The organism is Pseudomonas rustica (assembly GCF_049959085.1).
Lineage (GTDB): Bacteria > Pseudomonadota > Gammaproteobacteria > Pseudomonadales > Pseudomonadaceae > Aquipseudomonas > Aquipseudomonas rustica.
Genome location: NZ_CP188200.1, coordinates 3978657 through 4033633 on the forward strand (window position 1 = coordinate 3978657; position 54977 = coordinate 4033633).

A 54977-nucleotide genomic window follows, 5' to 3' on the forward strand; every position below is an offset into this window, starting at 1 on the left:
CAAGAACTGGCGTGGCATGCAGCAATCCGGCGGACGGCGGATCAAACGCAGCCTGTTCATCGACGCCAGCGGCGTGCGTTTCATCCGCGATGACGAGGAAGAAAAGCTCTCGCAGGTGCATTTGCTCACCGATTACATGAGCCGCAAGAAAGCCGAGCTCAAGGCGTGGAACGAGGCGCAGGGCAATGTCGCGGCGATGTCGGCCAACCGCCGGCGCATGACCAATATCGGCACGTTCCGCGCGTATGCGTTGGCGTATTTGAAGAGTCATCCGGAGATTCAACCGAACATGACCTGCATGGTGCGGCAGATGCAGACCACTGCGCAGGGCATTCCGCTGGAGATCTACTGCTTCACCCGCACCACGGCGTGGGCGGATTACGAGCGGATTCAGGGGGATATTTTTGATTATCTGCTGGCGGTGTTGCCGGAGTTTGGGTTGAGTCTGTATCAGCAGCCGAGTGGCGGGGATTTGCGCTCTGGCCTGCTGCCAGCGGTGCTCGGCTCGGCAAGCATCCCCGAGCCACAAAAACACCTCATGTAGCCCAAAATTCCCCTGTAGGAGCTGCCGAAGGCTGCGATCTTTTGACCTTAAAGATCAAAAGATCGCAGCCTTCGGCAGCTCTTACGGGGATTATGCGGTGCGTCGGATGCCCAGGCGGCTGATCCACACGGCAGCAAGGATGACGCTACCCCCCAGGAACAACCGCCCCAATTCCTCATGCTGATTCCAGATCAGCAAATTCAGCAGCAACCCCACCGGCACATGCAGGTTGTTCATCACCGCCAACGTCCCGCCATTGACCATGCACGCGCCCTTGTTCCACCAGTACATGCCCAGCGCGGTCGAGACCAGTCCGAGAAACAGCAGCACGCCCCACTGCAGCGGCGCTTCCGGCAGAAAATTCGCTTTGCCGAACAGCAAAAACGCTGGCAGCACCACCGCCAGCGCGCCGACGTAGAAGAAGCCAAACCGTCGGTAATGCGGCAAATCACTCGGGTGCTTGGCCACCAGATGTTTGTATATCACCTGCCCGGCGGCGTAGGTGAAGTTGGCCAATTGCAGCAGCAGGAAGCCCATGAAGAAGTCCGGGCTGATGCTGTCGAAACGAATCACCGCCGCCCCACTCACCGCCACCAGTGCGGCGATCAGCGCCCACGGGTTGAAGCGGCGGTTCAGCGCGTCTTCGATCAACGTCACGTGCAACGGCGTGAGGATGGTGAACAGCAACACTTCCGGCACCGTCAGCACGCGGAAGCTCAGGTACAGACAGACGTAGGTCACACCGAACTGCAACGCACCGATCATCAGCATGCCGCGCATGAACGACGGCTCCACCGAACGCCAGCGCGTCAGCGGAATGAACACCAGCCCGGCCAGCACCACGCGCACCAGCACGGCGAAGTAACTGTCGACATGACCGGCCAGATACTCGCCAATCAGACTGAAGGAAAACGCCTGGATCAGCGTGACAAAAAGTAGATAGCCCATGCTCGCCTCGGTTTTGAATGGCGGCGACGATAGCGGGTTTTCGATTCTGCAACCAACACAAATCCCCCGTAGGAGCTGCCGCAGGCTGCGATCTTTTGATGTTGTTTTCAAAATCAACATCAAAAGATCGCAGCCTGCGGCAGCTCCTACAGGGGATTGGTGAATTCCGGGCAAAAAAAAGCCCGATCTCGCCTATGCGTTCAATCGGGCTACAGCACTCAGGAGCAACAAGTGCAAAGGGAGGTTCGATGCGCGTGGAACCTTGAAGGGGTTGCGCCAGGTCACTAGACCATCCAGAGATTATCTGGCGATTAACCTGTCAAGCGACCTGGGACAGTTTGGCGTTGGCCTGGTTGAGGCCCTTCTCTTGGAAGTCGCCACCGAGGTTCATGCCTTCGGCGTGGATGAAGGTCACGTCGTTGATACCGATGAAACCCATGACCTGACGCAGGTACGGTTCCTGATGATCCGCCGGGCCGCCGGCGTAGATGCCGCCGCGAGCGGTCAGCACGTAGGCACGCTTGCCGCTAAGCAGGCCTTGCGGGCCGGTTTCGGTGTACTTGAAAGTCACGCCGGCACGCAGCACGTGGTCGAGCCAGGCCTTGAGGGTGCTCGGGATGGCGAAGTTGTACATCGGCGCAGCCATCACCAGCACGTCAGCGGCGAGCAGTTCATCAGTCAATTCATTGGAGCGATCCAGCGACGATTGTTCGCTGGCGTTGCGCTGTTCGGCAGGTTTCATCCAGCCACCCAACAGGTTGGCGTCCAGATGCGGTACCGGGTTCACGGCGAGGTCACGCACGGTGATCTGATCGGCAGGGTGTGCAGCTTTCCACTGGCTGATGAAGGTCTGGGTCAGTTGACGGGACACCGAGTCTTGCTGGCGGGCGCTGCTTTCAATGATCAGAACGCGGGACATGTTGTGTAGCCTCCATCCGAGAATGTTGTAAGTCGATGGAGTGAAGGTTAAACAGAGTTGAATCGATGAAAAAGCGCAAATAATTGCTGCAAAGTATCGAATAATTCGTTTAGATGCTGACACCTACCCTGTAGGAGTGAGCCTGCTCGCGATGGCGTAGTGTCAGGCACCATTAATTTATCTGACACACCGCTATCGCGAGCAGGCTCACTCCTACAAGGGATCCGGGGTTATTTCGGGACGCAGGTCAGTTTGATGCGCAACTTGATAATCGAGCGGGTGAACTTGGCCGTGGCGTTTTTATGTTTGCCGGCCGGGACATCGATGCTGCGGGTGCGCGGCGCCTCGGGGCCGTTGCTGAACATGGCCTTGCACGTCGCATCGACATCGCCGTAGTTGGCGACCCGAATGGAACCGATGTCGTTGTCGGTGTCGTAGGTTTCGTAGTCGATCTTCAATCCGTTGAGATCCTTTTCCACGTCGATCGGGTACGCGAACGCCGTCAGCGGCAGCAGCGCCAGCAACACACAACAGAATTTTTTCATTCGGCAGTCTCCATGAGGGACCGCCAGCTTAGGACAAGAGGAGCTATTGATGAAAGCGCCCCGCGTGACCCTGGATCAATGGCGAACATTGCAGGCCGTGGTCGACCATGGCGGATTTGCCCAGGCCGCCGAGGCCCTGCACCGCTCGCAATCGTCGGTGAGCTACACCGTCGCGCGCATGCAGGATCAGCTCGGCGTGCCGCTGTTGCGCATCGATGGGCGTAAAGCCGTGCTCACCGAAGCCGGAGGCGTGTTGCTGCGTCGTTCGCGGCAACTGGTGAAACAGGCCAGTCAGCTCGAAGACCTTGCCCATCACATGGAACAAGGCTGGGAAGCGGAAGTGCGGCTGGTGGTCGACGCCGCTTACCCGAGTGCGCGCATCGTCCGCGCGCTCACCGCGTTCATGCCGCAAAGCCGTGGCTGCCGCGTGCGTCTGCGTGAAGAAGTGTTGTCGGGTGTGGAAGAAGTCCTGCTCGAAGGCGTGGCCGATCTGGCCATCACCGGCCTGAGCATTCCCGGCCACCTCGGGGCGGAATTGAGCGACGTCGAGTTCATCGCCGTCGCCCACCCCGATCACCCGCTGCACCGGCTCAATCGCGAACTGAGTTTTCAGGATCTCGAAACGCAGATGCAAGTGGTGATCCGCGACTCCGGCCGCCAGCAACCCCGCGATGTCGGCTGGCTCGGCGCTGAACAGCGTTGGACGGTCGGCAGCCTCGCCACCGCCGCGACATTTGTCAGCAGCGGTCTGGGTTTTGCCTGGTTACCTCGACACATGATTGAACGAGAACTCAAGGATGGCTCGCTCAAGCTGCTACCGTTGGACAGGGGCGGCACCCGCAACTCCAGCTTCTATCTGTATTCGAACAAAGACAAACCCCTGGGCCCGGCGACGCAAATCCTCATCGAACTGCTGCGCACCTTCGATACGTTGCCTTTGGATGCGCCGTACGCCGCCCCTGAACAAGCCTGACACGGAGTCCACCGATGGCGTATTTCGAGCACGAAGGTTGCAACCTGCACTACGAGGCATATGGCCACGGTAGGCCGTTGCTGCTGGTTCACGGGCTCGGTTCGAGCACGCTGGACTGGGAAATGCAGATCCCCGCACTCGCCGCGCACTACCGGGTGATCGTTCCGGATGTTCGCGGCCACGGCCGTTCGGACAAACCCCGTGAGCGCTACAGCATCGCCGGTTTCAGCGCCGACCTGCTTGCGCTGATCGAACATTTGAACCTCGGCCCGGTGCATTACGCCGGGCTGTCCATGGGCGGCATGATCGGTTTTCAGTTCGCCGTCGATCACCCGCAATTGCTTAAAAGCCTGACCATCGTCAACAGCGCGCCCGAAGTGAAATTGCGCAGCCGTGATGACTATTGGCAGTGGTTCAAACGCTGGAGTCTGATGCGCGTGCTCAGCCTCGAAACCATCGGCAAAGCCCTCGGCGGCAAACTTTTTCCCAAGCCGGAACAGGCCGATCTGCGGCAGAAAATGGCCGAACGCTGGGCAAAAAACGACAAACGTGCTTATCTCGCCAGCTTCGATGCGATTGTCGGTTGGGGCGTTCAGGAACGACTTTCCCGCGTGACCTGTCCAACCCTCATCGTCAGCGCCGACCGCGACTACACACCCGTCGCGCTGAAAGAAACCTATGTAAAACTGCTGCCTGATGCACGGCTGGTGGTGATCGACGATTCGCGCCACGCCACCCCGCTCGACCAACCGCAACGCTTCAATCAAACGCTGCTGGAGTTTCTCGCCACAGCCGACCTTCAATCTCAGGATCACTGACCCATGCTGAAAAAACTCGCCCTCGCCGCCGGTACCGTTCTGTTTGCCGCCAACCTGATGGCAGCAACGCCAGCCAAGGCGCCACACGTGCTGCTGGACACCACCAACGGCCAGATCGAAATCGAGCTGGATCCGGTCAAGGCGCCGATCAGTACCAAGAACTTCCTTGAGTACGTCGACAGCGGCTTCTACACCAACACCATTTTCCACCGCGTGATTCCGGGCTTCATGGCTCAGGGCGGCGGTTTCACCCAACAAATGCAACAGAAAGACACCAAGGCACCGATCAAGAACGAAGCCAGCAATGGCCTGCACAACGTTCGCGGCACGCTGTCGATGGCGCGCACTTCCAACCCGGATTCGGCCACCAGCCAGTTCTTCATCAACGTGGCTGACAACGCCTTCCTCGACCCGGGCCGTGACGCCGGTTACGCGGTATTCGCCAAAGTGGTCAAGGGCATGGACGTGGTCGACATCATCGTCAACTCGCAGACCACCACTAAAAGCGGCATGCAAAACGTGCCTGTCGACCCTGTGATCATCAAGTCGGCCAAGCGCATCGACTAAGTTCTGCAGGGCATATCGAGCGGCGCCGGGCTGATCCCGCGCCGCTCACACTGATAAAAGGAGAGCCCGCATTCCGGGCGGTTATCTGATGCTCTATCGCCGTTTCGAACAACTGATCGACATATTCCGCGACGCCCCCACGGCGTCCCCTCCAGACCGTGTCTGGCCCTTCTATGTTTACTACCTCAAACAGGTCTGGCCGAGTTTCGCCGCCCTGCTCGTCGTTGGCCTGTTTGCCGCGCTGATCGAAGTGGCGCTGTTCAGTTACCTGAGCCGCATCATCGACCTGGCCCAAGGCACGCCGAACCCGAATTTCTTCAGCGACCACGCCCTCGAACTGACGTGGATGGTGGTGGTTGCCCTTGTGTTGCGGCCGATCTTTTTCGGCCTGCACGACCTGCTGGTGCATCAGACGCTGAGCCCCGGCATGACCAGCATGATCCGCTGGCAGAACCACAGCTATGTGCTCAAGCAGAGCCTGAATTTCTTCCAGAATGACTTCGCCGGGCGCATCGCCCAACGCATCATGCAGACCGGTAACTCGCTGCGTGATTCTGCGGTGCAAGCGGTGGATGCGCTGTGGCACGTGGTGATTTACGCGATCAGCTCGCTGGTGCTGTTTGCCGAAGCTGACTGGCGCCTGATGATCCCGCTGCTGCTGTGGATTGCCGCCTACATCGGCGCGCTCTACTACTTTGTGCCACGGGTCAAACAACGCTCGGTGGAAGCCTCCGACGCGCGCTCGAAACTGATGGGGCGCATCGTCGACGGCTACACCAATATCGCCACGCTGAAGCTGTTCGCCCACACCAATTTCGAACAGCACTACGCCAAGGAAGCCATCGAAGAACAGACCGTCAAAGCGCAACTGGCTGGCCGCGTGGTCACCAGCATGGACGTGGCGATCACCACCATGAACGGCTTGCTGATCGTCGGCACTACCGCGTTGGCCCTGTGGTTGTGGACGCAATCGTTGATCACCGTCGGCGCGATTGCTTTGGCGACCGGTCTGGTGATTCGCATCGTCAACATGTCCGGCTGGATCATGTGGGTGGTCACCGGGATTTTCGAAAATATCGGCATGGTGCAGGACGGTCTGCAAACCATCGCGCAACCGGTCAGCGTCACCGATCGCGAAGACGCCAAACCGCTGCAAGTGGCCCGTGGCGAAGTGCGTTTCGAGCACGTCGATTTTCACTACGGCAAGAAGCGCGGGATCATCGGCGACCTCAACCTGAACATCAAACCCGGCGAGAAAATCGGTTTGATCGGGCCGTCCGGCGCCGGCAAATCGACCTTGGTCAACCTGCTGCTGCGCCTGTACGACGTCGAGGGCGGGCGCATTCTGATCGACGGGCAGAACATCGCCGACGTCGGTCAGGAAAGCCTGCGTGCGCGCATCGGCATGATCACCCAGGACACTTCGTTGCTGCACCGTTCGATCCGCGACAACTTGTTGTACGGCAAACCGGACGCGACCGATGCCGAGTTGTGGGACGCGGTGCACAAGGCGCGCGCCGATGAGTTTATTCCGTTGCTGTCGGACGCCGAGGGTCGTACCGGTTTTGATGCGCACGTCGGCGAGCGCGGGGTGAAATTGTCCGGGGGTCAGCGTCAGCGCATTGCGATAGCGCGGGTGCTGCTCAAGGATGCGCCGATACTGATCATGGACGAAGCCACCTCGGCGCTGGACTCGGAAGTCGAAGCGGCGATTCAGGAAAGTCTGGAAACGCTGATGCAGGGTAAAACCGTGATCGCGATCGCGCACCGGCTCTCGACGATTGCGCGGATGGATCGGCTGGTGGTGCTGGAGAACGGCAAGATTGCCGAGAGCGGTACTCATGCTGAGCTGCTCGCGCATCGCGGTTTGTATTCGCGGCTGTGGGCGCACCAGACCGGGGGGTTCGTCGGTATCGACTGATGCACTGAATGATCGTTCCCACGCTCCGCCTGGGAACGCAGCCCGTGACGCTCCGCGTCACTGGACGCGGAGCGTCCCATTCCCACGCAGAGCGTGGTAACGATCACTGTAGGAGCTGCCGCAGGCTGCGATCTTTGCTTTTTGCCCTGCTGGAAATCCGTAAAAACCCTGCTGTACTCAGCCAAGGCTTCGGAACGGAGCCTGTCGTAAGTCTGCAAGGACGCACAACTCGATGCAGTCTCGATAGCAGCGCTATCAAGGACTCTTCTCATGTCTCTGTTGAAACGTTCAGCTACGGAGTTGTTGGGTACGTTCTGGTTGGTGTTGGGTGGTTGCGGCAGTGCGGTGATCGCCGCGTCTTCGCCGTTGGGTATCGGCGTGCTGGGGGTGGCCCTGGCGTTTGGTCTGACGGTGCTGACCATGGCGTTCGCCATCGGCCACATCAGCGGATGTCACCTCAACCCGGCCGTGTCGGTCGGTCTGGTCGTCGGCGGTCGATTCCCCGCCAAAGAGTTGCCTGCTTACATCATTGCCCAAGTGCTCGGCGCGATCCTCGCGGCGGCGCTGATCGCTCATATCGCCAGCGGCAAGGAAGGTTTCGATATTGCCTCCGGCCTCGCGTCCAACGGTTATGGCGAGCATTCTCCCGGCAAGTATTCGATGGCGGCAGGGTTTGTCACTGAGCTGGTGATGACCGCGATGTTCGTGATCATTATCCTCGGCGCGACCGACAGACGCGCGCCACCGGGACTGGCACCGATTGCGATTGGTCTGGGCCTGACGCTGATCCACCTCATCTCGATTCCGGTCACCAACACCTCGGTCAACCCGGCGCGCAGTACCGGGCCGGCGCTGATGGTGGGCGGCTGGGCGATTGCGCAGTTGTGGATGTTCTGGGTCGCGCCGCTGATAGGCGCAGTGGTCGGCGGCGGGATCTACCGCTGGCTGGGCAAAGAAGAAACCTGAGCCCAACACAAAACCCGTGTAGGAGCTGCCGAAGGCTGCGATCTTTTGATCTTGGTTTTTAAAAGGCCAGATCAAAAGATCGCAGCCTTCGGCAGCTCCTACATGGGTTCTAGGTTTGGCGGTAGGGCAAGGCTGTTCGGGCTTCTTCGGCGTACGCGAGGACGCCGGCGCGCTCTTGCTCGAGGAAATCTTTGACCGCCGCTTTCAGCCCCGGATGACGCAAGTAATGCCAAGAATGCGTGATCACCGGCTCAAACCCGCGAATCAATTTGTGCTCCCCCTGAGCACCCGCATCAAACCGCTGAAAGCCATTGGCAATCGCATACTCCATGCCCTGATAAAAACACGTTTCGAAATGCAGCCGATCAAACTCCGCCAGGCAGCCCCAATAACGTCCGTAGAAACTGTCGCCACCGACCAGACTGAAGGCCATCGCCACCGGCCGTGAACCTTGTTTAGCCAGCACCACACGAATCGCTTCGGGCATGCGCTCAGCCAGCAAACTGAAAAACTCCCGCGTCAGATAAGGCGCTTGTCGGCGCACCGCATAGGTATTGGCGTAGCAGGCATAGACGAAATCCCACTGCACCTCATCCAGCTCACGTCCTTCCAGCCATTCAAACTCAAAACCCTGCCCTGCCACTTGCTCGCGCTCTTTGCGCATCTGCTTGCGCTTGCGCGAGGCGAGCACGTCGAGGAAGTCTTGAAAGTCGCGATAACCCCGATTTTGCCAGTGATACTGACAGCCGATGCGCTGCAACCAGCCCGGCTGTTCGGCCATCGCTGCATCGGTAAACGGGTCAGTGAAATTGATGTGCGCGCTGGAAAGCTCTTCGATTTCTAGATACCCCGGCAGGCTTTTCAGCAGTTCGAAACCGTCTTCGACATTCGCCGCCAACAAGCGCGGGCCACTGACCGGGCTGAACGGCACGGCGATCAACAATTTGGGGTAATAGTCGATGCCGGCGCGGGCACAGGCGTCGGCCCAGCCATGATCAAACACGTACTCGCCGTAGGAATGCCACTTGCGGAAAGTGGGCAACGCGGCGATCAGTCGATCATCTTCGATGTGCAGCAAATGCTCCGGCAACCAACCGGTGTGCGGGCCAACGCTGCCGCTGTCTTCCAGCGCACTGAGAAAGGCATGCCGCAGAAACGGCTGATTCTCGGGCACCAGTGCGTCCCAACTCGCCGGGGCGATTTCTGACAGGTTTTGCAGGCGTTGCAACGGCATCAACGGGCTCTCCACATCGGGGCTTCAAAGCCCGGCGAGTATCGCTTATCGACGTGCTTTGCACACGCTCCTTCGGCCGACACCGCTCTAAATCAATCGTTCCGGCCAAACACCCATCGTCATCATCCTGCCATCACTGTGCCACTGCACTGTCATAAACCATCGCGATACTGGCGCCTGTTTTTAGAGCGTCGGGTTATAGCCCGGCCACTGTTTTCCGACCTTCAACCGTCGGTTGTGTCCAGGATGGTTCAGCCATCCCCTTTCATCTTCGGAGATTGCTATGCGTCTTGCTTCCACGAAAACTGCGGCAGCCCTGTGTGGCGGCCTGTTGCTGGCCATGAGTGTTCCGGCCAGCGCCGCAGTCGACGCCAAACTGCTCGACATGCTTAAAGCCAACGGCTCGATTTCCCAGGCGCAGTACATCGAACTGCAAACCGAACTAGCCAAGGATCAGAAGGCTCAGCAAATCGCGCAGCAGGCGCAGCAAGAGACCAATGAACAAGTCGCGGCTGTCGCGAAGAAGACCAACGAACAAAGCGCTTTCGATCAGAAACTGGCGTGGGCAGCGAAGACACAATTCAAGGGCGACGTGCGCATCCGTCAGGAGACCGTCAAGATCGACGGCGAATCCAACAACGGCGGTCGCGACAAGGATCGCCAGCGTATCCGTGCCCGCCTCGGCGCCTACACCGAGATCAACCCGCAAGTCGACACCGGCATCCGCATCGCCACTGGCGGCGGCGATGACGCTCGTTCGACCAACCAGGATCTGGACAACTATTTCGACAAGAAGCAGATCTGGCTCGACCTGGGCTACATCGATTACCACCCCGATCAGATCAAGAACCTGCACGTGATCGGCGGCAAGATGCTGCAACCGTGGGTGAGCATGGGCGACGTGATCTGGGATGGCGACATCAACCCGGAAGGTCTGGCCGTTACTTACAAATACCCACTGGGCAGCACCGCCGAACTGTTCGGCAGCCTGGGCAACTACACCCTCAAGGACAACGTCGATGGCGAAGGCGTGCAGTTCCGTCACGACCTGCGTCTGACCGCCGGCCAGTTGGGTAGCCGTCTGGCGATCACCGACAACCTGAAATTGACCGTCGGCGGCAGCGTTTACGCCTACCAGAACGACGAAGACAGCCGCTGCACCGGCACGTCGACACCGTGCGCGCTGTCGGTCAACGGCAACTCGGCGAACAACGAATTCCGTCTGTATGAAGGGTTCAGCCAACTCGACATCGGCGGTCTGGCTATGCCTCTGTCGTTCTACGGTCAGTACGTGAAAAACAACGACGCCGTGACCGACGCAGACACCGCCTGGCTGATCGGCGCCAAGTCGAAAGTCTTCGGTTTCAACCTCGATTACAACTACCGTGATGTGCAGCGCGACGCCGTGGTGGGGGCCTTCACCGACTCCGACTTCGCCAACGGCACCACCGGCTCGCGTGGCCACAAGTTCAAGGTCGGTTACGACATCGACAAGAACTTCGCCATCGGTGCCACGTACTTCCTGACCAAGGCCGACTTCGCCAGCCGTACTCAGCGTGACGCCGACACCAACACCCTGCAACTGGATGCCGAAGCCAAGTTCTAACCGCGTCAATTTAGCCCGGTGCGGGCGGGACGATCCCCATCATCCGTTCGTTTCACCCGCACTGCGCTACTCCCTTGTAGGAGCTGCCGAAGGCTGCGATCTTTTGATCTTGTTTATCAAGGTCAAAAGATCGCAGCCTTCGGCAGCTCCTACAGGTCTTTGCGGCGTTGTTCGGCGAGGCGTTCGGCCAAGGAATCAACGCCCTCCTCCGGTTTTTCCGGCATCGCCTTCAACGTGGCCTGCATCAAGCGCATCTGCCGAATAAAGCGGCGGCAATTGGGGCAGAACATCAGGTGATGACGCACCATCAGTTTCTCGCGGAAGCTCAACTGGCCATCGAGATAATCGCTGGAGCGCGCCACTTGTTCTTTACAGGTCAGCATTCGCCGGTCTCCTCAAAATGCTCCACCGTGGCGAAGACTTTCAGCCGCGCCCGATGCAGCAGCACACGGACATTGGAGAGCGAGATCTCCAGAAGATTACAGATCTCTTCCAGCTCCAGACCCTGCCGTTCGCGCAGCAGCAAAACACTGCTTTGCAGCTCCGACAGACTGAGCAACGTGTGCTCAAGACAGTCGCGCAATTCACCTTCGGTGAGCAGTGCTTCGGGGGTGTCCTGGTGCCAGGCGAACGGGGCGATCAGCCAATGGCCGTCACCGGGGGAAAAGCGGTCGTCGTCGATGCTGCCGTGGGGTGACGGCAAGTCATCCATCAGCACTTCGCGGCGATTTTGCTTGTAGCGGCTTTTGGCGGAATTGGCGGTGATGGTCAGCAGCCAGGTTTTCAGGCTGGAACGACCTTCGAAGGTGCCGATATGGCGAACCACGGAAAGCCAGGCGTCCTGCACCACTTCTTCGACGTGACGCTGGCCGACGATGGCATAGGCCACGGCGCGCATCGCGCTTTGATAGGTGCTGACCAGTTCCTTGAAAGCCTTCTGTTCACCGGCCAGCAGGCGTTCGAGCAGTTGGGTGTCGTCCGTTGCGGCCATGCATTACCTCTCTGAAAGCAAAAGATCGCAGCCTGCGGCAGCTCCTACGGGGATCAGTGCAGGAGCTGCCGCAGGCGGCGATCTTTAAGGCGCGATCAACGTTTACGCAGGATCACACTGCCGATTGAGTAACCGGCACCGAACGAGCTCAGCACGGCCAGCGAACCGGCGGCGAGATCGTCCTGATATTTGTGGAACGCGATGACCGAACCCGCCGAGCTGGTGTTGGCGTAGGTGTCGAGAATCACCGGAGCTTCTTCTTCGGTAGCTTCGCGACCGAGCAGTTTGCGCACGATCAGGTGGTTCATGCTCAGGTTGGCCTGGTGCAGCCAGAAGCGCTTCACGTCGCCAACGTTGAGTTGGTTCTCCTGCAGATGCTCACCGATCAACTCGGCAACCATCGGGCAGACATCCTTGAACACCTTGCGGCCTTCCTGCACGAACAGCTTGTCGCGGGCACCGACGCCCTCTTCTGCTGCGCGGTTGAGGAAGCCGAAGTTATTACGGATGTTATTGGAGAACTTGGTCAGCAGTTTGGTGCTGACCACGTCGAACTGGTGCTTGGAGGTGGCGGTGTCCGCACGTTCGATGATCACCGCAGTCGCGGCGTCGCCGAAGATGAAGTGGCTGTCGCGGTCACGGAAGTTCAGGTGACCGGTGCAGACTTCCGGGTTGACCATCAGGATCGCCCGGGCCTGGCCCAGTTGCACGCTGTTCGCGGCGGCCTGAATGCCGAAGGTCGCCGAGGAGCAAGCGACGTTCATGTCGAAACCGAAGCCTTGAATGCCCAGCGCTTCCTGAACTTCGATGGCGATGGCCGGATAGGCGCGTTGCAGGTTGGAGCAGGCGACGATCACGCCGTCGATGTCCGCGGCGGTTTTGCCGGCGCGTTGCAGGGCCTGTTCGGCTGCGCCGATGGCCATCTGGCAGAGCACCGACCATTCGTCGTTGGAACGCTCGGGCAGGCGCGGGGCCATGCGCTGCGGGTCAAGGATGCCGTCCTTGTCCATGACAAAGCGGCTCTTGATGCCCGAAGCTTTTTCGATGAAGGCTGCGCTGGATTCGGTCAGGGCCTGGACTTCGCCGTTGGCAATGGCCTCGGCGTTGTCGGCGTTGAACTGCGCGACGTAAGTATTGAAAGACTGCACCAGCTCTTCGTTGGAGATGCTGTTGGCCGGGGTGTACAGGCCGGTGCCGCTGATGACGACGTTATGCATGGTCGTTTCTCTAATCTGTTCAGGCAGAAAGTGCTGGAACCGTCGTACCAACACACAAAGGGTCTATTCCCATCCGGGGGACGCAAACCTGGCATCGTTTTATTCCGCCACGCGACACGGCCGAAGGCTCTGGGTCGCGAAACCGGCGTTTATGGTCGCGAAGTTTGCCATAAACGCAGGGATTTGGCGCCTTTCTCAAGATCAACACGAATGATCGTTCCCACGCTCCTGCGTGGGAATGCAGCCTGTGACGCTCCGCGTCACTGGACGCGGAGCGTCCCCAGAGGCGTTCCTACGCAGAGCGTGGGAACGATCAGCGGTGGGGGCTCAGGGTTCTACCTGGTTCCACTGTTTGCTCAGGCGTTTGTCGGAGATCGGGGTTTTCGTGCCCAACTGCTGGGCGAACAGGGAAACCCTGTATTCCTCCAGCCACCAGCGGTACAACTCAAGCTGCGGATCGCGTTTGCCTTCCTGCGCATGCTTGGCGGCGCGAGCCTGATATTGCGCCCAGAGACCGGCCAGTTCGCCGCTCCAGACGCGATCCTTCTGCACCTGCGCGCCAAGTTTCTCGAAACGCTGCTCTACCGCTTTCAGGTAACGCGGGATTTCTTTCAGCCACTGCATCGGCGTCTCGCGCACAAACCCCGGATACACCAGGTTACTAATCTGCTGCTTGATGTCGTTCAGTGCCACGGCCTGAGCAAGATCAATCTTGCCCTTGAAGCGTTTCTGCAAACCGTGCCACAGCTTGAGAATCTCCAGGGTCAACCGCGCCACACGTTCAGCGTGCTCCGTCCAACCGCCGCGCTTGCGCTCAGCCAGTGCTGCCAGACCGGCGCCGTCACGCGGCAACGGGTCTTCGCCTTCAAGAATGCAGCTGTCGAGGCTGGCCAGCAGAATGTCTTCGACCAGCGCATCGACCCGGCCCAAATCGCGATAGAGCAAGCCCAACTCAGTCTGCCCCGGCAACTTGCTGCGCAGAAACTTCGCCGGCTCGGCCAGTTGCTGCATCAACAAACGCTGCAACGCACGACGATGCTGGAATTCGGCTTCGGCCGGGGTCGAGAAACGCCCTTCCTTGACCGTACCGCCCTCTTCGACCAGCGCCGGATACACCGTCATCGACAACCCGGCGATCTTCTGTTGAGTCTTTTCTGCAACCGGTGCGAAGACTTTCGCCTCTACCGGTTGCTGACTTTTCGCACTCTGCGGCACCGCTAACGCGGCCTGACTGGCCTCGGCAAAACGCGCGGTCAGCTCGGCCAGATCACGTCCTTCACCAAGGAATTTGCCTTGGCCGTCGACGATTTCCAGATTCATCCGCAGATGCCCTTCGACGCCTTGCTCAGCCTCCGCCCACGCGTCATCGCTGACCCGCGCGCCGGTCATGCGCAACAGCTCACGGCCCAGCGCTTGCGGCAACGAACCCTCGGCAAAGGTCATGCGTTGCAACGCAGCCTTGATGAAGTCCGGCACTGGCACGAAGTTCTTGCGCAAGGCTTTCGGCAGGTTACGCACGAGAGCGATGCACTTGGCCTCGATCAGCCCCGGCACCAGCCACTCCAGACGCTCCGGCGGCAGCATCGGCAACAGCGGCGCCGGCACACGCAAAGTCACGCCGTCGCGCGGGTGATTGGGTTCGAAGTGATAGGTCAGCGCCAGTTCCAGATCGCCGATGTGCAGCGTGTCCGGGTAATGCAGCGCGGTGACTTCACTGGCCTCACGGGCCAGCACGTCTTCTTCGCGCATGATCAACAGCTGCGGATCTTTCTGGCTATTGATGCGATACCAACTGTCGAAGGTCGCGGTCTGGTGAATCTCCGCTGGCAGGCGTGCGTCGTAGAAGGCGTAGAGGGTTTCTTCGTCAGCAAGAATGTCGCGGCGACGGGCCTTCGCTTCGAGTTCGTCGAGTTGTTCCAGCAGTTGTTTGTTCGCGGTCAGGCACTTGGCTTTCGACTGAATCTCGCCGCGCACCAGACCTTCGCGGATAAACAGCTCGCGGGAAACCACTGGATCCACCGGGCCGTAATGCACGGGGCGGCGCCCGACCACGATCAATCCAAACAGGGTGATTTGTTCGAACGCGACGACCTGGCCGCGCTTCTTTTCCCAATGCGGTTCGAAGTGGTTTTTCTTGATCAAGTGCCCGGCCAGCGGTTCGATCCAGTCGGCGTCGATCTTGGCGACCATGCGCGCGTATAGCTTGGTGGTTTCCACCAGTTCGGCGGTCATCAGCCATTGCGGGCGCTTCTTGCCGATGCCCGACGAGGGGTGAATCCAGAAGCGCCGCTGACGCGCGCCGAGGTAATCGCCGTCCTCGGTTTTCTGACCGATCTGGCTGAGCAAACCGACCAGCACGGCTTTGTGCAGCTTCGGATAATCCGCCGGCTCTTTGTTCAGGCTCAACTGCATGTCGCGGCAGATCAAGCTCAACTGGCGATGGGAATCACGCCACTCGCGCAGACGCAGGTAGTTGAGGAAATTCTTCCGGCACCAGTTGCGCAGCGGACTCGCGGTCAGGGCCTGGCGCTGCTCTTCAAATCCACGCCAAAGATTCACCAATCCGGCGAAATCCGAGTCGATGTCTTTCCACTGCGCGTGGGCTTGATCTGCCGCTTGCTGACGCTCCGGCGGACGCTCGCGTGGGTCTTGAATCGACATCGCACTGGCGACGATCAGCACTTCCTGCAAGCTGCCCAGTTTCGCCGCTTCAAGCAGCATGCGACCCATGCGCGGGTCGACCGGCAGGCGCGCCAATTGTCGACCCAACGGCGTTAGCTGACTGTTGCGATCAACTGCCGAGAGTTCTTGCAGCAGGTTGAAACCGTCGCTGATCGCCTTGCCGTCCGGCGGCTCGATAAACGGGAACGCGGTGATTTCGCCGAGGCGCAGATGCAGCATCTGCAAAATGACCGCGGCGAGGTTGGTGCGCAGAATCTCAGGATCGGTAAATTCCGGACGCCCGAGGAAATCTTCTTCGCTGTACAAACGAATGCAGATACCCGGCTCGACCCGGCCGCAACGACCTTTTCGCTGATTGGCGCTGGCCTGAGAAATCGCCTCGATCGGCAAGCGCTGCACCTTGGCGCGGTAGCTGTAACGGCTGATGCGCGCGGTGCCGCTGTCGATCACGTAACGGATGCCCGGTACGGTCAGCGAAGTCTCGGCGACGTTGGTCGCCAGCACCACGCGACGGCCCGGGTGCGACTGGAAAATCCGCTGCTGCTCGGCCGGCGACAGGCGCGCGTACAGCGGCAGAATTTCAGTGTGTTTGAGTTGGGCTTTGCGCAGCATGTCGGCAGCGTCACGAATCTCACGCTCGCCAGGCAAGAACACCAGCACATCGCCGGGACTGCGGCGTTCGCTGCGTTCGTAAGCGGCGATTTCATCGAGGGTGGCGAGGATCGCCTGATCCACCGTCAGGTCATCCTCGACACGGTTGCCCTCTTCGTCCTGCTCGAGCGTCAGCGGGCGATACCAGGTGTCGACCGGGAAGGTACGGCCGGAGACTTCAACAATCGGCGCGTCGTCGAAGTGCCTGGAGAAGCGCTCCAGATCGATGGTCGCCGAGGTGATGATGACTTTCAGATCCGGGCGGCGCGGCAGCAGGGTTTTCAGGTAACCGAGCAGGAAGTCGATGTTGAGGCTGCGCTCGTGGGCTTCGTCGACGATGATCGTGTCGTAGCGTTCAAGGTAACGATCGTTCTGGGTTTCCGCGAGCAGAATGCCGTCGGTCATCAGCTTGATCAGGGTGTTGGAATCGCTCTGATCTTCGAAACGCACCTGATAGCCGACCAGCGACCCGAGCGGCGTGCCGAGTTCTTCGGCAACCCGACTGGCCACACTGCGGGCAGCGATTCGACGCGGCTGGGTGTGGCCGATCAAGCCGTGCTGACCGCGACCGATCTCCAGACAGATTTTCGGTAATTGCGTGGTTTTACCCGAACCGGTTTCGCCGGCGATGATCAGCACCTGATGCTTTTCCAGCGCTTTCTTGATCTCGTCGCGCTTGGCGGCGATCGGCAAACTGTCGTCGTAACGAATCACCGGCAGGCTGGCCTTGCGCGCCAGCACCTGATCACAGGACGCCTGCATGCGCGTCACCCACTGGGCCAGTTTGGCCTCATCAGGTTTCTTGCGCAGCTCAAGCAACTGCCGCCGCAGCCGGTGACGGTCGGCGAGCATGGCGTGTTCGAGGTTTTTCAGCAGTTTGTCGATGGAGGGCGATTCGTCGGTCATCGGGTACGCAATTCGGTCGTCTATTTGTGCAGGGGGCCGATTGTCGCAGATTTGCCTTCGATTGGCCTGCTTCCCCTGTAGGAGCTGCCGAAGGCTGCGATCTTTTGATCTTGTTTTTTTAAAAGCAAAATCAAAAGATCGCAGCCTTCGGCAGCTCCTACAGAGGAGTTATTCGTTGTCCAGGCCTTTGCGGCGGTACGGGAAGACGTCGATGATTTTGCCGGCGCGAATCGCCTCCTGCAGGCTCTTCCAGTAATCCGCGTTATACAACTCGCCATGCAACTGATCGAACAACTTGCGTTGCCCCGAATCAGCGAACAAAAACGGCGGAAATTCTTCCGGAAACACATCCAGCGGCCCGATCGAATACCACGGTTCAGAGGCCATTTCGTCCTCCGGCGTGCGCGGCGCAGGAATGTGACGGAAGTTGGCTTCGGTCAGGAAACAGATCTCGTCATAGTCATAAAACACCACACGCCCGTGACGGGTAACGCCAAAGTTCTTCAGCAGCATGTCGCCGGGAAAGATGTTCGCCGCCGCCAGTTGTTTGATCGCCAGTCCGTAATCCTCCAGCGCCTCACGCACTTGGGCGTCGTTGGCGTTTTCCAGATAGAGGTTGAGCGGGGTCATTCGCCGCTCTGTCCAGCAGTGGCGGATCAGTACGGTGTCGCCCTCAACCGATACCGTCGACGCTGCCACTTCGAGCAATTCCTCAAGACACGCCGGATCAAACTTGGTCAGCGGAAAACGGAAATCAGCGAATTCCTGGGTATCGGCCATACGCCCTACCCGGTCGACGCTTTTCACCAGTCGGTACTTCTCGATCACCGTCGCGCGGTCGACGTTTTTCGAGGGCGAAAAGCGGTCTTTGATGATTTTGAAAACGGTGTTGAAGCCCGGCAGGGTGAACACGCTCATGACCATGCCACGCACGCCCGGTGCCATGATGAATTGATCGTCGGTATTGGCCAGGTGATTGATCAGCGCCCGGTAAAACTCGGATTTGCCGTGTTTGTAAAAGCCGATCGAGGTGTACAGCTCAGCGATGTGTTTGCCGGGCAAAATGCGCCGCAGGAAGCCAATAAACTCCGCCGGCACCGGCACATCGACCATGAAGTACGAGCGGGTGAAGGAGAAGATGATCGACACGTCGGCTTCGTCAGTGATCAACGCATCGATCTGAATCCCGCGCCCTTCGCGGTGCAGCAGCGGAATCACCAGCGGCCATTGTTCGTCGCGGGTGTAGATGCGCCCGACCAGGTACGCACCTTTGTTGCGGTACAGCACCGAGGAAAACAGCTCGACGCTAAGCTCCGGATCCTTGCACACCCAGTCCGGCAGATTCTCACGCAGTTGCGCTTCGAGGCGCTGCAAGTCACCTGGTAAATCGGCGTAATCCTCGCTGAAACGGTAATCGGCAAAAATGCTCGCGAGCATCCCCGATAACTGCCCTTGCGGTTTATAGGTACGGGTTTGCGCGGCGCGGGCACGGCGCAGGCTCGGGCGCGTGGTGTGAATGAACATGCAGCCATCGCTGATCAGGTCATGGCTGAACAGCCCGCAGAAAATCGAGTTGTACCAGGTCTCGGACAGTTCATCGTCGAAGCGCAGGTCGATAACACTGATGTAGGCGCTTTTCACCAGCGGCCAGCAGCTGACGTTCATCAGCGTTCCGTCGTCGAAATGTTCGCGCAAGCGGGCGATGGTCTCGCCGACCTTTTCCTCGTAGAGGTTGATCCGCGCCGCCGACGCCGTTTGCGTCTCCTGCCAGCGTGCTTGCTCGAAACGCTCGCGCGCGCCGTCAGTGATCCGCCGGAAATGCTCGCGGTAATCGTCAAAGCCATCGAGGATCATGCGGGCGATGTCGGTGGCTGGCCATTGCTGCGGCATAAATGAGACCTCGGCGTACGTTTGGAAATCTGTGCCTGAGCTTAGCCACGGTTGCGGGCACAGGTGAAGTGCAATTTCGGCCAAATGCCGTTCCGGTTGTTACCGCGTGTGGTTTTCTGTGTGTAAGCGGCGGCTGCGGGAAATTAAATGTCCGATTAGCGGTTGCCATGATCCGGGGCCTCGGCAACACTCTCGTCCCGATCAAGGAAGGAGCCCCGCCGTGAGCCCTGTCGATATTTTCCGTATGTTGTCGCTGGCAGCCATCTGGGGCGCGAGTTTCCTGTTCATGCGCGTGATTGCGCCCGTGATCGGGACGATCCCGACCGCGTTTTTTCGCGTATCGATCGCTGCCGTCGGTCTGCTGGTGATCCTCGGTTTGATGCGCATCAGCTGGGATTTCAAAGGCAAACTGAAAACCGTGATGCTGCTCGGCGTGATCAACTCGGGGATTCCGGCGACGCTGTATTCGGTTGCCGCGCAAGTGCTGCCGGCCGGTTACTCGGCGATTTTCAACGCCACCACGCCGTTGATGGGCGTGTTGATTGGCGGATTGTTCTTCAGTGAAAGATTGACCGTCGCCAAATTGAGCGGCGTCTTCCTCGGACTGTTCGGGGTTGGCGTGCTGACGCGCGCAGGGCCGGTGGCATTCGATCTGCAATTGTTGATGGGCGCCGTCGCCTGCCTGCTGGCGACCACCTGTTATGGCTTCGCCGGGTTTCTTGCGCGGCGCTGGCTGGATCAGGCTGGCGGACTGGACAGTCGCTTATCGGCACTGGGCAGCATGCTCGGCGCGACATTGTTCCTGCTGCCGCTGTTTGGCTACAGCGTGGCAACCCAACCACCCGTGAGTTGGGGCGGCTGGCATGTCTGGCTGTCGCTGCTCGGTCTGGGTCTGGGCTGCACGGCGTTTGCGTACATCATTTATTTCCGCCTGCTTAGCTCGATCGGCCCGGTGAAATCGATGACCGTGACCTTCATGATTCCGCCGTTTGGCGTGTTGTGGGGGGCGTTGCTGCTGGATGAGCCGCTGTCGATGGCGCACATTTATGGCGGCGTGCTGATTGCGGCGGCGTTGTGGCTGGTGCTGAAGCCTGCGGTGGTAAAGCCGGCGGAGGTACCGGCCCGGTAGATTTGTGCTGGTGCAGAAAAGGCTATCGCGAGCAGGCTCACTCCTACTATTGGAATGCATCCCCCTGTAGGAGTGAGCCTGCTCGCGATTGGCGGCCGAACAGCCGCCACCTGACTCTCTGTTACCCCGTTTTACGAAACACAAACGCCAACCCAACAATGATCAGCAGCATCCCCAGCACACTCAACGCCGCCAGCCGATTACCGAAAATCAGGTAATCCATCACCGCCGTCACCGCCGGCACCAGATAAAACAGGCTGGTGACGTTCACCAGATTGCCCTGCGCAATCAGCCGATACAGCAACAGCGTCGCCAGCACCGACACCACCAACCCCATCCACAACACCGGCAGGAAAAACCCTGCGCTGTGTTCAAAATGAAACGGCTGGAACGGCACAAAAATCCCGCAGAGCAACAGCCCGGCAAGGTACTGCACCGGTAGCGTGCCGAGGGGATTGTCGGTGATGCGCTTCTGCATGATCGAACCGAGCGTCATGCTCGCGAGCGCCAGCAACCCGAAGAGCATTCCCGCCCAGGACATGCCGGCCAGACCGATACCCTGATAGACCACCATGATCAGCCCGGCCAGCCCCAGCGCCAGGCCGAACAAGCGGCTCGCTGAGCGCTGTCGTTCCATCAGCACCACCGTAAGAATCGGTTGCACGCCCATGATCGTGGCCATCACGCCGGGTGTGACTTTGGTGTTCAGGGCCAGCAGATAGAAAATCTGATAAGCCCCCAGCAACACCACGCCCGTGGCAATCGCATACAGCATCGGCTTGCCGCCCTTGGGCAACTTCAACTTGAGCAACGGCGCCAGCAGTACCAGCCCGCACAAGGCAATCGCAAAACGTATCAGCAGAAAGGCAAAGGGGGACGCGTGCGCCAGCCCCCATTTGGAGAAGATCGCCCCGCTGCTCCACAGCAGAACGAACAGGCTCGTGGACGCCGCCGCGAGCGCGGATTTTTTCGAAAGGACAAACATGAATACCACCTGTAGTCAGGCAAATAGCCAACTCAGCCGAGGCTGAAATTCAGTAGGTTTTTTCAGGCGGGCACGGGGGGCAGCAAAAACGCTGATCAGCCCGAAACGCCAACGCCCGGCGGTGATACGACTGCGCACACCGGCGTGCTACTGACAGGTGGGGGGTAATGACTGATCTGCCTTGGCTGCTGATTCCCGCACGGCACGACGCCAGCGTTGACCGCTGAATCGACTACCGCGTTGATGAGGGATGCAGGCATTGGGGCTGATCTTTTTGAATGGATACGTAAGTCGGTTGGCTCACGTGGGGCTGAATATAACCAGCGTAGGACATGGATTGCAATGACTTGGGCGAATGGCCGCTAGCGACAGGTGGATTGGAGACGCATAGGCTGGTTTGCAATGGCAGTACCCATCCATGGAGGACAAGGAATGCCCGGAATCATATGCCAAGGGAACGGACGTATTTGCGCTACCAAGTGTACAAATCACAGGCGAGGAAACAAGCCGGTATTACTTTCGCAAAACTTCAGGAGGATCTACTGCAGCAAGGGATAGTGGATGTCGATCACTCCAGAGTTCGTTTCGAAGCAATCGACGCTCCAGCGCTTGTAGCTTATGAGGAATGGTTCGATCCTCATTTCTCGTGGCGGGAAGTGGTCAGGTGGAAAGCCAAAGAACCGCTGAGTTTCGATTTGGCCATCTGGTTTGATCAAGAATTGTGCGGTCTATGCTTTGCGAACCCTAATCAAAGTCGATTACGAGTAAAAATTGTCCGCCTGGAAGGCAAGCCTGGCAATGATCACCCTCTCAAAAGCCGAGTAGCGACGTTTGCTTTGACCGCTGTTAGTCACTTCGCGCGAATCATTGGCAGCACGCAAATCGAGATTCAAGAGCCCCTTCCTGGAGTCATCTCTCTTTACCGACAATTGGGTTTCGAGTTCGATTCAGAAGGTAGGCTTGTGAAGGCAATTGACTAAGGCTAGTATCGAATAACTGTTCATTTAATGATCAACACCGGAGGCACCATGAAGGTAGCCGTCGAAAAAAAGACCCCAAACGCCAGATCGATAAAAGCCGATAGAAAACGTTCTTTCGGCGAGTTGCCAGAGAGTGAGTTGCGCCGAATTAGAGAGGCATTGGCACATCCAGCCGTTGAAGAGCCCGGTGGCATCCTCGCTGGCGCCTCGTTCACTTTCCCCTCATAAAAAAACCGCTCCCAAAGAGCGGTTTTTTTCATTTCAATGTCCAGCCTCAGCCAAACAACCAATACCCCAACAACGTCAACACCACCACCGCCAATACCGGTCGTGCCACGCGGTAGGCCTTGGGATTACGGCGCTTCCACTGTTTCACAACGCCGCTGAATTTGTCGCTGAAGTTCTTGCTCCACGCGTAAGCCTGGTTGATCCCGCCCACGCGCTCGTCGTCAAGATTCTGCGGCGCAGTGGCGCGGCCGAGCCAGGCGCTGATCGAACGGTTAATGCGAGTCATGAAGCGGTTTTTCAGCGGACGTTCGACGTCGCAGAACAGAATGACGCGGGTTTGCTCGGTTTCGTTTTTAACCCAGTGCACGTAGGTCTCATCGAACATCACGTCTTCACCGTCGCGCCAGGCGTAAACCTGACCGTCGACGAAGATCCGGCAATCGTCAGAGTTAGGCGTCGACAAGCCGAGGTGATAACGCAGAGAGCCGGCAAACGGATCGCGGTGCGGGTTGAGGTGACTACCGCCCGGCAGCAACGCAAACATCGCGCCTTTTACATTCGGAATCGCACTGACCAGCGCCACGGTTTTCGGGCACAGGGTTTCGGCTGAAGGCAGCGGTTTGTCGTACCACTTGAGGTAGAAACGCTTCCAGCCTTTCTTAAAGAACGAACCGAAACCGGCATCGTTGTTCTTCTCGGCGGCGCGAATATAGCCCTCGTCGAACAGGTGCATCGCTTCGTCGCGAATGGTTTCCCAGTTGTCGCGCAACACGTCCAGCTCTGGAAACTTGCTGCGATCCAGATAAGGCTTCGACGGCACGCCAGAGAACATGTACATCAAGGCGTTGTACGGAGCGAACAGCGCCGAATGGTTGACGAACTGACGCAGTACCGGCAAACGCGCCTTGCCGCGCAAATGCACATAGAGCGTGCTGCCGAGAAACAGCAACAGCACAAACGCCTTGGCGGCAAACGAAACGGTCATCCACAACTCCTTGATAAAAAACGACGCTGCGATGCCATTTACCCGGCATGGCAGCCGGCCATGATAAACACTACCGGCGTCGGGAAAAACCCGTGCATTCCAAGATTCAGTGTTAAGCAATGCGCAATAAAGCGCTTATTAACATAACGATCCTGAACCTTGGCTGACCTGAATCAATCCAGATTACTGCTGATTCTCCTGCTCGGTGAACAGGTCGCTGAACAACATGCTCGACAGATAACGCTCGCCCGAGTCCGGCAGGATCACGACGATGGTCTTGCCCTGCATTTCCGGGGTCTCCGCCAGACGCACGGCAACCGCCATCGCTGCACCGCAGGAGATCCCGCACAAGATTCCTTCTTCCTGCATCAAACGCAGGGCCATGGCTTTCGATTCTTCGTCAGTCACCAACTCAACCCGATCTACCATCGACAGATCGAGGTTTTTCGGCACAAAACCGGCGCCGATCCCCTGAATCTTGTGCGGGCTCGGCTTCATCTCTTCACCGGCCAGCGCTTGCGTGATCACCGGTGAGGACACCGGCTCCACGGCCACGGAGAGAATCGGTTTGCCCTGGGTATTCTTGATATACCGCGAAACACCGGTGATGGTTCCGCCGGTTCCGACGCCGGCCACCAATACGTCGACAGCACCGTCGGTGTCGTTCCAGATTTCCGGGCCGGTGGTTTTTTCATGAATGGCCGGGTTGGCCGGGTTATCGAACTGCGCAGGCATGAAGTATTTGTCGGCATCACTGGCCACGATTTCAGCGGCTTTTTCGATCGCGCCTTTCATGCCCTTGGCCGGTTCGGTCAACACCAGTTCAGCACCCAATGCTTTGAGCACCTTACGGCGCTCGATGCTCATCGAGGCCGGCATGGTCAGCATCAATTTGTAACCGCGAGCGGCGGCGACGAAGGCCAGGCCTATGCCAGTGTTGCCCGACGTCGGCTCGACGATGGTCATGCCGGGCTTGAGTTTGCCGCTGCTTTCGGCGTCCCAGATCATGTTGGCGCCGATCCGGCATTTCACCGAATAACCGGGGTTGCGCCCCTCGATCTTGGCCAGAATGGTCACGCCACGCGGCGCAATACGGTTGATCTGCACCAGCGGCGTGTTGCCGATGGAATGGGCATTGTCAGCAAAAATACGGCTCATGGCTGGGTCCTTATGCAGCATTGAATTCAGCGCTCCAAGGTATGCCTGTTGCCCATCACAGTCCAGTCGAGGCGAACGTCTGCAACACGCAGTAGTCAATCGCTTTACATCGTTCGGGAATTGTCACCATGAAACGTCGTTACAGTTGGCCGCTATGGACTTTTGCGGGAATCGTCGTGCTGCTGATCGCGCTGCACATCGCCCTGCCCTACGTGGTGCGCGATTACCTGAACGACAAACTGGCCAACATGGGCGATTACCGTGGTCAGATCACCGATGTTGACCTGGCGTGGTGGCGCGGCGCCTACAAAATCAACGGTCTGAAGATTGTCAAAGTCGACGGCAAAGTGCCGGTGCCGTTCGTTAACGCACCGTTGATCGACCTTTCAGTCAGTTGGCACTCGCTGTGGTACGACCATGCCGTCGTCGCTCAAGTGAAGTTCTTCAAACCTGAAATCAACTTCGTCGACGGTGGCGCCAACAAACAGAATTCCCAAACCGGTCAAGGCACCGACTGGCGTGAGCAGTTGGGCAAGTTGTTGCCCATCACCCTCGACGAAGTGCAAATCAACGACGGTCGCATCAGTTTCCGCAACTTCAACTCCAAACCGCCGGTGAACATGAATGCCACTGACGTCAACGCGAGCATCTACAACCTGACCAACGTGGTCGATAAGGACGGTAAACGCGACGCCCGTTTCGAAGGCAAAGCCTTGCTACTCGGCCACGCACCGCTGGAAACCACCGCCACCTTCGATCCGTTGAGCAATTTTGAAGACTTCGAATTCCGTCTGCGCGCCAAAGACATCGAACTCAAAAGCATGAATGACTTCGCTTCGGCCTACGGCAAGTTCGACTTCAATGCAGGTCACGGGGATGTAGTGATTGAGGCCAAAGCCAAAAAGGCGCAAGTCAACGGCTACATCAAACCCCTGCTGCGCGACGTTGAAGTCTTCAACTGGCAGCAGGACGTGGAAAACAAGAACAAAAGCATCTTCCGTTCCGTCTGGGAAGCGCTGGTCGGCGGCACGGAAACCGTGCTGAAGAATCAGGCAAAAAACCAGTTCGCGACCAAGGTTGAGCTGAGCGGCAATGTGCATCAGCAAAATATCAGCGCGCTTGAAGCGTTTTTGCAGATTTTGCGTAATGGCTTTGTTCAGGCATTCAATGCGCGGTATGAACGGCCTAAGCCGGATGCGGGTTAGGATTTACGGGCGAAATGCATCCCGATAAAAGGTATCTGCGCCGATCTGGATATCTGCGGCCAACCATTCAACAGTCCAGCCATTATCTGCCAGACGAGCAGTTGCAAAGACTATCGGATCGAGTAATGGGGCGAGTCCTGGATATGTTTGGATATCGCAACTCAAATCGACTGTTACTTGCCGGCTATCGCAAAAGGTCAGTGCGAGTCGGCGGTCTGTAAGCGCTACGGCAGCGGACAAGCGTGGTCTTTTTATGCTCGACATGTATTAAAAGCCTCCGAGTGAACGGGATGGGGCTGCTTCGCAGCCCAGCGGGAGCAAGCTCCCTCGCCACAGAAAGCCCTTTTGCCGCAAGTCATGCGGTGTGTTCAGAGGCTATCGCCGAATCAACCGGGTAAAAATACTGGCCATGGGCCGAGACTGAGTCAACATGTGACGCCCCATTCAGAGACTGAATAAGCCGTCTGCGTTCACAGTCGACCGGCCTGCGCGTTATAGTCGGGCATCCGATTATTTCGCCCCCGCCCTGCCCGTCAGGTCGGCGTTACCGTTCGAGGATTAGCAGATGAAGTTCGAAGGCACCCAGGCCTACGTCGCCACCGATGACCTGAAGCTGGCGGTCAACGCCGCCATCACCCTGGAGCGGCCGCTGCTGGTCAAGGGCGAGCCGGGCACCGGCAAGACCATGCTCGCCGAGCAACTGGCCGAATCGTTTAATGCCAAGCTGATCACCTGGCACATCAAATCCACCACCAAGGCCCATCAGGGCTTGTACGAGTACGATGCGGTCAGCCGTCTGCGCGACTCGCAGCTGGGCACTGAAAAAGTCCACGACGTGCGCAACTACCTGAAGAAAGGCAAGCTCTGGGAGGCTTTCGAGTCCGAAGAGCGGGTCATTCTGCTGATCGACGAGATCGACAAGGCCGACATCGAGTTCCCCAACGACCTGCTGCAAGAACTCGACAAGATGGAGTTCTACGTTTACGAGATCGACGAGACCATCAAGGCCAAGAAGCGCCCGATCATCATCATTACCTCGAACAACGAGAAAGAGCTGCCGGACGCTTTCCTGCGCCGCTGCTTCTTCCACTACATCGCTTTCCCGGATCGCCCGACCCTGCAGAAAATCGTCGACGTGCACTACCCGGACATCAAGAAGGATCTGGTCAGCGAAGCGCTGGACGTGTTCTTCGATGTGCGCAAAGTGCCAGGCCTGAAGAAGAAGCCGTCAACCTCGGAACTGGTCGACTGGCTGAAACTGCTGATGGCCGACAATATTGGCGAAGCGGTGCTGCGCGAACGCGATCCGACCAAGGCGATTCCGCCGCTGGCCGGTGCTTTGGTGAAGAACGAGCAGGACGTGCAACTGCTTGAGCGTCTGGCGTTCATGAGCCGTCGCGGCACCCGCTAAGAGGCTGATGCCATGTTGCTCAACCTGTTCAATGAAATGCGTGCAGCCAAGGTGCCGGTGTCGGTGCGCGAGCTGCTCGACCTGATCAACGCGCTGAAACAGCGCGTGACCTTCGCCGACATGGACGAGTTCTATTACTTGTCGCGGGCGATTCTGGTGAAGGACGAACGCCATTTCGACAAGTTCGACCGTGCGTTCGGCGCCTACTTCAATGGCCTGGAAAAACTCGACGATCACCTGCAGGCGCTGATTCCCGAAGACTGGTTGCGCAAGGAATTCGAGCGCTCGCTGAGCGACGAGGAACGCGCGCAGATCCAGTCCCTTGGCGGCCTGGACAAGCTGATCGAAGAGTTCAAGAAGCGTCTGGAAGAACAGAAGGAGCGCCACGCCGGCGGCAACAAATGGATCGGCACCGGCGGCACCAGCCCGTTTGGCTCCGGCGGCTTCAACCCGGAAGGCATTCGGGTGGGCGATGCCGGCAAGCGTCAGGGCAAAGCGGTGAAAGTCTGGGATCAGCGCGAATACAAGAATCTCGACGACTCGGTGGAACTGGGCACGCGCAACATCAAGGTTGCCCTGCGTCGTCTGCGTAAATTCGCTCGCCAGGGCGCGGCGGAAGAACTCGATATCGACGGCACCATCGATCACACCGCACGCGACGCCGGATTGCTGAATATCCAGATGCGCCCGGAGCGGCGCAACACGGTGAAGCTGTTGTTGCTGTTCGACATCGGCGGTTCGATGGACGCGCACGTGAAGATCTGCGAGGAGTTGTTCTCGGCCTGTAAGACCGAGTTCAAGCATCTGGAGTACTTCTACTTCCACAACTTCGTTTACGAATCGGTGTGGAAGAACAACATGCGCCGCACTTCCGAGCGCACTTCAACCCAGGATCTGCTGCACAAGTACGGCGCTGACTATAAGGTGATTTTCATTGGCGACGCGGCGATGGCGCCTTATGAAATCACCCAGGCCGGCGGCAGTGTCGAGCACTGGAACGAAGAGCCGGGTTATGTGTGGATGCAGCGGTTTATGGAGAAGTACAAGAAGCTCATCTGGATTAACCCGTATCCGAAAGATACGTGGGGGTATACCTCGTCGACCAATATCGTCAGGGATTTGATCGAGGATCAGATGTATCCGTTGACGTTGCGCGGTTTGGAAGAAGGGATGCGGTTCTTGTCCAAATGACGACCAGATCGTTCCCACGCTCTGCGTGGGAACGCATCCAGTGACGCTCTGCGTCACAGGGACGCGGAGCGTCCCGGGCGGCATTCCCACGCGGAGCGTGGGAACGATCAAATTCGCGTTCCCCTGTAGGAGCTGCCGCAGGCTGCGATCTTCTGATCTTCAGCCAAATCTCTGCAAATACTCGACATGCTCACGATGCGCGACATCTTGCACCACCGGCCGCAACCGCACCTGCGCCCCCGGCAAACACTGCGCCAACCGCGTCAAAGCCAACGGCGTCAATGCGCCCAACCGTGGATACCCGCCAATCGTCTGCCGATCATTGAGCAACACAATCGGCTGGCCATCCGGCGGCACCTGCACCGCGCCCAACGGAATCCCCTCGGAAATCATCGGCAGCCCCTGATACTCCAACGCCTTGCCCAGCAAGCGAATGCCCATTCGATCAGCGCGACTGTCCAGCGTCCACGCACTGTTAAACACATCAAACAGACTCTGCCCGCTGAACTGACCGATCTGTGCGCCGAGCACCAGATCCAGCGGTGCACTCGATTTCAGATCCGGCCGTAAATCCACAGGCACTTCGCGAACACACAGCGATTCCCCGTGGTAACTCAGTGTCGAACCCTTGGCCAATGGCAACCCCATGCCATCGAGCCCGCCGAGCTCTTCACGCACCACCGTCGCGCTGCTGCCCAACACCTTCGGCGCGTCGAAGCCGCCGGGTGCTGCCAGATAGGCCCGCGCGCCAAGCAACGGTTGCGTGAACTGCAATTTCTGCCCTTTGCCCAATTTGAAACTGCGCCACGGCGCCAACGGCTGACCATCAACCTGCGCGCCAAGATCCGCCCCGGCCAGCGCCAGCAAGCAATCCTCTTCGGCGATCAGCGCAAACCCGCCGAGGGTGATTTCGATCACCGGTACATCCAGCCCATTGCCCAGCAGCCAATTGGCCCAACTCATGGAATTCCAATCCGCCGCGCCGCCCTGAGTCACGCCCAGATGCCGCACACCAAATCGCCCGGCATCCTGCAACAGGCACAGCGGCGTACTCGCCTCAATCGTCAATCGGCTCATGCCTGCGCCTCCAGTGGCGTGTCGTCGCCGCCCAGATTGATGAACTCGGCATGGCTCACGGCTTCGAAACGCACGGTGTCGCCGGGTTGCATCAGGCTGTAGCCCTCGCGATGACGGTCAAACAGTTTCGCCGGCGTACGACCGATCAAATTCCAGCCACCGGGCGAGACCACGGGATAGGCAGCGGTTTGCCGCTCAGCGATACCGACGCTGCCGGCGGCAACTTTCTTGCGCGGCGTGTTCAAACGTGGCGCCGCGAGGATTTCTTCGACCAAACCCATAAAGGCAAAACCCGGCGCGAAGCCGAGAGCGAACACCTGATATTCGCGGCCGCTGTGGCAACGGATCACCTCCTCCACTGCCAGCCCACTGCGCTCAGCCAGCAAGCTCAACTCCGGCCCGACGCTCAAGTCATACCAGACCGGCAGCACATGACATTGACCGGCGGATCGTGAATTCGGCGACAGATCAATCAGCGCCTCAGCGATCAATTCCCGCGCCTGATTCGGGCTCAAAACCGTCAAATCGTAATGCACCATCAACGTCGTGTACGACGGCACCAGATCGATCAACTGCGCGCCAAACACCGTACGCAAGCGCTCACTGGCGGCGAGCATCCATGGCATGTTGGCCTCAGCGATTTCATCGAACAGACGCAGCATCAGGCAATCCAGTGCCACCACTTCAATCCTTGGGTTCATTGCGCGTCCTGCTGATTCAAGGCCTCGCGAATACCCTGCACGGCGACCACCGAACTGGCGTTGTCGCCGTGTACGCAGAGGGTATTGGCATGCAGACGCAAGGCGCTGCCGTCGCTGGCAGTGAGGTTGTCGCCACGGGCAATGGTCAGCGCTTGCTCGATGATTTTTTCAGGGTCGTGATGCACCGCACCCGGCAGTTGTCGCGAAACCAGTTTGCCGGCGCTGTCATAGGCGCGGTCGGCGAACGCTTCGAACCACAACGTCACGCCATACTCATCACCCATTTGCTGCGCGGCCGAGTTGTCGCGAGTGGCCATCAACATCAGCGGCAGGCTGCTGTCGTAAGCGGCCACGGCCTGAATCACCGCACGCAATTGCGCCGGGTTGGTCATCATGTCGTTGTACATCGCGCCGTGCGGTTTGACGTAACTGACTCTCCCGCCCTGCGCCTTGCAAATGCCGTCGAGGGCGCCTATCTGGTAATGCAGGATGTCTTGCAGCTCTTGCGCCGAATACGCCATGGAACGGCGGCCGAAACCGACCAGATCCTGATAAGCCGGATGCGCGCCGATTTTCACCCCGTGGCTCAACGCCAGGCTGACGGTTTTACGCATGATGCTCGGGTCGCCGGCATGGAAACCGCAGGCGATGTTGGCGCAATCGATGAAGGGCATGACCTCGGCGTCCAGACCCATGGTCCAGCTGCCGAAGCTCTCGCCAATGTCGCAATTCAATAGCAGGCGGCTCACGGTGAACACTCCTGTAGGGGCTTGTCTTTTTATCGGTAGGACTGTGCTTCGCAGGTTATCAGTTACTGCGCGTCCAGTTGCTTGCCACGGGTTTCCGGCAGGCTCAATGCCGCGATGATCACCACGCCGTAAGACACCGCCGCGAAAGCACCAATGCCGACACTCAATGGCACGGTCTGGCTAAGCAAACCGATCAGCAGCGGAAACAATGCCGCCAGCGCCCGCCCGATGTTGTAGCAAAAACCCTGCCCCGAACCGCGAATCCGTGTTGGAAACAACTCAGTGAGAAACGCGCCCATGCCGCTGAAAATCCCTGAGGCGAAAAAGCCCAGCGGAAAGCCCAGCCACAGCATCACGCCGTTGCTCACCGGCAATTGCGTATAGAGCAAAACGATGGTGAACGAGCCGACCGCGAACAGAATGAAATTCTTTTTGCGGCCGAGCAGATCGGTCAGATAGGCGCTGATCACGTAACCAACGTAAGAACCGACAATCACCATCGCCAGATAACCGCCAGTACCGAGTACGCTCAAACCGCGCTCGTTCTTGAGGAAGGTCGGCAACCACGAAGTGATCGCGTAATAGCCGCCCAAAGCACCGGTAGTCAGCAGCGAAGCGCGGAACGTGGTGAAGAGCATGCCCGGCGCGAAGATCTCGTAAAATTTCGATTGATTCTCCGGCGTTTGTTGGGCCTTGGCCTCGCGATAAATCTCCGGATCCTTGACCAGACGACGGACGAAAATCACGAAAATCGCCGGCACGATGCCGAGGATGAACAGCGCGCGCCAGGCGTCTTCCGGTGGCAACACCGAAAACAGCAGCGCATACAGAATCGCCGTCAGCCCCCAGCCCAGCGCCCACCCGGATTGCACCATGCCCACCGCTTTGCCGCGATCCTTGGCGCGGATCACCTCACCGATCAGCACCGCGCCGGCCGTCCATTCGCCGCCGAAACCGAAGCCCATCAAGGTGCGGGCGATCAACAGTTGTTCGTAGTTTTGCGCGAAGCCGCAGAGGAAGGTGAAGAAGGCGAACCACAGCACCGTCAATTGCAGGGTGCGCACGCGGCCGATGCGGTCGGAGAGAATCCCGGCGACCCAACCGCCAATCGCTGAAGCAATCAGCGTGCTGGTATGAATCAGCCCGGCCTCGCCGGTGGTGATGCCCCACATCGCAATCAGCGTCGGCACGACGAAGCTGAGCATCTGCGTGTCCATGCCGTCCAGACCGTAGCCGATCTTGCAGCTCCAGAAAGTGCGGCGCTCCTGCTGGTTGATGTTGCGATACCAGTCGAACGGCCCCGGACGCGCCGGTGCCGGGGATGCTTCTAGGGTGTCGGGAGCACTCATGGCTTATCTCCACAGGTTTTTTATTGGTCTTGTTCGTAGCCCCGACGACGCCTATCGTGGGAACCGGATGCGCCGATTTTTCGTCGCCCGGGCGTGCTGCGTCCAACGAATAAAAACCCGCCTTAGGCATAAGAAAAATTTGTCACCCGAGCCTTGCCCATGAACCTGAAGTTTCTCGAGACCTTTGTCTGGGTCGCCCGCCTGAAGAGTTTTCGCCTGACCGCCGACAAGCTGTTCACCACCCAGGCATCGATTTCCAGCCGCATTGCGGTGCTGGAGGGCGAGCTGGGGGTGAAGCTGTTTCTGCGTGATTCGCGCGGTGTCAGCCTGACGCCCGAAGGCCTGAAAGTGCTTGACTATGCCGAGCAGATGCTCGACACCATGTCGGCGCTGAAGCAGTCGATCGAGACTCGCTCAAGCAAGGTCGGCCGCGTGCGCATCGGCGTGATGGACACGGTGATCCACACGTGGCTGAGCCCGTTGGTGGCGCAGATGACCGATCTGTACCCGCGCGTGGAAATCGAGCTGGTGGCGGATACCTCGCTAAACCTCTGCGATCAGCTGCAAAAAGGTTTTCTCGATATCGTTCTGCAAACCGATCTGGTGCGCCACGAAAGTGTGCGCAGCCTGGAACTGGCCAGCCATCCGCTGGGCTGGATCGTCGCCAGTAATTCGATCTACAACCGCGACTACGCCGACCTCGCTGAACTGGCGCAGGAACGCATCATCACCTACTCGAAAAACTCCCGACCACATCAGGATCTACTGGCGTTGATGCAGGCGAACGGCGTGATGGCGCCGCGTTTGAATTGCGTGAATTCGGTGTCGGCGATCACGCGGTTATTGCGCGATGGATTCGGGATTGGCGTGCTGCCGCCGGTGTTGGTGGCGGAGGAACTGGCGCGGGGGGAATTGACCTTGCTGGACATCGATCAGCGGCCACCGGACTTGCAGGTGGTGGTGTCGTGGCGGGTGGGGGTTGAGTGGGTCGAGGAAATTGTGACGTTGTGTCAGCAGGTGTTGGCGGGGTATGCGCAGAAGGTTGGTGATGGGTATGTGGTTTTGACCCCTTAACAGCAAAGATCGCAGCCTTCGGCAGCTCCTACATGATCGTTCCCACGCTCCGCGTGGGAATGCCTCAATGGACGCTCCGCGTCCGCTTTGGGACGCGGAGCGTCCCGGGCTGCATTCCCACGCAGAGCGTGGGAACGATCTTCAGAGGCCGCGCACGTCGCGGTCTTCGATCGGGCGGCTCTGGCGCAGGCGTCGGCCGCCGAGCACGACCCAGTCAATCAGACGGAACACGCATTCGATCCCGAACGACAGCAACAGCGCGCCGCTCATGCCCCAGATCATCGCTTCCGGCGTCAGCAGAATCTGATAGCTGTAGCCATTCCAGGTTTCCTTGCGAATGTCCGGATCCGCCGCCAGCACCACTTGCAGGAAGCGGATGTACCAAGGGCCCTGCATCGCCTGGAACTGCTTGTCCAACGCCACCTGACGGGTGAGCAAAGTGTTCAGGCTATCCGCATCGCTACGGAATATCGGATCTTCACTGGCGCGATAATGCGCGACCAGCGCCTGCATATCGCCTTTGAAAAACTGATCAGCCGTGCCCTGAAAACCACGTAACCCGGTCTGCGCTTCAATCAGATGCGCTTCGACGCGTTTTGCGTAATCGTTGATGAAGCCCGGCACCTGGACACCGATCAACAGGCCCGCCGCGAACAACACCAGCCGTAGATAACTGAGCAACATGGCGCGCAATCCTTATTCGGTCTTACCCTGGCTGACGCATTCGCCGCGTCGCCACAGGCTCCATTGGCCCGGTTCGTAGCGGGTCCAGTTTTCGTTTTCGGTCAACGGTTCGGTGGCAATCACGGTGACCACGTCGTTGGGCGTGGTTTCCGCCTGGAAATCGACGATTACGTCGACATCCTTCAAGCGCGCCGGGCCGAACGGTGCGCGCCGGGTGATCTGTGCCAGTTTGGTCGAGCAGTAGCAGAACAGCCAGTCGCCATCGCTGAGCAGGCAGTTGAACACGCCTTTGCTGCGGTATTCGGCGCAGGCCGCGACCAGATCCGGCAACAGTTCTTCTATATCGACCGGTTCCGGAAAGGCTGCACGCACGCGGTTGAGCAAATCGCAGAACGCCGCCTCGCTGTCGGTATCGCCGACCGGGCGGTAGAAACTTTTGATCGGGGTGAAATCGGCGAGTTGGCCGTTGTGCGCGAAGCACCAGTTGCGCCCCCACAGTTCGCGGACGAACGGGTGAGTGTTGGATAAGCAGACTTTGCCAACGTTGGCCTGGCGAATGTGGCCAATGACCACTTCGCTTTTGATCGGATAGCGTTGCACCAGATTGGCGACTTCCGACTCGCTGCTGGCCGCCGGATCCTGAAACAGGCGCAAGCCGCGACCTTCGTAAAACGCGATGCCCCAGCCGTCGCGGTGCGGGCCGGTACGCCCGCCACGCTGCATCAGGCCGGTGAAGCTGAACACGATATCGGTCGGCACGTTGGCACTCATGCCCAGTAATTCACACATGTGCGGACTCTCGGGATTACAGGCGCGGCTCGACCCGCGTGCGCTGCGGATTGCTCGGGACTGGCGGACGACCGTAGCGGTCATCGCCGACGCCGCCGAACGGTTGATCGTCATCGCGATCATCGGCACGGGCGGCAGCCTTGGCGGCTTCTGCCTGCTCGCGGCGAGCACGGGACGCGCGTTCGATTGGCAGACGGATCAACACGAAGATCAGGTAAATACCGAGGGCGATCATGCTGTACATGAACAGATCGGAGATCGCTCGCCACGCGTTGTTGCCGACCTTGAACGCCAGATCCAGCGCGGTAATGGCGATAGACGGCGCAACTTTGGCTTTCACCGGGTCAATGATGGTCGGGCTGAACAGCAACACCGCCATGAGTACCCGCAGCGGCTCGCGCAGGTAGCGCCACATCCAGGTGGTCAGGCGCATCCATACCAACAGGCAGCCTACGGCGGCAAAGGCGTAGAGGCCCCAGGCGATCAGATAGTCGTTCTCGGTCATGGTGTCCATGGCAAGGCAGGCAAAGAGGCGCTTATAGTAACGACTTTTCGCCCGTCCGGCTTGTCCCAATAGACACACGACCTGTAGGAGTGAGCCTGCTCGCGATGACGGACTGCCAGTCGGCATTGATGTTGAAGCTGCCGGCCTCATCGCGAGCAGGCTCACTCCTACAGAGGTTGCAGTGTTTCCAGGATTTGCGAAAACCCCTATTCCGTACATTGTTCGAGAGCCTTCCATGCCCCAATTCGCCAACGTCAGCAGTGCTCCGATTGCCCACAAGGCGCCCGGCGCCGACCCGTATGCCTGGCTGCAGGAACGCGACACCGACGCAGTACTCGATTACCTCAAGGCTGAAAACGGCTATCAGGAAGCGCAAACCGCCGATCAGGCTGAATTGCGCGAAACGCTGTTCGAAGAGATCAAGGGCCGGATTCTCGAAACCGATCTGTCCCTGCCCTCGCCATGGGGCCCGTACCTGTATTACACGCGCACCACCGCTGGCGACGAATACGCGCGGCACTATCGCTGCCCGCGTCCGGCCGACGACAGCCTGACCCTCGACGAAAGCCGCGAACAGCTTTTGCTCGACCCGAACCTGCTGGCCAATGGCGGGTTCTTCTCGCTGGGCGCGTTCAGCATCAGCCCCGATCATCAGCGGCTGGCCTACAGCGTCGACGCCACGGGCGATGAGATTTACACGCTGTTCGTCAAAGAACTGTCCAACGACAAGGTCAGTGAGCTGGAATTCGAGGATTGCGACGGCAGCATGACCTGGGCCAACGACAGCCTGACGCTTTTCTTCGGCGAACTCGACGACACCCATCGTCCGCACAAACTGCTGCGCTATCGCCTCGACGGCACCGCCGCTGAAGAAGTCTTCACTGAGACGGACGGTCGCTTTTTCCTGCATTGCTACCGTTCCAGCTCCGAGCAGCAATTACTGCTGTCGCTGGGCAGCAAGACCACCAGCGAAGTCTGGGTGCTCGATGCCAATCAGCCGCACTTGCCGTTCACGTGCCTGGCGCCACGAGTCGAAGATCACGAATACGACGTCGATCACGGCCTGCTCGATGGCACGTGGACATGGTTTATCCGCACCAACCGCGACGGCATCAACTACGCGCTGTATCAGGCGCCGGATACCGGCATCGCGCCGACCGAAGCCGACTGGCAGAACCTGATCCCGCACAACGACACGGTGATGCTCGACGGCGTCAGCCTCAACACCGAAGCCATGACTTTGAGCCTGCGCGAAGGTGGCCTGCCGATCATCGAAGTTCACCCACAAGGCCTGGCGCCTTATCGCGTGCAATTACCAGACGCGGCCTACAGCCTCTATGTGCAAAACAGCCTGGAATTCGAGAGCGATCGCATTCGTCTGCGCTATGAAGCGTTGAATCGCCCGGCTCAGGTGCGCCAGTTGATCCTCGCCACTGGCGAACAAACCGTGCTGAAAGAAACTCCGGTGCTCGGCCCGTTCGACGCCGACGCTTACGTCAGCCAGCGCCTGTGGGCCACTGCGCCGGACGGTACACAAGTGCCGATCAGCCTGGTGATGAAGCGCGAAATGCTCGGCAAACCGGTGCCGCTGTATCTGTACGGTTATGGCGCTTACGGTTCGAGTCTGGATCCGTGGTTCTCCCACGCGCGTTTGAGTCTGCTCGATCGCGGCATGGCCTTCGCCATCGCCCACGTGCGTGGCGGCGGTGAGCTGGGTGAAGCCTGGTATCGCGCTGGCAAGCAGGAACACAAACAGAACACCTTCAGCGACTTCATTGCCTGCGCCGAATTCTTGATCCTCAACGGCATCACCACGGCTGAAAAACTGGCGATCAGCGGCGGCAGCGCCGGTGGTCTGTTGATTGGCGCGGTGTTGAATCAGCGCCCGGATCTGTTCGGCGTGGCGATTGCCGAAGTGCCGTTCGTCGACGTGCTCAACACCATGCTCGACCCGGAGCTGCCGCTGACCGTCACCGAATATGACGAGTGGGGCAACCCTGAAGAGCCGGAGGTTTACGAGCGGATCAAGGCGTACGCGCCGTACGAAAACGTCACTGCGCAGGCTTATCCCGCGACACTGGTGATCGCCGGCTACAACGACAGCCGCGTGCAGTATTGGGAAGCAGCCAAGTGGGTGGCGAAACTGCGCGCGAGCAAAACCGACGACAACGTGCTGCTGCTCAAGACTGAGCTGGGCGCCGGGCATGGCGGGATGAGCGGGCGTTATCAGGGATTACGTGACGTAGCACTCGAATATGCATTTGTGTTCAAGGTTTTGGGCCTGGCCTGAGGAACTCCGTCCGTCACTTGGGTCTTAACTCCAGACCCATTGTGGCCGATACCCACAGATCCCTGTAGGAGCTGCCGAAGGCTGCGATCTTTTGATCTCGATTTTTTGAGGGGCAAGATCAAAAGATCGCAGCCTTCGGCAGCTCCTACAAGGGACTGTGTAGAGCCTGATACTGAGACAACAGAATAAGACCGCACCGACATGTCAGAACCAACCTTCCTGAACAATGAAATCCGCGACTGGCTGATGGACTGTGGCCTGTTCGATCAATTGCAACTGGCCGACTTCGCCGCCGCCTCGGGCTACTTCAGCATCAGCACCGTGGCGGAAGGCGAGGCGATATTCCGCGAGGGCGATGCCGGCAGTTTCATGTGCATCCTCCACACCGGTCAGGTCGCTGTGCAGAAAACCGGGCCCGACGGCCAGGTCATCACCATGGCCACCCTGCGCAGCGGTCGCGCCTTCGGTGAAATGGCAGTGCTCGATGGTGAACGCCGCTCGGCCACCTGCATCGCTGCGAGCAACTGCCAACTGTTGAACCTCGGCAAGGATTCGCTGGAAAAAATGCTCAACGACGCGCCGAAGATCGCCGCGAAGATTATCCGCGCCCTCGCCGTCTCGCTGTCGAAACGCCTGCGCATGGCCGACGGCCAACTGGCGGCACAACAGGTCTAACCGCCAGGCGATTTAGCCTTGCTGCCGCTCGGTTCAATGCCCGGCACTGGCTGATCTTTGCTCGGCGGAGTCGGCATTTCAATCGGCACCAGCGGCGGGCTGCCACTGCCGGCGCCCGACTTGGGAATGTTGATCGGCGTGATCTGCGGATAAGGTGTTGGTGTTGCGGTACCGGGCGCGCCGGGCTGCGGCGTCGGGCTGACCGGAATGGTCTGCTGCGCCTGCACTGCAGTAATCGAGAGCGCGGCCAGGGCAATGACCGTTAGAATGGTGCGCTTCATCAAGGGCTCCGTTTGGCCTCTAGTCTGCGTTCAGGCTACTCCCAACGGGCCCGCTTGCCTTCCCCCTTGTAGAGATTTCCATGAAACGTTTCGTTCTGCTCGACACCACCCCGATCCCCGAAAGCGGCGGTGCCCTGTGCCTGTTCGAGTATGGCGAGGACTTCGTCATCAAGATTCAGGGCGGCGACGGCGGGCAATTGATGAACACGCGCATGCACGGCTCCGAAGATGCGCTAGCCGAGATTCCTTGCCGCAAAGTCGCCGGGCGGCCGGATTCGCGGGTGCTGATCGGTGGTCTGGGCATGGGCTTCACCCTCGCCTCCGCGCTCAAGCATCTGGGCAAGACCGCTGAAGTAGTGGTCGCCGAATTGGTGCCCGGCGTGGTCGAGTGGAACCGTGGCCCGCTCGGCGAGAAGTCCGGTCGTCCGCTGCTCGACCCGCGCACGGTGATCCGTCAGGAAGACGTGGCCAAGGTGCTGCAAAGCGAGCCGAATGGTTTCGACGCAATCATGCTTGACGTCGACAACGGCCCCGAAGGTCTGACCCAGAAGGCCAACAGCTGGCTGTACTCCGCCGCTGGCCTGAATGCCTGCGCCAAGGCATTGCGTCCGAAAGGCGTATTGGCCGTGTGGTCAGCCAGCGCTGATCGGCTGTTTTCCGACAAATTGAAGAAGGCCGGTTTCAAGGCCGAAGAAGTCCAGGTCTTCGCCCACGGCAACAAGGGCACGCGCCACACGATCTGGATTGCCGAGAAGCTCAAGGGCTGAGCTAAACTCTGCCCATAACCGTCATTAGTCTTTTACAAAGGTGAACCCATGAGTTCGTCCACCCCAACCAATACGTCGAAGCTGGATCGCATCCTCGCCGACAACCAGCGCGACAAGGAAATGGGCTACCGCGACAAAGCCCTGAAGATGTACCCGCACGTCTGTGGCCGCTGCACCCGTGAATTTTCCGGCAAGCGCCTGAGCGAACTGACCGTGCACCACCGCGACCACAACCACGACAACAACCCGCAGGACGGCTCGAACTGGGAGCTGTTGTGCCTGTACTGCCACGATAACGAGCACTCGCGTTATACCGATCAGCAGTACTTCAGCGAAGGCTCGCTGAGCACGCCGAAGATCGCCAAGGCCACGCATAACCCGTTTGCCGCGCTGGCCGGGTTGATGAAGAAAGAAGATTAAAAAGCAAAAGATCGCAGCCTTCGGCAGCTCCTACAGGGTGTACGCCATCCAAATGTAGGAGCTGCCGAAGGCTGCGATCTTTTGATCTTATCCCCGTATAATCGCGCTCTTTTTTCCCGAAGGCACCCCGCTCGTGGCAGACAAACGGTACAGCTGCATTGGTTTGTATAACCCCAAATCACCGGAGAACGTCGGTTCGGTGATGCGCGCCGCAGGCTGCTACGGCGTGGCGTCAGTGTTCTACACCGGCAAGCGTTATGAACGCGCCGCCGACTTCGTCACCGACACCAAACGCGTGCACTACGACATCCCGCTGATCGGCATCGATGATCTGAAAAAAATCCTCCCGCTCAACTGCGTGCCGGTCGCCGTGGAGCTGGTCGAAGGTGCCCGTCCGCTACCTGAATACACCCACCCGGATCGCGCCCTGTACATCTTCGGCCCTGAAGACGGTTCGCTGGATAAAGAGATCCGCGACTGGTGCGAAGACGTCGTGTACATCCCGACCACCGGCTGCATGAACCTCGCTGCCACCGTCAACGTCGTGCTCTACGACCGCATGGCCAAAGGCCTGAACACCCGCTCCGGGCCGAAATTCCGCTGAAGCGTGGCACATCCGATGGAACAAGCTGACCGCTCGCGCAGTCAGCTTATTTATCCATTACTCATAGCCTGGAGAAAGATCATGACCGAGCTCAAACGCGTCGAACGTATCGAATCCACCCCCTTTCAGAGCCGTTCCGAGCAGAACGTCGAAGGCTGGGAGCGCATCGGCTCGCTGGCCGGCGGCGTGATCATGGTCGGCAAGGGCCTGCGCCGTGGCGGTGTGTTCGGTTTGATTCAGGTGGCGATTGGCGGCGTGGCCATGGCGCGCGGGATTACCGGGCACAGCTCGGTGAAAAGCTTGATCGAGAAAAGTCGTCAGGACATGAATAACGTGCGCGCGAAGATCGAGCGTGCCGGAGAAGAGTTGAGCAAGCTGAAGGCGAATGCCGAAGCGGCGACCAGCTCGGCGACAGTGACCGGCAATGATTCGGTGAAATCGCCGAAAGCCGGGGTTTAAAAGCAAAAGATCGCAGCCTGCGGCAGCTCCTACATGTGAAATGCGTTTCCCCTGTAGGAGCTGCCGCAGGCTGCGATCTTTTGATCTTATTGCAGTAAGTCGTTCTTAAGGACTTTGGAAGACTCGCCAAGAATACTCTCAGCCAGTTGCACAAACTCTTTAGTACTCACCGTCCCCAAATGCATCGCTCCCCGCAACACATCATCCAGCGAACGTTTATTGCGGGTCTTCAAACGAATCTCGCGATCCAGTTCCTGCAACACAATCACCGCTTTTGCCACCTGCGCCGGGCTGATCTGCTCACCGCGCAGCGTGGTGACTTTCTGGCTGTCCCTTGCCAGTCTCGCCTGCAAACTCTGATAGCGCTCATCGCTCATGCCACCGGCACGGCGCATCAGTTCGATCGCGTAATACTCGGCAAAGCCTTCGCTGATCCACTCGCTGCGCTGCTCGTCGTTAATCCGCCCAAACACCTGCGCCAGTTCACGCATCAGCGCACTGCTGCCGCTTTCGCTGACCAGCGGCAAGCGCGTGTTCACGAAAATCGATTCATGCGCACCGAGGCTGCCGCGCCACATCGGGTCGTTGGCACCGACGATAAGCAGCTTGGCCGGATGACGTGGATAAACCGCCTGCACCTGCGGCCAGACGAACGTCAGCAACGTCAGCACGTCCATGCGGCGCATGCCCTGCCCTTGCGGCGAGGCCACGGTGACTTCGGTTTCGCCCAGGCGCGTGCGACGGCTGCCGAGCTTGCCGGCGAGCATCCAGCCGGTCGGGCGGTCGAACAGGCGTGAAGGGTTGTCGATGCGGAATTTGTTTTTGCCGATTCTTGGCCAGGCGGTTTCGACGCTTTTCCAGCCATCGGGCAATTCGAATTGCAGGCGCGAGACCAGTTCCGTGCCGTCTTGCTGATCGAGTTTGCCTGGCGGCACCAGTTCATCACCGCGCATCAGCGCCCAGCTCGGCGTCATGCGCGTATCGAAGCTGCCGTTTTTGCGGCCGTGGCTGATGCGCACGCGGTAGGTCAGGCTGGCCTTGGCACTGGTCGGGCGCCAGACGCCGCGCGCGTGTTTGCCGGGAGTCAGCAGCCATTGGCCATCGGCTTTGAAGTCGCTGTAATGGCTGCCGTCGCCAAGGTCGAAATCGAGGCTGCGCACGGCTTCGCCTTTGGCCAGGGTCAGGCGCACTTCGGCCTGATCGCTCTGTGGCAACAGGCGTATGTGGTAATCGAGATCGACTTTTTTTGCTGCCCAGACGGGCGCACTGAACATCAGCAGGCCGATCAGCAACGCTCGCAGCAAACCCACAGCCATACCCACTCCTTGTGGCAGTCAGAATTATTGTGTGAGTGCTGCGCACTCAATATCGGGAGCAAGCTCCCTCGCTACAGGTTATCCCGTTAGCCAGCGCGGAAAATCAGGTGATCTTCCCAGTCATCTTCCGGCACGCTGCCTTCGGCGAGCATACGCCCGGATTGTGAAATTCGTTCGTGGTGCACCGCCTCGCGATCACCACACACCAAGTGATGCCACGACGGCAGATCCTTGCCCTCGCTGACCAGTCGATAACCGCAGGTCGGCGGCAGCCATTTGAATTCTTCGGCCTGGCCCGGGGTGAGCTGGATGCAATCCGGGACAAACTTGATGCGATTAGGGTAATCGCTGCACTGGCAGGTGTTCAGATCCAGCAGTTTGCAGGCAATGCGCGTGTAATAGACGCTGTTGTCTTCTTCATCCTCGAGTTTTTGCAGGCAGCACAGACCACAGCCGTCGCACAGCGATTCCCATTCCTGGTGATCCAGTTGATCAAGGGTTTTGTGTTTCCAGAACGGTTCGACTTCGGCGGCCATGGCTCAAGCATCAACATCAGGTGGTGAAAGGCCGCCAGTCTAGTGCCCCGGGCCGCGCGGGCCAAGCGCTGGCGACTGTCGGTAAATCGCGCTTGTCAGCCTCAGCGCTGCCGAGTAGGGTTTTGCCTCGAATTCATTTACTCAAACGTAGCCAGGAATCTCTCGATGAGTGCCAACCCTCGCGTTGCCGAATACGCCATTCACCCGCAGTTCACCGACCGTTGGTCGCCGCGCGCCTTCACCGGTGAAGCGATCCCGGAAGAGACCCTGCTGAGCTTCTTCGAAGCCGCCCGCTGGGCACCGTCGGCGTACAACTCGCAGCCATGACGTTTCCTCTACGCGCGCCGCGACACGCCGAACTGGCAGCGTTATCTGGGCCTGCTCAATGAATTCAACCGTAGCTGGGCGCAGCATGCGTCGGCACTGGTGATCGTGATTTCAAAAACCACCTTCACGGCACCGGGCGCGACCGAAGAAACCCCGGCGTTGTGGCACACCTTCGACACGGGTTCGGCGTGGGGCCATCTGGCGCTGCAAGCGAGCATCAGCGGCTGGCACACCCACGGCATGGCCGGCTTCGATCAGGAGCTGACGCGCAAGGAGCTGAATATTCCTGAAGGTTATGCGCTGCATGCCGCTGTTGCGGTAGGCAAACTGGGTGACAAGGCAACGCTGGCGGATTACCTGCAAGCACGCGAAGAGCCAAGCCCGCGTCGTCCGCTGAGCGAACTGGCGGCTGAAGGCGACTTCACCCTCTAAAAGCAAAAGATCGCAGCCTTCGGCAGCTCCTACAGGGGAATATGTACCTCTGTAGGAGCTGCCGCAGGCTGCGATCTTTTGATGCCAACTCAATACCCGCGATTGAAATCCACTTCCCCGCGCAACGCCTCGCTCGCCTGATACGCCTTCAGGTTGTCGACAAACAACTGCACCATCAGCGCCGGTGAAGTCGGTGCCGAGCTGTGCCCGGTCAGCAGCAAGCCCCACGCCGTCCAGAATGGGTGACGCTGCGGCAACGGCTCCTGACGGCAGACGTCGATTACCGCGCCCGCCAGATGCCCTTCCTTCAGCGCCTCGACCAAATCCGCATCAACCACGGCCACACCGCGCCCGACGTTGATGAACAACCCGGTCGGCTTGAATTGCTTGAACAGCGCCGCGTCGTAGATATCGTGGGTATGTTCGGTGTTCGGCAGCAGATTGACCACGTAATCCACTTCGCCGACCAGCCGTGGCAGATCCGCCATCGACCCGACTTCGACAAACGGCGCCTGCGCGCGCGCGCTGCTGGCGATGCCGTACAACTCGACGCCGAACGGCAGCAGGAACTGCGCCACGCTCTGGCCGATGTCGCCAGTGCCGACGATCAGCACCTTGCGCCCGACCAGACTCTGGCCGGTGCGGTTGTCCCACTTGCGCTCGACCTGGCTGACCAGTCGCGCCAATACCTCGCGCTCGTGACCGAGCATGTAGGTCAAAACGTATTCAGCCATCACCTGGCCGAAAATGCCTACGGCGCGGGTCAGGCGATAATCGCGGCGCAAGCCATCGGCAAGCAGCGGCGTGATGCCGGCCCAGGTCGATTGCAGCCATTGTGGCTGGTGGCCCTGACGCAACAGGGTCGCCAGCAGATCCGGCTGCCCCAGCCACACCGGGCAATCAGCGGCCAGCCGCGCCAGTTCGGCGGAGTCGCCGCTGGTCAGCACTTCAAGCTCGGGCACTGCCTGACGCAGCAGCCGGGCGTATATCGCGTGGTCGTGTTCGGCAATCAGAACGCGCATCTTCAAACCTTTCGCAAACCGTGCAGACGGTCGCCGGATGTCGGGCGACCGTCGCGGTAAAAACAGTTCCAGGGTTAATCGAGGCCCAGAACAGGGCCTCGCAGATCAGACCGGGTCGTTGCGTCGCAGCAACTCTTCGGGCAAGTGCTCGATGTACTCGTCCTCGGCCGGCGGCATTTGCAGGTGATAGCCCTGCTTGTCGAGGTTTTCCAGCACGACGACGATGTCTTCGCTGGCCAATTTGCGCTCAGGCGACAGCACCAGGTCAAATGAATGTTTCGGCTTGCCGAACGCCAGCATCAGCGCTTCCGGCACGCGCTCGAGTGCATCACTTTTCAGCACGTAAAGGTACATGCCGCTGCGCTTCGAGCTTTGGTAGATGGAACAAATACGTTTCAAGGCTGTTCTCCGGCGGTGGCCAGGCTGTCGAGCAGCGTCTGACCCATGAGTTCGCGGCGCCAGCCACGCAGCGACTCAGGCAATTGGTAAGGACCCTCGGGGTAGCCACTTTTGACCAGCGCTTCGAGGGTTTTCTTGCGTAGCATCAGTTCCGGCGCGATGTCGAGGCGCTCGGCCTTGGCCTGCCCCAGCGCACGCAGTTGTTTGATCAACGCAGCAGCTTCGATCGGCAACGGCTCCGGCACGGCAGGCGGCCATTGATCAGGGCCCACACTGCCAGAGCGCTTGATCAGATCAAGCAGAAATTGACCGTCCTGACGCACGGTACGCGGGTGCATGTCTTCGATCTTGCCGAGCGCGGCGAGGTTGTCCGGTTGCGTGCGAGCCAACGGCCACAGCGAATGCTCACGAACGATGCGGTTGCGCGGCAAGTCACGGGCACGCGCTTCGGTTTCACGCCATGCGCACAGCTCACGCAATACCGCGAGCTGTGCACGGGAGAGTTTCCACGCCAGTTTGGCTTCGCGGTAAACCTCGTACGGATCGGTTTCGCGGCGCAGGTTGGCCACCAGTTCGGCGCCGTCCTCCAGCACCCAGGCGAACTTGTCGTCGGACAGTTTCGGGCGCAGCTGTACGAAAACTTCCGCGAGATGCACGGCATCTTCAGCGGCGTAGCTGATCTGCGTGTCGGACAACGGACGCTGCAACCAGTCGGAACGGGTTTCGCCCTTCGGCAGTTCGATGCCCAGCACCGCTTGCACCAGACGCGAATAACCCATGGAGAAACCGAGGTTCAGATAGGCCGCGCCCAATTGTGTGTCGAACATCGGCGCCGGCAGGCTACCGGTCAGACGCAACAGCACTTCGAGGTCTTCGCTGCAGGCGTGCAGGACTTTCAGCACCGCCGGATTTTCCAGCAGTGCTGCCAGCGGTTGCCAGGCATTGATGGTCAGCGGATCGATCAGGTAGGCGCGTTTACCGTCGCCAATCTGCAACAGGCCGGCAATCGGGTAGAAGGTGTCGACCCGCATGAATTCGGTGTCGAGGGCAACGAACGGCAGCTGCTGCCACTCGGCGCAAAACTGCGCGAGGCTTTCGTTGTCGCGAATCCAGTGAATATCGATGGCCACACGGCTCTCCCTTGAAGAATGGCGCGCAGTATATATCGCCACCGGCGATTTACGCGCCTGCGAAGGGCAAGAGCTGTAACGAAATGTCCTGCCAATGGGCAAGAATAGTCTGACAGAAGGATCAAACGTGGCCATCACCTGTAGGAGCTGCCGCAGGCTGCGATCTTTTGATCTTCAAAAACAAGATCAAAAGATCGCAGCCTTCGGCAGCTCCTACAGCGGGAATGCTTCAGTCCTTGGCCAACACGCCGTCGATCACTGACCCGCGGCAACCGGCAAACATGTCCAGATCCGGTTGATACACCGAACTCTTCACTTCGAGCAAACCGAGCATCGAGTGGAACAGGTTGTCCTGACTCAGCGGTTTATCGCGGCTCATTTGCAGGCAATGGGTGTCGACCGAGTAGGACTTTTGATAGTTGTCGGAGAACCACGCCAGCATCGCCACGTGCTTCTGTTGTTCCGGCGCCAGCATATACGGCGTGCCATGCAGGAACAGGTTGTACTCCCCCAGCGACTCGCCGTGATCGGACAGGTACAACATCGCGGTATCGACTTTGTCCTGATTATTGCGCAGCACATCGATCAGACTCGACAGCACATGGTCGGTGTACACCAGCGTGTTGTCGTAACCGTTGACGATACTTTCGCGGCTGCAATTGTTCAGGGCGTTACTTTCACAGACCGGCGTGAAGTGCTCGTACTCCTTTGGATAACGCTTGAAGTATTCCGGACCATGACTGCCCATCTGATGCAGAACCAGCACGGTGTCTTTGTCCAGGTGATCGATAAAGCTTTGCAGCCCTTGCAGCAGAATTTCGTCACGGCATTCGCTGTTGGCGCACAGTGCCGGGTCTTTCAGGTTGCTGACATCCTGCACGGTGACGCGATCACACGTGCCTTTGCAGCCGGACTGGTTATCGCGCCAGATCACATCGATGCCGGCCCGTTTGAGGACGTCGAGCAGGCCTTCCTCGTTCTTTGCCTTGCTCGCATCGTAGTTCTTGCGGCCCATGTTAGAGAACATGCACGGCACCGAGACGGCAGTTTCCGTGCCGCAGGAATGCACCTCGGTAAATGCGATCAGCCCGGTTTCCTTGTCGAGTTTTGGTGTGGTGTCACGGTTATAGCCGAGGATACCGAAGTTCTCCGCCCGAGCACTTTCACCCACCACCAGCACAGTCAGCGACTTGCGCGGTTCAAGTTTTACATCGGGATTGCGTTCGGCGTCTTCGCCGATCTTGATGAACGGTTGCTCTGCCGACGCCACTTGTTCACGCAGGTAACCGGCCGTGGCGCCAATGTAGTTGCTCGGCACCAGCATCAAACGAATTTCGTGGTGATTGCGAAACAACGACGACAAACCCTGATAGTTGGCCAATGCCACACCACCAATGACGGCCGCCGACGCCACGCTGACAATAACTTTGCTGAACAACTCACGGTGCCAGCGCCGATAATTAATCGGCAGCTTCCACAACAACAACGACGGCAAAACACCGAGAAAGAAAATATAAATAAACAACTTTAACGAGAGCAGGTCTCGTACTTCGGTGGCATTGGTTTCGGCAAAGTTACGCAACATGCCCGGGTCAATCATGACGCCATACTGGCTCATGAAATAAGCCACGCCAGCGCTGATCAAAAACATCAGCGTCAATACCGGTTTAAGCAGCGGGCGGAAGGCCAGAAAGGTCAGCACGATGTTGAACGCCGCGAAGATCATCACCCCAAACGCCACGCGCATGGCAATGCCCTTGCCGTCTGACGCGGTGATGTCGAACAGGTGCTGCCAGAGCACAACGTTAAAACCGATCAAAAGAAAGGCGCTGGCAATCAACGTCACCCATTCCGGGCGCACGGCTTTTAACTTCAACATGATGAGGGGCAGTTCCTGAAAAGAACCCTCGGTTAGTTGTGAAAAATTCATTAACCAAGGCATGACAAACTTTAGGCAGGCAACCATCAATTTTTTGTGAAAAAGACGCCAACGATTAGTTGGACTGAGAGCAAAGTCTGAAAGTTGTGGAGTATTTGGGAATGGTTCAGCTTTTATTCAGCTAACAACCCCTGTAGGAACTGCCGAAGGCTGCGATCTTTTGATCTTGCCGTTAAGACAAAGTCAAAAGATCGCAGCCTCGTTTCACTCGACAGCTCCTACAGGAACCGGCGGGTATTTGATTTTTAGGTAAGGCCGGGGGTTTTCTGATTTGCCCGAATCATAGGGCTCCGCGCCTAATCATCTGCCCTTTCCCAAGGTTTGATGATGGAAAACGTCCGCGCCACTGCCCGTCCCGCTGTCTGGTTGATGCTCGCCGTCATGCTGGTAGCCCTCAATTTGCGCCCTTCGATGGCGGCGGTCGGGCCATTGCTGTCGGCGATTCGCAGCGACATCCCGTTGAGCTTCAGCCTCGCCTCGCTGCTGACCATGCTGCCGGTGATGGCCATGGGACTGGCGATGTTTTTTGGCATCGGCATCAGCCAGCGTCTGGGTGAACGACGCACGGTGCTGTGGTCGTTGCTGCTGATCGGTCTGGCCACGTTGTCGCGGTTGTTTGTCGATTCCACCGTCGAGTTGATTGTCAGCGCGATTCTGGCCGGTATCGGCATTGCGCTGATTCAGGCGTTGATGCCAGCATTGATCAAATCGCGTTTCCCCGACAACGTCGCCCTGTGCATGGGTTTGTACGTCACATCGATCATGGGCGGCGCCGCCATTGCTGCGTCGTTCGCGCCGCTGGTGCTTATCAGTACCGGCAGTTGGCGGATGGCACTGGCCGTTTGGGCAATCCTGGCAATGTTGGCTTTGCTGTTCTGGTGGTCGCAACGCGGCAACCTGCCTGCGACCGCGAACACTTCAGTCAGAAAAGAAACCTTCTTCAAACATTCCCGCGCCTGGTTACTCGCAATCTTCTTCGGCTTGGGCACTGCGTCCTACACCTGCGTCCTCGCCTGGCTGGCGCCGTACTACGTGGAGAAAGGCTGGAGCGAACAAAACGCCGGCCTGCTGTTAGGTTTTCTGACAGCCATGGAGGTGATTTCCGGCCTGGTAGTGCCAGCCATCGCCAATCGCAGCCGCGACCGACGCATCGTACTGATGGCCCTCCTTGGACTGATCATCGCCGGTTTCTGCGGCCTGATCCTTAGCCCGCAACACCTCAGCCTGCTGTGGCCCTGCCTGTTGGGTCTGGGCATCGGCGGACTGTTTCCGATGAGCCTGATCGTCTCGCTCGATCACCTCGACAACCCGCAACACGCTGGCGGCCTGACCGCTTTCGTGCAAGGCATCGGCTATCTGATTGCCGGCATGTCGCCGCTGCTCGCCGGGATGATCCGCGATCAACTGGGCAGTTTCGAATGGGCATGGTGGTCGCTGACCGGCGTGATGCTGATCATGGCGTTGATGGTGTTGCGCTTCGATCCGCGACGTTATTCGCAACACTTCCAGTGATCGGGCTACAGGCCTCTGGCCAGCTTTCAGCGGTTTTAGCGGTAACGTCGTGTTGCTAAAACTTTCTGTCCCACAACTGTCCATGAAACGTCCTACAAGCCTTTGTTCTTGTACCATCGTTCCGTTAGGATCGTTCGCACACGTTTGCGCGGATTCAGCGCAAGGAGCACAGCGGGACGGAACGGATGCTGAACAGTAACTTGCTTCGAAAGCTCGACATGCAGGATCTCATGGTGTTTATCGCCGTGTATGAGCAGAGCAGCGTCACCGAGGTCTCGGAAACGTTGTTCGTCAGTCAGTCCACCGTCAGTTACTGCCTGAAAAAACTGCGCACCAGTTTTGAAGACGAACTCTTCATCAACACCCGCACCGGCATGCGCCCGACCTACAAGGCCAGCAGCATGTACGGCCATGTGCAGAAAATCCTCGAAAGCATCAACCTCTGCCACGCCGGCTCACCGACATTTGACCCGAGCCAGCAAGCGGTCACTTTCAACATCTGCGCCCCGGAATACTTCGAACAACTGATTTTGCCGCGCCTGTTGAAGCGCTTCGACTTCGATGACTTGCCAGTGATGGTCAACATGCACAAGTTCGAAACCGATGTGCCCGCCGATGAGTTGCGCGATGGCAGCCTCGATCTGGTCATCAGTTTCGGCCCCAACTTCCACCGCCACCACACGGACTTGAAGTCGCGCATGTTGCTGGAAGATGACCTGGTCTGCGTCTTCGACAAACGCGCGACGCCGCTGGAACCGCGCCTGAGCCTGCAAGCGTTTACCGAACGCCGGCATGTGTTCCCGACGCCGTGGACGTCGACGACGAATATGGTGGATGGCTGGCTGGCGCGACAGGCGCAGAAACGTCAGATCGTCGCGCGTTCGAACAGTTACAGCGCGGCGTTGAAGATGATCACTGGCACCGACTTCATCCTCACCCTGCCCCGGCGGATTCAGCGGTTACTGACCAACGATGCGGTGTTCAATCACTGCGAGGCGCCGAACGGTTTGCCGGGGTTCACCCTCGACATGCAATGGAGCCAGAGCGTTGATCAGGACAGCGCCAACGTCTGGCTGCGCGAACAAGTGGTCAAGGTGTGCAGTGAACTGCAAGCGGCCTGATTCCTACACGCCGATGACCGTTTTTGTGTAGGACTCGCGATCGATATCGATCAGCTCGACACTCAACTGCACCTCGACACCGGCCGGCCATTCACAAAGATCCTGGAGCACGGCCAAGAGACTTTGCGACAGCTGTTTTTTGGTCTCCGCTGAACGCCCGCTGAGCAACGCCAACTTCACCGCCACAAAACCGCGCTCGCTCATGGCCGTGCCAACCTTGAAGGTTTCGACCTTCAACGCACGGCTCTTGATATCGAACTCCGCCGCGAACTGACCAGAACCCACCAGCGTGTTATTGAGGCGAATCAACGCGACGTCGGCGTTCAGCTGCGGCAGGTTGGCGGTGTATTCCATGTGCAGGTGTGGCATCGGGAGGCTCCAGTCGGGCGGCAGAAAGGTCGTACGTATAACACAGCTGACTTATCGCAATTCGCCGTGTTGCAAACGCGAGTTAGCTACGCCGGCGGCGATGTGCCAAAGGCCATCTATCACCGTAGGAGCTGTCGAGTGAAACGAGGCTGCGATCTTTTGATCTTTCAAATGCCAAATCAAAAGATCGCAGCGTGCCGCAGCTCCTACCTGTCAATCAAAAGGCGGTGACGGGCCGTTCACTCATAAACTGCTCCAGCCGGGAACGCAACCAGCGCTCGGCCGGGTCGCTGTCGACGTGGCTGAGCCAGACCATCGACAAGTCCAGCGTCGGCGTTTTGAACGGGAACGGCTCTTTGAACAGCAACCCCGAAGTGGCCATCGCTGCCGCCGTGTAATCCGGCAGGCTGGCGATCAGATCGGTGCCCGCCAACAACGCCGGCAACGCGCTGTACTGCGGCACCGACAGCACGACTTGCCGGGTGCGGCCCAGTTCCGCCAGCCACTCATCCGCGAAACCACTGACATTCGCCGTGTGGGAAACCAGCACATGCGGCCGCGCACAATATTCGTCGAGGGTCAGCGGTGTGTCGGAAGCATCCGCACGCAGGATGCTCGGTTGAATGTGTCGCAGCAGTTTGCGCTTGGCATTCGCCGGCAAGCCACGGGTCTGGCTGATGCCGACGGTGATGTCACCGGCGGCGAGCAGATCGGGAATGCGCCAGTAATCGACGTGCTGCACCACAAACACCACGTTCGGCGCTTCCTGACGCAAGGCGCGCAGCAGCGGCGGCAGCAGACCGAACTCGACGTCATCGGACAGACCGATGCGGAAGGTCATGGTGCTCACAGCCGGGTCGAAATCGCGTGTCAGGCTCAGCGCCACCGACAACGAATCCAGCGCCGGCTTCAGGTGGCGGAAAATATCTTCAGCGCGAGCCGTCGGTTCCATGCGATGGCCGACGCGGATGAACAGTGGATCGTTGAGCATCGTGCGCAGACGATTGAGCGCCGAACTGATAGTCGGCTGGCCAAGAAACAGCTTCTCGGCTGCCCGGGTTACGTTGCGTTCCAGCATCAAGGTCTCGAACACCACCATCAGGTTGATGTCGGCCTTGCGTAGTTCATTGCGGTTCATCCATTGCTCCCCGATCCCCAGACTGCCGGCAGTGTAGAAAGCAGTTGGGGGCGGCGTCCATCGCCACGATGCGTCCGCTGACCGTCAACCGCTTCGAGGGCTCTGGTCTGTGCCTTTCAGAAACATCCGCCAACGATTGGAAACAAATGTCCGGTAGCCAAAAAACCCGCCTGCGCTAGGCTTGCGTCGATGCGCCACACAGGCTGGCGCACACGTCTATCGCATGGAGCGAACTGAATGTATTTCGAGATTTACAGGCAATCCCGCGGCACCCCGACCACCGGCAAAGGCCAATGGCGCTGGAGGCTGCGCGCGGGCAATCACGAAACCATCGCCAGCGGCGAATCGTACGTGAACAAAGCGGATTGCTTGCACGTAATCGAGCTGATCAAAGCGGTACAGGGCGAAACCCCGGTAAAAGAAATTTAACCGCGTGAATCGGAAAAAGGCAGCGTCCTACAGCCACTTCCTTTTTTGACCGAATGACTGGCGGGCCACCGCTGCACCCCTACGCTCAGCAATGCAGGGGGCCATCCGGCCCTGTTTTCTCCCGATCATTCACACTCAAAAAGGAGCCGCAGACATGGCCAGAGACAAAGCGAAAGACGACATGCACTTTAACTGCACACAAGCACACGAAGCCGACTACGTCGCCAGCCTCTACCCGCACGCCAAGGAAGAAGTGAAAACCTTCCTCAGCTCGGCCTGCAAGGACAAGACGCTGCACAACTCGACGCATAAGGATGTGTATGAACTGATCAAGCGCAAGTTGGGCCACTCGCAGCCTTGACGGGCTGGAAGTGCGGGGTGATGTAGATCCCGCAGAAATGCAAAAGCCCCACAGGCTTTGGGTCTGTGGGGCTTTTTTTCCATGAGTCGCGGAAAACCCAGAGCAACGCGGACGGTAAGGCTCAGTCAACTGCCGAGCATGCCGTGTCAGGCGTGTGCTTCCCGGTCAAGCACTTCAGCCACCCACTGATTAATACTTTTTCGAGCCAATTGAGCTTTCACTGCAACGGTGGCATGAAGAGCTGGCGCCAATCGCAGGCTCAGATTGCCTGAATAAGGCTTCTGAGGCACTCGACCGAGTTTTGCACACGTTTCCAGATAATCGCTCACTGCCTCCTCGAAGGCAGCTCTAAGTTCTCTGACTGATTCACCGTGGAATCCCACGACATCCTTGATTCCTGCGATGTGACCAACAAACAGACCATCTTCGTCACTGTATTCAATACGGGCAGCATACCCGTTGTAATTCATCACGTTCACGGAATGACTCCTGCTTGTTCTAGAAAAGCCCGAGCATCACGAACCTGGTAGGGCTTTGCTTCTTTGTCTGGATGAGGACGATGAAAGGTAGCAACGACCCCGCTTAACTCAAACCGAACACGCGAACCATTACCCTCCACAGCTTTGGCGCCTACCGCTTTGAAAAGAGACTCTATACGTGTCCATTCCAGCGTAGATGGAGTAGGTCTTGAATATACGGCTTGAAGAGTACCAAGTTGCTTATTGTTCATAGTATTACATCATGATACCGCACCGATATTTGGCAGCTGCGATTAATCTCGCTGATGCATGAAGCGCCCATTTCAATAAATGCAGAAACGCCGCTTATCCATCAATGGAAAGCGGCGTCGTCGTGTCTGGATTTAGAGTGTTTTTGGCACGGAGATCAGAATAATTGAGTTAATCGAAACAGGGTTGTAGGCAAAATCCGAGAGTTTCGTGGGAACGGGCATCTTGCGCGACATCGGAGCAATTCTCGCCTGACCGAGGGTATTCCAGTCCAATTGCACGAGAAACAAAAAAGCCCCGTAGATTTTCATCTACGGGGCTTTTTCTATGTAATGGCGGAGAGATAGGGATTCGAACCCTAGGTACCGGTGAAGGTACAACGGATTTCGAATCCGTCCCATTCGGCCACTCTGGCATCTCTCCAACGGCGCGCATCATAACAACACTTTTACCGAAAGCAAACCCTCTTTCGAAAATTTCTTCGTGCTATCAGATGCTTGCGTCGATTAAAGCGGTACGCCCAGACGATTGGCGACTTCTTCGTAGGCTTCGATGACGTCACCGAGGCCTTGGCGGAAGCGGTCTTTGTCCATCTTCTTCTTGGTGTCCTTGTCCCACAGACGGCAGCCGTCCGGGCTGAACTCGTCGCCGAGGACGATGGAGCCGTCGCTGAACACGCCGAATTCAAGCTTGAAGTCGACCAGCAACAGACCAGCGTCATCGAACAGCTTGGACAGGACTTCGTTGACCTTGAGCGACAGTTCTTTCATGCGAACCAGTTGCTCGGCAGTGCCCCAACCGAATGCCACAACGTGGGATTCGTTGATGAACGGGTCGCCTTTGGCGTCGTCCTTGAGGAACAGTTCGAAGGTGTAAGGATTGAGCTTCAGGCCTTCTTCGACGCCCAGACGCTTGACCAGGCTGCCGGCGGCGTAGTTACGCACGACGCACTCGACCGGGATCATGTCGAGTTTCTTCACCAGGACTTCGTTATCGGCCAGCAGTTTGTCGAATTGGGTCGGAATGCCGGCCGCTTCGAGTTTCTGCATGATGAAGGCGTTGAACTTGTTGTTGACCATGCCTTTGCGGTCGAGCTGCTCGATGCGCTTGCCGTCGAACGCCGAGGTGTCGTTGCGAAACAGCA

56 protein-coding genes, 1 tRNA gene and 1 pseudogene (2 of these 58 cut by a window edge) are annotated in these 54977 nt (G+C 58.7%); 24 read left to right on the top strand and 34 right to left on the bottom strand.

All coding sequences use genetic code 11. The features are described from left to right. Positions 1-544, top strand: partial view of a mechanosensitive ion channel family protein gene (locus tag ACP3TY_RS17960; protein ID WP_053118172.1) — the end only. The gene continues 755 nt to the left of window position 1, outside the view; 544 of the gene's 1299 nt are visible here — the last part of the coding sequence; its start codon lies beyond the left edge, outside the window; the stop codon is at positions 542-544. Positions 545-634: 90 nt separating this feature from the next. On the opposite strand, the gene ACP3TY_RS17965 is transcribed toward ACP3TY_RS17960, so the two are convergent. The 3 genes from ACP3TY_RS17965 to ACP3TY_RS17975 form a co-directional block, all read right to left on the bottom strand. After that, positions 635-1492, bottom strand: coding sequence for a carboxylate/amino acid/amine transporter (locus ACP3TY_RS17965; RefSeq protein ID WP_426618116.1), 858 nt, complete (start codon positions 1490-1492; stop codon positions 635-637). Between the two features lie 319 nt (positions 1493-1811). After that, positions 1812-2411 (bottom strand): FMN-dependent NADH-azoreductase, encoded by a 600-nt coding sequence (locus tag ACP3TY_RS17970; RefSeq protein ID WP_053118168.1) that lies wholly within the window; start codon positions 2409-2411, stop codon positions 1812-1814. A 230-nt stretch (positions 2412-2641) separates the two neighbouring features. Continuing rightward, positions 2642-2956, bottom strand: a complete 315-nt coding sequence (locus ACP3TY_RS17975; protein WP_426618117.1) for a 3-phosphoglycerate kinase — start codon at positions 2954-2956, stop codon at positions 2642-2644. Between the two features lie 49 nt (positions 2957-3005). Between ACP3TY_RS17975 and ACP3TY_RS17980 the strand changes: the two genes are divergently transcribed. The 5 genes from ACP3TY_RS17980 (at position 3006) to aqpZ (ending at position 8201) form a co-directional block, all read left to right on the top strand. Continuing rightward, positions 3006-3929, top strand: coding sequence for a LysR family transcriptional regulator (locus ACP3TY_RS17980; RefSeq protein ID WP_008086429.1), 924 nt, complete (start codon positions 3006-3008; stop codon positions 3927-3929). A 14-nt stretch (positions 3930-3943) separates the two neighbouring features. After that, positions 3944-4747: an alpha/beta fold hydrolase gene (locus tag ACP3TY_RS17985; protein WP_426618118.1), complete on the top strand. Its 804-nt coding sequence runs from the start codon at positions 3944-3946 to the stop codon at positions 4745-4747. Positions 4748-4750: 3 nt separating this feature from the next. Beyond that, positions 4751-5314, top strand: coding sequence for a peptidylprolyl isomerase (locus tag ACP3TY_RS17990; RefSeq protein ID WP_053118162.1), 564 nt, complete (start codon positions 4751-4753; stop codon positions 5312-5314). An 88-nt stretch (positions 5315-5402) separates the two neighbouring features. After that, positions 5403-7235 carry an ABC transporter ATP-binding protein gene (locus ACP3TY_RS17995; protein WP_053118159.1) on the top strand — a complete coding sequence of 611 codons (1833 nt, stop codon included), beginning with the start codon at positions 5403-5405 and terminating at the stop codon, positions 7233-7235. 270 nt (positions 7236-7505) lie between these two features. Continuing rightward, positions 7506-8201 (top strand): aquaporin Z, encoded by a 696-nt coding sequence (gene aqpZ / locus ACP3TY_RS18000; protein ID WP_053118157.1) that lies wholly within the window; start codon positions 7506-7508, stop codon positions 8199-8201. 109 nt (positions 8202-8310) lie between these two features. Here the strand turns inward: aqpZ and ACP3TY_RS18005 are convergent, their stop codons facing one another. After that, positions 8311-9435, bottom strand: a complete 1125-nt coding sequence (locus ACP3TY_RS18005; protein ID WP_426618119.1) for a GNAT family N-acetyltransferase — start codon at positions 9433-9435, stop codon at positions 8311-8313. A gap of 283 nt (positions 9436-9718) precedes the next feature. Between ACP3TY_RS18005 and ACP3TY_RS18010 the strand changes: the two genes are divergently transcribed. Further along, a complete protein-coding gene (locus ACP3TY_RS18010; RefSeq protein WP_053118153.1) occupies positions 9719-11041 on the top strand; it encodes a putative porin in 1323 nt (440 codons plus the stop codon). Between the two features lie 149 nt (positions 11042-11190). Here the strand turns inward: ACP3TY_RS18010 and ACP3TY_RS18015 are convergent, their stop codons facing one another. From ACP3TY_RS18015 to aceK, 5 genes are all read right to left on the bottom strand, one after another. Continuing rightward, positions 11191-11424, bottom strand: a complete 234-nt coding sequence (locus tag ACP3TY_RS18015; protein ID WP_053118152.1) for an anti-sigma factor family protein — start codon at positions 11422-11424, stop codon at positions 11191-11193. Beyond that, positions 11418-12032, bottom strand: coding sequence for an RNA polymerase sigma factor (locus ACP3TY_RS18020; RefSeq protein WP_053118150.1), 615 nt, complete (start codon positions 12030-12032; stop codon positions 11418-11420). Before ACP3TY_RS18020 ends, ACP3TY_RS18015 begins: the two co-directional genes overlap by 7 nt. Positions 12033-12127: 95 nt before the next feature. Beyond that, a complete protein-coding gene (locus tag ACP3TY_RS18025) occupies positions 12128-13249 on the bottom strand; it encodes a beta-ketoacyl-ACP synthase III (RefSeq protein WP_053118148.1) in 1122 nt (373 codons plus the stop codon). A gap of 327 nt (positions 13250-13576) precedes the next feature. Then, positions 13577-17488 carry an ATP-dependent RNA helicase HrpA gene (gene hrpA, locus ACP3TY_RS18030; protein ID WP_426618120.1) on the bottom strand — a complete coding sequence of 1304 codons (3912 nt, stop codon included), beginning with the start codon at positions 17486-17488 and terminating at the stop codon, positions 13577-13579. Between the two features lie 168 nt (positions 17489-17656). Continuing rightward, positions 17657-19378, bottom strand: a complete 1722-nt coding sequence (gene aceK / locus ACP3TY_RS18035) for a bifunctional isocitrate dehydrogenase kinase/phosphatase (RefSeq protein WP_426618121.1) — start codon at positions 19376-19378, stop codon at positions 17657-17659. A 220-nt stretch (positions 19379-19598) separates the two neighbouring features. On the opposite strand from aceK, the gene ACP3TY_RS18040 reads away from it, so the two are divergent. Further along, a complete protein-coding gene (locus tag ACP3TY_RS18040) occupies positions 19599-20507 on the top strand; it encodes a DMT family transporter (protein WP_053118142.1) in 909 nt (302 codons plus the stop codon). 121 nt (positions 20508-20628) lie between these two features. Here the strand turns inward: ACP3TY_RS18040 and ACP3TY_RS18045 are convergent, their stop codons facing one another. Then, positions 20629-21492, bottom strand: coding sequence for a DMT family transporter (locus tag ACP3TY_RS18045; RefSeq protein ID WP_426618122.1), 864 nt, complete (start codon positions 21490-21492; stop codon positions 20629-20631). Positions 21493-21938: 446 nt separating this feature from the next. Here ACP3TY_RS18045 and ACP3TY_RS18050 point away from each other — a divergent pair, with 446 nt between their 5' ends. Next, positions 21939-22472, top strand: a complete 534-nt coding sequence (locus ACP3TY_RS18050) for a hypothetical protein (RefSeq protein WP_426618123.1) — start codon at positions 21939-21941, stop codon at positions 22470-22472. A gap of 20 nt (positions 22473-22492) precedes the next feature. Here ACP3TY_RS18050 and ACP3TY_RS18055 read toward each other — a convergent pair whose 3' ends face one another. The 3 genes from ACP3TY_RS18055 to cysK form a co-directional block, all read right to left on the bottom strand. After that, complete coding sequence (locus ACP3TY_RS18055; protein ID WP_401241239.1) at positions 22493-22732, bottom strand: hypothetical protein; 240 nt, start codon at positions 22730-22732, stop codon at positions 22493-22495. A 14-nt stretch (positions 22733-22746) separates the two neighbouring features. Then, positions 22747-23685, bottom strand: a complete 939-nt coding sequence (locus ACP3TY_RS18060; RefSeq protein ID WP_212545186.1) for an aspartyl/asparaginyl beta-hydroxylase domain-containing protein — start codon at positions 23683-23685, stop codon at positions 22747-22749. 183 nt (positions 23686-23868) lie between these two features. Further along, positions 23869-24843, bottom strand: coding sequence for a cysteine synthase A (cysK, locus tag ACP3TY_RS18065; protein ID WP_426618124.1), 975 nt, complete (start codon positions 24841-24843; stop codon positions 23869-23871). Positions 24844-24971: 128 nt separating this feature from the next. On the opposite strand from cysK, the gene ACP3TY_RS18070 reads away from it, so the two are divergent. Next, a complete protein-coding gene (locus tag ACP3TY_RS18070) occupies positions 24972-26048 on the top strand; it encodes a DUF748 domain-containing protein (RefSeq protein WP_426618125.1) in 1077 nt (358 codons plus the stop codon). A 3-nt stretch (positions 26049-26051) separates the two neighbouring features. Here ACP3TY_RS18070 and ACP3TY_RS18075 read toward each other — a convergent pair whose 3' ends face one another. Then, positions 26052-26312 (bottom strand): DUF2442 domain-containing protein, encoded by a 261-nt coding sequence (locus tag ACP3TY_RS18075; RefSeq protein WP_172680085.1) that lies wholly within the window; start codon positions 26310-26312, stop codon positions 26052-26054. Positions 26313-26613: 301 nt separating this feature from the next. On the opposite strand from ACP3TY_RS18075, the gene ACP3TY_RS18080 reads away from it, so the two are divergent. Next, positions 26614-27459: an AAA family ATPase gene (locus tag ACP3TY_RS18080; RefSeq protein ID WP_038358424.1), complete on the top strand. Its 846-nt coding sequence runs from the start codon at positions 26614-26616 to the stop codon at positions 27457-27459. Between the two features lie 12 nt (positions 27460-27471). After that, positions 27472-28650, top strand: a complete 1179-nt coding sequence (locus ACP3TY_RS18085) for a vWA domain-containing protein (protein WP_008085921.1) — start codon at positions 27472-27474, stop codon at positions 28648-28650. Between the two features lie 159 nt (positions 28651-28809). Here ACP3TY_RS18085 and ACP3TY_RS18090 read toward each other — a convergent pair whose 3' ends face one another. The 4 genes from ACP3TY_RS18090 to ACP3TY_RS18105 form a co-directional block, all read right to left on the bottom strand. After that, positions 28810-29727 (bottom strand): biotin-dependent carboxyltransferase family protein, encoded by a 918-nt coding sequence (locus ACP3TY_RS18090; RefSeq protein WP_426618126.1) that lies wholly within the window; start codon positions 29725-29727, stop codon positions 28810-28812. Beyond that, positions 29724-30428 (bottom strand): 5-oxoprolinase subunit PxpB, encoded by a 705-nt coding sequence (gene pxpB, locus ACP3TY_RS18095; RefSeq protein WP_426618127.1) that lies wholly within the window; start codon positions 30426-30428, stop codon positions 29724-29726. Before pxpB ends, ACP3TY_RS18090 begins: the two co-directional genes overlap by 4 nt. After that, positions 30425-31177: a 5-oxoprolinase subunit PxpA gene (locus tag ACP3TY_RS18100; RefSeq protein ID WP_426618128.1), complete on the bottom strand. Its 753-nt coding sequence runs from the start codon at positions 31175-31177 to the stop codon at positions 30425-30427. The genes pxpB and ACP3TY_RS18100 overlap by 4 nt, the downstream gene beginning before the upstream one ends. Positions 31178-31239: 62 nt before the next feature. After that, complete coding sequence (locus ACP3TY_RS18105; RefSeq protein WP_426618129.1) at positions 31240-32526, bottom strand: MFS transporter; 1287 nt, start codon at positions 32524-32526, stop codon at positions 31240-31242. A gap of 159 nt (positions 32527-32685) precedes the next feature. Between ACP3TY_RS18105 and ACP3TY_RS18110 the strand changes: the two genes are divergently transcribed. Beyond that, entirely contained in the window at positions 32686-33600 is a 915-nt protein-coding gene (locus ACP3TY_RS18110) for a LysR family transcriptional regulator (RefSeq protein WP_212545192.1), read from the top strand. Positions 33601-33741: 141 nt separating this feature from the next. Here the strand turns inward: ACP3TY_RS18110 and ACP3TY_RS18115 are convergent, their stop codons facing one another. Genes ACP3TY_RS18115 through ACP3TY_RS18125 form a run of 3 tightly spaced genes read right to left on the bottom strand, consistent with a single transcriptional unit; the run spans position 33742 to position 35587 of the window. Then, positions 33742-34284, bottom strand: a complete 543-nt coding sequence (locus ACP3TY_RS18115) for a DUF2937 family protein (RefSeq protein ID WP_053118118.1) — start codon at positions 34282-34284, stop codon at positions 33742-33744. Between the two features lie 12 nt (positions 34285-34296). Further along, positions 34297-35073: a class II glutamine amidotransferase gene (locus tag ACP3TY_RS18120; protein WP_426618130.1), complete on the bottom strand. Its 777-nt coding sequence runs from the start codon at positions 35071-35073 to the stop codon at positions 34297-34299. A 16-nt stretch (positions 35074-35089) separates the two neighbouring features. Continuing rightward, entirely contained in the window at positions 35090-35587 is a 498-nt protein-coding gene (locus ACP3TY_RS18125; protein WP_053118114.1) for a hypothetical protein, read from the bottom strand. 226 nt (positions 35588-35813) lie between these two features. Here ACP3TY_RS18125 and ACP3TY_RS18130 point away from each other — a divergent pair, with 226 nt between their 5' ends. After that, positions 35814-37868: a S9 family peptidase gene (locus ACP3TY_RS18130; RefSeq protein ID WP_426618131.1), complete on the top strand. Its 2055-nt coding sequence runs from the start codon at positions 35814-35816 to the stop codon at positions 37866-37868. 201 nt (positions 37869-38069) lie between these two features. After that, complete coding sequence (locus ACP3TY_RS18135; protein ID WP_008085900.1) at positions 38070-38543, top strand: Crp/Fnr family transcriptional regulator; 474 nt, start codon at positions 38070-38072, stop codon at positions 38541-38543. On the opposite strand, the gene ACP3TY_RS18140 is transcribed toward ACP3TY_RS18135, so the two are convergent. Further along, complete coding sequence (locus ACP3TY_RS18140) at positions 38540-38824, bottom strand: hypothetical protein (protein ID WP_053118110.1); 285 nt, start codon at positions 38822-38824, stop codon at positions 38540-38542. The genes ACP3TY_RS18135 and ACP3TY_RS18140 overlap by 4 nt on opposite strands. 80 nt (positions 38825-38904) lie before the next feature. On the opposite strand from ACP3TY_RS18140, the gene ACP3TY_RS18145 reads away from it, so the two are divergent. From ACP3TY_RS18145 to ACP3TY_RS18160, 4 genes are all read left to right on the top strand, one after another. Further along, positions 38905-39591: a spermidine synthase gene (locus tag ACP3TY_RS18145; protein WP_007911335.1), complete on the top strand. Its 687-nt coding sequence runs from the start codon at positions 38905-38907 to the stop codon at positions 39589-39591. 48 nt (positions 39592-39639) lie between these two features. Beyond that, complete coding sequence (locus ACP3TY_RS18150; RefSeq protein WP_007911336.1) at positions 39640-40011, top strand: YajD family HNH nuclease; 372 nt, start codon at positions 39640-39642, stop codon at positions 40009-40011. Between the two features lie 133 nt (positions 40012-40144). Next, positions 40145-40615 carry an RNA methyltransferase gene (locus ACP3TY_RS18155; protein ID WP_007911337.1) on the top strand — a complete coding sequence of 157 codons (471 nt, stop codon included), beginning with the start codon at positions 40145-40147 and terminating at the stop codon, positions 40613-40615. An 81-nt stretch (positions 40616-40696) separates the two neighbouring features. Continuing rightward, entirely contained in the window at positions 40697-41074 is a 378-nt protein-coding gene (locus ACP3TY_RS18160; protein ID WP_008087099.1) for a YgaP family membrane protein, read from the top strand. Positions 41075-41160: 86 nt separating this feature from the next. On the opposite strand, the gene ACP3TY_RS18165 is transcribed toward ACP3TY_RS18160, so the two are convergent. Both ACP3TY_RS18165 and ACP3TY_RS18170 read right to left on the bottom strand, forming a co-directional pair. Then, positions 41161-42390 (bottom strand): hypothetical protein, encoded by a 1230-nt coding sequence (locus tag ACP3TY_RS18165; RefSeq protein WP_426618132.1) that lies wholly within the window; start codon positions 42388-42390, stop codon positions 41161-41163. A gap of 86 nt (positions 42391-42476) precedes the next feature. Then, positions 42477-42926 (bottom strand): YcgN family cysteine cluster protein, encoded by a 450-nt coding sequence (locus tag ACP3TY_RS18170; RefSeq protein ID WP_159814161.1) that lies wholly within the window; start codon positions 42924-42926, stop codon positions 42477-42479. Between the two features lie 165 nt (positions 42927-43091). On the opposite strand from ACP3TY_RS18170, the pseudogene ACP3TY_RS18175 reads away from it, so the two are divergent. Then, a pseudogene (locus ACP3TY_RS18175) lies at positions 43092-43685 on the top strand (nitroreductase family protein). Between the two features lie 89 nt (positions 43686-43774). On the opposite strand, the gene ACP3TY_RS18180 reads toward ACP3TY_RS18175, so the two are convergent. The 4 genes from ACP3TY_RS18180 to ACP3TY_RS18195 form a co-directional block, all read right to left on the bottom strand. Further along, the gene (locus ACP3TY_RS18180; RefSeq protein WP_053118100.1) at positions 43775-44707 is read right to left on the bottom strand and encodes a D-2-hydroxyacid dehydrogenase; all 933 of its coding nucleotides are present in this window, start codon (positions 44705-44707) and stop codon (positions 43775-43777) included. A 105-nt stretch (positions 44708-44812) separates the two neighbouring features. Beyond that, positions 44813-45106 (bottom strand): YcgL domain-containing protein, encoded by a 294-nt coding sequence (locus ACP3TY_RS18185; RefSeq protein WP_007911350.1) that lies wholly within the window; start codon positions 45104-45106, stop codon positions 44813-44815. Then, complete coding sequence (gene rnd, locus ACP3TY_RS18190) at positions 45103-46236, bottom strand: ribonuclease D (protein ID WP_426618133.1); 1134 nt, start codon at positions 46234-46236, stop codon at positions 45103-45105. Before rnd ends, ACP3TY_RS18185 begins: the two co-directional genes overlap by 4 nt. Before the next feature lie 229 nt (positions 46237-46465). Continuing rightward, complete coding sequence (locus ACP3TY_RS18195; RefSeq protein WP_426618134.1) at positions 46466-48115, bottom strand: phosphoethanolamine transferase; 1650 nt, start codon at positions 48113-48115, stop codon at positions 46466-46468. Positions 48116-48502: 387 nt separating this feature from the next. On the opposite strand from ACP3TY_RS18195, the gene ACP3TY_RS18200 reads away from it, so the two are divergent. Together ACP3TY_RS18200 and ACP3TY_RS18205 are read left to right on the top strand one after the other, a co-directional pair. Further along, positions 48503-49687, top strand: a complete 1185-nt coding sequence (locus ACP3TY_RS18200; RefSeq protein ID WP_426618135.1) for a cyanate transporter — start codon at positions 48503-48505, stop codon at positions 49685-49687. 185 nt (positions 49688-49872) lie between these two features. Further along, entirely contained in the window at positions 49873-50808 is a 936-nt protein-coding gene (locus tag ACP3TY_RS18205) for a LysR substrate-binding domain-containing protein (protein WP_426618136.1), read from the top strand. Between the two features lie 3 nt (positions 50809-50811). Here ACP3TY_RS18205 and ACP3TY_RS18210 read toward each other — a convergent pair whose 3' ends face one another. Then, complete coding sequence (locus ACP3TY_RS18210; protein ID WP_053118089.1) at positions 50812-51177, bottom strand: 5-carboxymethyl-2-hydroxymuconate Delta-isomerase; 366 nt, start codon at positions 51175-51177, stop codon at positions 50812-50814. Positions 51178-51394: 217 nt separating this feature from the next. Continuing rightward, positions 51395-52315: a LysR substrate-binding domain-containing protein gene (locus ACP3TY_RS18215; protein WP_053118087.1), complete on the bottom strand. Its 921-nt coding sequence runs from the start codon at positions 52313-52315 to the stop codon at positions 51395-51397. Between the two features lie 237 nt (positions 52316-52552). Here ACP3TY_RS18215 and ACP3TY_RS18220 point away from each other — a divergent pair, with 237 nt between their 5' ends. After that, entirely contained in the window at positions 52553-52744 is a 192-nt protein-coding gene (locus ACP3TY_RS18220) for a YegP family protein (protein WP_053118085.1), read from the top strand. Positions 52745-52898: 154 nt separating this feature from the next. Then, positions 52899-53105, top strand: coding sequence for a hypothetical protein (locus ACP3TY_RS18225; RefSeq protein ID WP_053118083.1), 207 nt, complete (start codon positions 52899-52901; stop codon positions 53103-53105). Between the two features lie 146 nt (positions 53106-53251). Here the strand turns inward: ACP3TY_RS18225 and ACP3TY_RS18230 are convergent, their stop codons facing one another. The 4 genes from ACP3TY_RS18230 to purC form a co-directional block, all read right to left on the bottom strand. Continuing rightward, on the bottom strand, positions 53252-53584 hold the full coding sequence (locus ACP3TY_RS18230; protein WP_053118080.1) for a type II toxin-antitoxin system HicB family antitoxin: 333 nt from the start codon (positions 53582-53584) through the stop codon (positions 53252-53254). Beyond that, on the bottom strand, positions 53581-53835 hold the full coding sequence (locus tag ACP3TY_RS18235; RefSeq protein WP_082341402.1) for a type II toxin-antitoxin system HicA family toxin: 255 nt from the start codon (positions 53833-53835) through the stop codon (positions 53581-53583). Before ACP3TY_RS18235 ends, ACP3TY_RS18230 begins: the two co-directional genes overlap by 4 nt. Positions 53836-54166: 331 nt before the next feature. Further along, positions 54167-54256: transfer RNA gene (locus ACP3TY_RS18240), tRNA-Ser, on the bottom strand. A gap of 83 nt (positions 54257-54339) precedes the next feature. Beyond that, positions 54340-54977, bottom strand: partial view of a phosphoribosylaminoimidazolesuccinocarboxamide synthase gene (purC, locus tag ACP3TY_RS18245; protein ID WP_077571533.1) — the 3' portion only. The gene runs 76 nt beyond the window's last position; 638 of the gene's 714 nt are visible here — the last part of the coding sequence; the start codon falls outside the window, past its right edge; the stop codon is at positions 54340-54342.

Excerpts from the sequence above, each read along its gene's own strand:
- ACP3TY_RS17965 (WP_426618116.1), bottom strand. The coding sequence starts at position 1,492 with ATGGGCTATCTACTTTTTGTCACGCTGATCCAGGCGTTTTCCTTCAGT.
- ACP3TY_RS17970 (WP_053118168.1), bottom strand. The coding sequence starts at position 2,411 with ATGTCCCGCGTTCTGATCATTGAAAGCAGCGCCCGCCAGCAAGACTCG.
- ACP3TY_RS17975 (WP_426618117.1), bottom strand. The coding sequence starts at position 2,956 with ATGAAAAAATTCTGTTGTGTGTTGCTGGCGCTGCTGCCGCTGACGGCG.
- ACP3TY_RS17980 (WP_008086429.1), top strand. The coding sequence starts at position 3,006 with ATGAAAGCGCCCCGCGTGACCCTGGATCAATGGCGAACATTGCAGGCC.
- ACP3TY_RS17985 (WP_426618118.1), top strand. The coding sequence starts at position 3,944 with ATGGCGTATTTCGAGCACGAAGGTTGCAACCTGCACTACGAGGCATAT.
- ACP3TY_RS17990 (WP_053118162.1), top strand. The coding sequence starts at position 4,751 with ATGCTGAAAAAACTCGCCCTCGCCGCCGGTACCGTTCTGTTTGCCGCC.
- ACP3TY_RS17995 (WP_053118159.1), top strand. The coding sequence starts at position 5,403 with ATGCTCTATCGCCGTTTCGAACAACTGATCGACATATTCCGCGACGCC.
- aqpZ (WP_053118157.1), top strand. The coding sequence starts at position 7,506 with ATGTCTCTGTTGAAACGTTCAGCTACGGAGTTGTTGGGTACGTTCTGG.
- ACP3TY_RS18005 (WP_426618119.1), bottom strand. The coding sequence starts at position 9,435 with ATGCCGTTGCAACGCCTGCAAAACCTGTCAGAAATCGCCCCGGCGAGT.
- ACP3TY_RS18010 (WP_053118153.1), top strand. The coding sequence starts at position 9,719 with ATGCGTCTTGCTTCCACGAAAACTGCGGCAGCCCTGTGTGGCGGCCTG.
- ACP3TY_RS18015 (WP_053118152.1), bottom strand. The coding sequence starts at position 11,424 with ATGCTGACCTGTAAAGAACAAGTGGCGCGCTCCAGCGATTATCTCGAT.
- ACP3TY_RS18020 (WP_053118150.1), bottom strand. The coding sequence starts at position 12,032 with ATGGCCGCAACGGACGACACCCAACTGCTCGAACGCCTGCTGGCCGGT.
- ACP3TY_RS18025 (WP_053118148.1), bottom strand. The coding sequence starts at position 13,249 with ATGCATAACGTCGTCATCAGCGGCACCGGCCTGTACACCCCGGCCAAC.
- hrpA (WP_426618120.1), bottom strand. The coding sequence starts at position 17,488 with ATGACCGACGAATCGCCCTCCATCGACAAACTGCTGAAAAACCTCGAA.
- aceK (WP_426618121.1), bottom strand. The coding sequence starts at position 19,378 with ATGCCGCAGCAATGGCCAGCCACCGACATCGCCCGCATGATCCTCGAT.
- ACP3TY_RS18045 (WP_426618122.1), bottom strand. The coding sequence starts at position 21,492 with ATGTTTGTCCTTTCGAAAAAATCCGCGCTCGCGGCGGCGTCCACGAGC.
- ACP3TY_RS18050 (WP_426618123.1), top strand. The coding sequence starts at position 21,939 with ATGCCAAGGGAACGGACGTATTTGCGCTACCAAGTGTACAAATCACAG.
- ACP3TY_RS18055 (WP_401241239.1), bottom strand. The coding sequence starts at position 22,732 with ATGAAAAAAACCGCTCTTTGGGAGCGGTTTTTTTATGAGGGGAAAGTG.
- ACP3TY_RS18060 (WP_212545186.1), bottom strand. The coding sequence starts at position 23,685 with ATGACCGTTTCGTTTGCCGCCAAGGCGTTTGTGCTGTTGCTGTTTCTC.
- cysK (WP_426618124.1), bottom strand. The coding sequence starts at position 24,843 with ATGAGCCGTATTTTTGCTGACAATGCCCATTCCATCGGCAACACGCCG.
- ACP3TY_RS18070 (WP_426618125.1), top strand. The coding sequence starts at position 24,972 with ATGAAACGTCGTTACAGTTGGCCGCTATGGACTTTTGCGGGAATCGTC.
- ACP3TY_RS18075 (WP_172680085.1), bottom strand. The coding sequence starts at position 26,312 with ATGTCGAGCATAAAAAGACCACGCTTGTCCGCTGCCGTAGCGCTTACA.
- ACP3TY_RS18080 (WP_038358424.1), top strand. The coding sequence starts at position 26,614 with ATGAAGTTCGAAGGCACCCAGGCCTACGTCGCCACCGATGACCTGAAG.
- ACP3TY_RS18085 (WP_008085921.1), top strand. The coding sequence starts at position 27,472 with ATGTTGCTCAACCTGTTCAATGAAATGCGTGCAGCCAAGGTGCCGGTG.
- ACP3TY_RS18090 (WP_426618126.1), bottom strand. The coding sequence starts at position 29,727 with ATGAGCCGATTGACGATTGAGGCGAGTACGCCGCTGTGCCTGTTGCAG.
- pxpB (WP_426618127.1), bottom strand. The coding sequence starts at position 30,428 with ATGAACCCAAGGATTGAAGTGGTGGCACTGGATTGCCTGATGCTGCGT.
- ACP3TY_RS18105 (WP_426618129.1), bottom strand. The coding sequence starts at position 32,526 with ATGAGTGCTCCCGACACCCTAGAAGCATCCCCGGCACCGGCGCGTCCG.
- ACP3TY_RS18110 (WP_212545192.1), top strand. The coding sequence starts at position 32,686 with ATGAACCTGAAGTTTCTCGAGACCTTTGTCTGGGTCGCCCGCCTGAAG.
- ACP3TY_RS18115 (WP_053118118.1), bottom strand. The coding sequence starts at position 34,284 with ATGTTGCTCAGTTATCTACGGCTGGTGTTGTTCGCGGCGGGCCTGTTG.
- ACP3TY_RS18120 (WP_426618130.1), bottom strand. The coding sequence starts at position 35,073 with ATGTGTGAATTACTGGGCATGAGTGCCAACGTGCCGACCGATATCGTG.
- ACP3TY_RS18125 (WP_053118114.1), bottom strand. The coding sequence starts at position 35,587 with ATGGACACCATGACCGAGAACGACTATCTGATCGCCTGGGGCCTCTAC.
- ACP3TY_RS18130 (WP_426618131.1), top strand. The coding sequence starts at position 35,814 with ATGCCCCAATTCGCCAACGTCAGCAGTGCTCCGATTGCCCACAAGGCG.
- ACP3TY_RS18135 (WP_008085900.1), top strand. The coding sequence starts at position 38,070 with ATGTCAGAACCAACCTTCCTGAACAATGAAATCCGCGACTGGCTGATG.
- ACP3TY_RS18140 (WP_053118110.1), bottom strand. The coding sequence starts at position 38,824 with ATGAAGCGCACCATTCTAACGGTCATTGCCCTGGCCGCGCTCTCGATT.
- ACP3TY_RS18145 (WP_007911335.1), top strand. The coding sequence starts at position 38,905 with ATGAAACGTTTCGTTCTGCTCGACACCACCCCGATCCCCGAAAGCGGC.
- ACP3TY_RS18150 (WP_007911336.1), top strand. The coding sequence starts at position 39,640 with ATGAGTTCGTCCACCCCAACCAATACGTCGAAGCTGGATCGCATCCTC.
- ACP3TY_RS18160 (WP_008087099.1), top strand. The coding sequence starts at position 40,697 with ATGACCGAGCTCAAACGCGTCGAACGTATCGAATCCACCCCCTTTCAG.
- ACP3TY_RS18165 (WP_426618132.1), bottom strand. The coding sequence starts at position 42,390 with ATGGCTGTGGGTTTGCTGCGAGCGTTGCTGATCGGCCTGCTGATGTTC.
- ACP3TY_RS18170 (WP_159814161.1), bottom strand. The coding sequence starts at position 42,926 with ATGGCCGCCGAAGTCGAACCGTTCTGGAAACACAAAACCCTTGATCAA.
- ACP3TY_RS18180 (WP_053118100.1), bottom strand. The coding sequence starts at position 44,707 with ATGCGCGTTCTGATTGCCGAACACGACCACGCGATATACGCCCGGCTG.
- ACP3TY_RS18195 (WP_426618134.1), bottom strand. The coding sequence starts at position 48,115 with ATGTTGAAGTTAAAAGCCGTGCGCCCGGAATGGGTGACGTTGATTGCC.
- ACP3TY_RS18200 (WP_426618135.1), top strand. The coding sequence starts at position 48,503 with ATGGAAAACGTCCGCGCCACTGCCCGTCCCGCTGTCTGGTTGATGCTC.
- ACP3TY_RS18205 (WP_426618136.1), top strand. The coding sequence starts at position 49,873 with ATGCTGAACAGTAACTTGCTTCGAAAGCTCGACATGCAGGATCTCATG.
- ACP3TY_RS18210 (WP_053118089.1), bottom strand. The coding sequence starts at position 51,177 with ATGCCACACCTGCACATGGAATACACCGCCAACCTGCCGCAGCTGAAC.
- ACP3TY_RS18215 (WP_053118087.1), bottom strand. The coding sequence starts at position 52,315 with ATGAACCGCAATGAACTACGCAAGGCCGACATCAACCTGATGGTGGTG.
- ACP3TY_RS18220 (WP_053118085.1), top strand. The coding sequence starts at position 52,553 with ATGTATTTCGAGATTTACAGGCAATCCCGCGGCACCCCGACCACCGGC.
- ACP3TY_RS18225 (WP_053118083.1), top strand. The coding sequence starts at position 52,899 with ATGGCCAGAGACAAAGCGAAAGACGACATGCACTTTAACTGCACACAA.
- ACP3TY_RS18235 (WP_082341402.1), bottom strand. The coding sequence starts at position 53,835 with ATGAACAATAAGCAACTTGGTACTCTTCAAGCCGTATATTCAAGACCT.